Here is a 52,746-nt window from a genome sequence, read left to right on the forward strand (position 1 = left end):
TACGTCCACCCGATCCTGCTGTCGTACGACGTCCCCGGCGCCGCCGAGCCCACGCGAGGGCCCCTGACAGCCCTGGGCCGCCGCGATGCCGAGCGCGACCAGCAGGGTCACGACGACGAACACGAACAGCCGCTGTCGCAGCAGCCGAGGATTGGCGGGCCGTCGCCCGGCGCCCGTGGGCCGGGGAGCGGGACGACCGTTGCCACTGCGTGGGGTCGGCCTGCTGCCGTTGCCCGAGCGCGTCGAGTTCCGTGCGGGGGTGGTCCGCGGGGTGCCCTGCCGGGGAGCCGACGTACCGCTGCCGCGCGAGCCATTGGCGCCGCGCGGAGTGCCGGTGCCCCGCTGCGGAGTGCCGTTCCGCGACGGCGGTGCCGTGTCCCGCCCGGTGGCAGAGCCGCGCGACCCGGCGACGGGTCCCCGAGGCGCGGGCGGTCCGCCCTGCGGGCCCGGCGGTAGTCCCGGCTGGCCCTGAGGGCGCCGCTGGAGGCCGCGCTCGGGGTAGGTGTCGGCGAGCCGCCCGGTGGGCCGGTCCGCCTCCCCGGTGCGCGGCGCGGGCGGACGCGCCTCGGCGATCCCCTGCGCCTCGCGGGCCGCGATCTCCTTCAGCCGCAGCGACAGCTGGAGAGTGCTGGGGCGTTCCTCGGGGTCCTTCGCCAGACAGGCCCGCACGAGCGGGGCCAGCGCGTCGGGAACGCCGCGCAGCTGCGCCTCCTCGTGCACCACCCGGTACAGCATCACCTCGGAACTGCCGTGCCCGAAGGGCGAGTCGCCCATCGAGGCGTACGCCAGCGTCGCGCCGAGGGAGAACACGTCCGTGGCGGGCGTCACCGCGGCGCCCCGCACCTGCTCGGGGGCGAGGAAGCCGGGCGAGCCGACGGCCGTGCCGACGTGGGTGAGGGTGGAGGCGCCGGTCGCCCAGGCGATGCCGAAGTCGATGATCCGCGGCCCCTTCGGGGACAGCAGGATGTTGGACGGCTTGAGGTCCCGGTGCACGACGCCGGCCTCGTGCACGGCGACCAGCCCCTCCGACAGGGCGGCTCCGACGGCGGCGACATCGGCCGCGACCAGCGGCCCCTCGCCGGCGACCTTGTCGTGCAGGGACGGGCCGGGCACGTACTGCGTGGCGAACCACGGCCGTTCGGCGTCGAGATCCGCCGCGACCAGCCGGGCGGTGCAGCCGCCCCGGATCCGCCGGGCCGCCGACACCTCGCGCGCGAACCGCGACCGGAACTCCTGGTCCTCCGCCAGATCGGGCCGGATGACCTTGAGCGCGACCCGCTGCCCCTTCTTGTCGGAGCCCAGGTAGACCACGCCCATCCCACCCGCGCCGAGCCGTCTGTGAAGCCTGAATGAGCCGACGACGCGCGGGTCCTCGCGCCTCAGGCGCATCATCGCCATGTTCATCCCCGCTGCCCGGTCCCTGTGACGTGGCACAGCTTACGTTTCCACAGCCGCCCGCGCGCAGAGGCCGCGCCCTCTCGGCCCGATGGATTGTCAGTGCCGGGTGGGAGACTTGAAGAGTGGTCAGGGAGCGTGCGAGCAGGCGGACTTCGGGTGCGCGCGGATCCCAACGACCCGTCACAGAAGGGGGATTGAACCCGTGAAGGGTGATCGCGTGGAGATAGTCGTGGACGCCGGGGACACGACGCGCACGTACGAGGTGGTGGCGAGCAGGGCGGGCCGCAGGGTGGAGACGGCGGTACGCCGAGGTGTCGTGGAAGTGAGCGAAGTCACCCGAAGCGGGTCCGTGGTGCGCACGGCCCGTTTCATGGCGAACCGGGTCCTGGCGCTGGTCGAGCAGCCGATACCCCGGGAGGACAGCTCGGAAAAGTCAGGACACAGCGGGCACCCCCTCCGGGAAGACCCCGAGACGTAGGACCCCGTCTCCACCCAGGGGAGTACTCCGCGGGGAACCGCTCATCCTCCGGGAGGCCCGGCAATCGGTACGAGGGCATGACGCCCCCGGCTCGCCGCGCCCCTAGATTTGAAGTCAAGCGGCGGGTGCAGCACTCGTCCCCCGAGGTCAGACACCCGCCGCTGCCAACGACAACTGAGTTCGGTCAGGAGAGGGACCATGGCCCAGACGGCACCGCGGACGATGATCCGCACACAGGGACGCAAGGCGTACAGCGCCGCGTTCCACCCGCGCCGCCAGGGCCGCCGCCACCCCTTGGTGGCAACGGCAATGGCCCTTCCCCTGGCGGTCCTGCTCCTGCTCGTCTTCGACGGCTGGGAGACAGTGGCCACACAGGCGTCGTCCGTGGGCGTGATGCTGGGGCGCTGAGCGGCGACCCCAGGCCCGGAAGAGCGGTCCGGGCGGGGACATCCACCCATGAAACCCCGTGGGGACGGGGGTGCGGCGGACGGCACAAATGCCGGCGCAGCTGGGGAGCTGCGCCGGCATTGCTGTGCCCGGCGCCCAAACCGCCGCCACGCTCGCGCCACGGCCCGGCTCCACCAAGCCACGGACCGCCGTCCCGCCAAGCTGCGGGTATGCGTGCCGCCCGGGCGGCGCCCACCCGGCAGGCGGCGGCCGCCGTTCCGCCAAGCTGCGGGCATGCGTGCCGCCTGGGGCGGCACGGGTGGGCGCAGGCGGCACCCCGTCAGCGCCGGGCTGCGCGACCTGCCTCGCCTCAGCCACCACGCCGGGCACCCCGCCAGCGCCGGGCTGCGCGACCTACCCCCTCGCTACCGCGCCGGACATCCTGTGAACTCGGCCAAGACGCACCCACGCCCCCAGCTACAGCACCGGGCCACCCACCACCCCGCCGCCAACCCCTCCGTACCCTCGCCACCAGACCCATCCGCAGACCAAGGGGCCCCGTGACCGCCAACCCCCTCCTCCCCGAGCTCACCGCCAAGGCAAGGGCCGCCGCCCACGCCCGCACCCCCGTCTGCCCCTGCGGAGCCCCCGTCACCCTCGCCGACCGCCCCGACACCACAGTCGTCCGCCACGAGGACACCGTCGCCAAGGCGCACGCCCCCGACGCCACCCCCACCGACCTCACCCCCCGCCTCACTGTCGCCACCCACCTCCCGGACATGCTCCTCGCCCCACTCGCACCGACCCCGGTCACGCTCCACGGCCGTATCGTGACGTTCTGGCCGTACGGCACCCCCGTAGACCCGGAAACCCCCGACACCGCCCCGTGGGAAGCCGCCGCCACCCTCCTCGCCCGCCTCCACAGGACCCCGGCGCCCCACGCACTGCCCCCCATGCGCGGCCCCGCCAAGGCAGCCCACGCCGTCGCCCGCCTCCGCGCCCTCGCCCCGCACCCGGCCGTCTCCCCGGTCCTCCGAGCGTGGACCACCCTCCCCGCCTGGGCCCGCGCCGAGATCCCCATGCCGGACACCACCACCCTCTGCCACGGCGACTTCCACCTGGGCCAACTCGTCCGCCACCCCGCCCCAAACGGCCCGTGGCGACTCATCGACGTCGACGACCTCGGCACCGGCACACCCGTCTGGGACCTCGCCCGCCCCGCGTCCTGGTACGCCTGCGGCCTGCTCACACCCGACGAATGGACCCGCTTCCTGTCCGCCTACCGCGCAGCCGGCGGCCCCGCCGTCCCCGCCGAAGGCGACCCCTGGCCGGCCCTGGACGTCCCCGCCCGCGCCCTCACCGTCCAGACCGCCGCCCGCGCGATCACCAAGGCGGCAGCCGCGGACCGCCCGCTGGACGAGATCGAGCAGTCCCTCGTAGACGCCTGCGACCGAATGAGTTCCGCCCCACCGGAGTTGAGCCCACACCCGGCGAAGTAGTGTGCAACCGACCGCAGCCGGACAGAGTCTGTCCTGGCGAAACGCGAAGCAGGACCGACCGGCGAGGAGTTGAGCCGACCATGCAGTGTCCGAAGTGCCATGCGCCGATGCACACGTACAACCGCAACGGCGTCCAGATCGAGCAGTGCAGCGGCTGCCGCGGGATCTTTCTCGACTACGGCGAGCTGGAGGCGCTGTCCCGCGTCGAGTCCCAGTGGGCCCAGCCTGCCCCGCCGCCCCCGGCCGCCCCGCAGGCGTACCCCGCCCCGCAGGCACCCGCCTGGGGCGCCCCGCACGGCGGCGGCCACCACGGCGGTCACTACGGCCACAACAAGCGTCACAAGAGCTTCGGCCACATGCTGTTCTCCAGCTGACCGGACCACCACGAAGCCCCCGGCCGTACGAGACGGCCGGGGGCTTCGATGTGTGGACGATACTGGGATTGAACCAGTGACCTCTTCCGTGTCAGGGAAGCGCTCTCCCGCTGAGCTAATCGTCCTCGGGACCGTGACCCGAAGGTCACAAGCAGTGCGTGCGCGATACTGGGATTGAACCAGTGACCTCTTCCGTGTCAGGGAAGCGCTCTCCCGCTGAGCTAATCGCGCGAGTCGGATCTTGCCGACGTAGCAGCAGATCCAGTGGACGATACTGGGATTGAACCAGTGACCTCTTCCGTGTCAGGGAAGCGCTCTCCCGCTGAGCTAATCGTCCTTGGAGGTGGAGACGGGATTTGAACCCGTGTAGACGGCTTTGCAGGCCGTTGCCTCGCCTCTCGGCCACTCCACCAGGAGTGTAGGGGGTCCGGGTGGACCCCCTGTTCCATCGAGCGGACGACGAGGCTCGAACTCGCGACCTCAACCTTGGCAAGGTTGCGCTCTACCAACTGAGCTACGTCCGCTTGTCGTTTCGTTCCGCTCGCGCGGCCCGGCGACGAGTTGAACTCTAGCGGATTCCGGGGCCAGTACAAAAACGCGTTTGTGCAGCGTGCTGCGCTGCACCCGGCTGCCGACCTGGCCGGGGCGGCCGAAGCGACATGGCCAGGTCACCTGCGTGACACCCGCCATAGACTCGACTGCGTGTCCGACCTGCTTCCTCTCGCGCGTTTCGGTGACCGCGTCGCCACCGGCCTCCTCGATGTCACCAGCGACCCCGCGGCCCTCGACTCCACCGGTTTCTGGGCCGTTTGCGCGGACTTCGAGGGCCGGCTGACCTGCGCCCGCTTCGCCGACGTACGACAGGAGCCCGTGCCGGCCCCGGTGCCGGGCCGGTGGCGCGGGCCGGCGGCCGGTGACTGGACGTCGTCCCTCGACCGCGCCGCGTACATGGCAGGCGTACGGCGTGTCCGCGAGCACATCGCGGCCGGCGAGGTCTACCAGGCGAACCTCTGCCGCGTGCTCTCCGCACCGATTCCGCCCGACGCCGACGTGGACGCGCTCACCGCGCTGCTGGCCCGCGGCAACCCGGCACCGTATGCGGGGACGATCCGGCTGCCCGCCCACGGGGTGGAGATAGCCACGGCCTCGCCGGAACTCTTTCTGCGCCGTGACGGCCGGGTCGTCGAGTCCGGGCCGATCAAGGGCACCGGACGCACCGAGGCGGATCTGCTGGAGAAGGACTACGCCGAGAACGTGATGATCGTGGATCTGGTGCGCAACGACCTCGGGCGTGTCTGCGGAACCGGGAGTGTGACCGTCCCCGATCTGTGCGCCGTCGAGAAGCACCCCGGCCTGGTCCATCTCGTCTCCACCGTCCGCGGCGAACTGCGCACCGGGGCCGGCTGGCCCGAGCTGCTCGCCGCCACGTTCCCGCCCGGCTCGGTCACCGGGGCGCCCAAGTCGAGTGCCCTGAGGATCATCGAAGCGCTGGAGACGGCGCCCAGAGGGCCGTACTGCGGCGGCATCGGCTGGGTCGACGCCGACCGTGGGACCGGCGAGCTGGCCGTCGGTATCCGTACCTTCTGGATCGATCGGACGGAGGGTGTTTTGCGCTTCGGCACGGGCGCCGGCATCACCTGGGGGTCCGACCCGGAGGGGGAGTGGCGGGAGACCGAGCTGAAGGCGTCCCGGCTGCTCGCGGTAGCGTCGGGAACGTACGAGGACAGTGGAGCGGGAGTCTGACGCGCCGGCCCCGGCCGACCAGACACGTGCACATGGTTGCGAGGTAGAACCAGTGAAGCTTTGGCTCGACGGTGGGCTGCAGGACATCGAGGCCGCCCGTGTCTCCGTCTTCGACCACGGGCTGACCGTGGGAGACGGCATCTTCGAGACGGTGAAGGCGGCCGATGGACAGCCGTTCGCGCTCACCCGCCACCTCGACCGGTTGACCCGCTCGGCCCGCGGTCTGGGTCTGCCCGACCCGGATCACGACGAGGTACGACGCGCCTGCGCCGCCGTCCTCGACGCCAACCCGATGCCGCTCGGCCGGCTGCGCATCACCTACACCGGCGGCCACGGCCCACTCGGCTCCGACCGCGGCGAGCACGGCCCGACCCTGGTGGTCGCCCTCGGTGAGACCAGCCGTCGCCCCGACTCCACGGCGGTCGTCACCGTGCCGTGGACCCGCAACGAGCGCGGCGCACTCACCGGCCTGAAGACGACCTCGTACGCCGAGAACGTCGTCGCCCTTGCCCGCGCACGCCAACACGGCGCCTCCGAGGCGCTGTTCGGCAACACGGTCGGCCAACTCTGCGAAGGCACCGGGTCGAACGTCTTCGTGGTCCTGGACGGCGAGATCCACACCCCGCCGCTCGCCTCCGGCTGCCTCGCGGGCATCACGCGCGCGTTGACGATCGAGTGGACCGGGGCGAAGGAGACCGACCTTCCGCTGGACGTCCTGGAACGGGCCGACGAGGTCTTCCTCACGTCCACGCTGCGGGACGTCCAGGCCGTGCACCGGGTCGACGGCCGCCTCCTGCCGGGCGCGCCCGGTCCGGTGACCGCCAAGGCGATGCGGATCTTCGACGAGCGGTCCCGGGCCGATGTCGATCCCCTCGGAAATTGAGCTGACCTGGTCCTCCCGGACGGGTAGAACAGCCCTGATGACCACGACCCTGCGGCCGACCGAGCCGCTTCAGCACTACGCGAACGGGACGCGTTCACGCCGTTACCAGGTGTGCGTGAACAGCCGTCCCGTGGGCGACATACACCTCGGCACCTCTCCCTCCTTCGGCGACACGATGGCCCGCATCCTGGACCTGCGCATCGAGGAGCCGGACCGGCGCCGCGGCCGGGCGACGGTGGCCGCACTCGCCGCGGAGGAGGTGGCGCGCGGCTGGGGCTGCAAGCAGATCGAGACGGGCGTCCCCGCCGACGCCGGCGCGGCGCTGCGGCTCTTCCAGGCGCTCGGTTACGTCCTGCGCAACCGCGGAATGGCGAAGCAACTCGGCGACACACCACCCGGACTGCCCGCCGGCAGCCACGGGCGGTCCATGACGGAGTCCGAGTTCGAGTCGTGGCACGAGTACGAGGCCGAGCAGTACGCGCGCATGTGGATCGAACGGGGTGTGCCCGAGGCCGAGGCGTACGCCAAGTCGCAGCGCGATCACGAGACGCTTCTGCCACAGGGCCTGACCACCGAGAACATGCTGTTCAGCGTGTTGGAGGACAAGGGTGTGCGCGTGGGCACCCTGTGGCTGGCCCTGCGGGACGACAAGGCGTTCGTCTTCGACGTCGAGGCCGACGCGGCCCATCGCGGACGCGGACACGGCCGCACGCTGATGCTGCTGGCGGAGAGTCAGGCGATCGCCGCCGGGCGACGTGCCCTCGAGCTCAACGTGCACGCGGGCAACACCCCGGCGGAGCGGCTGTACGAGTCACTCGGCTACGAGACGACGCTGTACGCCCTCTACAAGCCCTTGCTGTAAGCCCTCCTGCCAGCTGCCAGCTCAGGCCCCTTCAGGCCCCTCGGCGAGCAGCCGGTCCGCGATCTCCTCGATGCGCTCGCGCAGCCCTTCCTGGCTCTTGCCGCCGTCCAGCCGCTCACCGCCGATGACATACGTCGGCGTGCCGGTCACGCCGATCGCCTTCCCCTCGGCCTGGTCGGCGTCGACGATCAGGATGTGCCGGCCGTCGATCAGAGCGGTGTCGAACTCCTCGGCGTCGAGACCGAGTTCGCGCGCGACCTCGACCAGGAAGGGTTCTCCCTCACGGTCCAGCTCCTCGACCCTGGCCAGGACCGCCTCGACGTACGGCCAGCCCTGTCCCTGCTCCAGCGCCTCCTCGGCCGCCTGCGCGGCGGCGAAGGCGTGCTTGTGCTTCTCCAGCGGGAAGTGCCGCAACCGCAGCTCCAGCCGGTCGCCGTAGCGGGCCCGCAGGGCGCGGAGATCGTCCAGCGCGCCACGGCAGTCCGGGCACTGCAGCTCGCACCACACGTCGAGAACGGGTGTGGCGGGGGAGGAGGAGTCGCTCATGGCCACAGTCTCCCAGCCCCGGCCCGGACGACCCAATCGCCGGCCCAACACCCGAAACGCCGGGGCGCCGCCGGTCGCACACCGGGCACAACACCGTGTGCGAGGCGTCCGGGTCGTACGCCGCCGTCCGGCACCTTCGGAGGAGGCGACCCGGAGATGTCCCTGATGTCCGCCCGGACCATGGCCCGCCGGGGGCCGGACGGTGCAGGATGGAAGGGACGAAGTGCCCTACCGAGCCCTGCCTGGAGGACCGGATGATTGCCGAGACCGTCTGTTCCGCCGTCGCCGCGGCAGGCCTGGGCATCGCGGCGGTCACGGCGTACCGCAAGCGTTTCCTCACGGCCGCCCGTATCGCGGCCTACTCCCTCCTCCCGCTCGGCCTGGTGATGACCGGGGTCGTCGACTGGGTCGCCGACACCGCGTTCAGCCCGGTGGCCTGGGCGGGCTTCGGCGTGCTCGGCGCGTCCTGGCTGCTGTTCGCGAGCACGCGCGCGGTGGAGCGCCGTCGCGGCGGTACCCGCAAGGAGCGCAAGGCCGCCGCCCGGTCCGCACAGGGCGAGGCGGTGGCGCCGGCGGCCTCGGCGCCCTCCCTGGGTCCGGCCTCCCGCTCGAAGACGCCCTCCGCGACCGCACCCCGCGCCGACAAGGCTGACGACTTCAGCGACATCGAGGCCATCCTCAAGAAGCACGGCATATGACGGCGTCCTGCCGGACTGAAACGACACAGTCGACCGGCGCGCAGCCAGAAATGATCACGGCCTGAACCCGCCGTCACGGAATTCGACGAACTCCCGTACATTGCGGGCGTGTTGATCGCGTCGGGGCCATCACCTGCGACATCATCGCCGCGAGATGCTGGACACGACACAGAGCGAGGCCGCGCCGCCGCAGGATGAGCCGCGCGGATGCCTCTTCGCCCTTTCCCAGCCACCGCTGATGATCTTCCTTGCGGTGATCGGGTGTCTACTGCTCATGGCCGCGTTGCACGACCTGCTGTTGCTGTGAGCCGTACCCGTGGTCCCCGGCGCCACCCGCCGGGGCCACGTCGGCATCGATGTCCGACCCAGGCGTGATCGGCCCGGACGGTCGGCCCAGGCGTGATCGCCCCCGCCCTCAGCCCGCCGCCTCTTTGCGTCGCGCCCGGTACGCGGCGACATGCAGACGGTTCCCGCAGGTGCGGCTGTCGCAGTACCGGCGCGAGCGGTTCCGGGAGAGGTCGACGAAGGCATGCCGGCAGTCGGGCGCCTCGCACCGCCGCAGCCGCTCCTGCTCCCCGGCCACCACGAAGAACGCCAGCGCCATCCCGCAGTCCGCCGCCAGGTGATCGGCGACGGACGCGCCGGGCGCGAAGTAGTGCACGTGCCAGTCGTAGCCGTCGTGGTCGGTGAGCCGGGGCGTCGTGCCCGCGGCGGCGACCAGATCATTGATCAGCCCGGCCGCGGCCCGGGCGTCCGGTGCGGCGAAGATCCCCGCGAACCGGCCGCGGATCTTCCGCACCGCCGAGAGGTCGAACTCCGAGAGCACCCCGACATCACTGATTTCGTGGTTTCGTACGAAATCCTCGAGAGCCGCAACATTCGCCAGCCCGTCCGGCGACGCATCGTCCTCCGGCGCGGTGTTCACCAGATCCACCACGGTGTCCAGCGCACACCGGGTGTCGTGGGTGATCAGCACGTTTCGCTCCCTGGCCTGGGGGGTCGGGCAGACGCCCGCCGATGCTGGCCGATGGTAATGGCTGACCGGCCCTCGCCGAAGCGGCGTGCGGCGCTCCGGGGCCCTGTACGACGCGGCGGCACCGCCCGGACAGGCCGGGCGGTGCCGCTGTATGCGATATGCGGTTGTCTTGGCCCGAGCCGTCACCCCGAGTCGACGGCGCCGGGCGGCTTGGTGAGAGCCTCGCCCTAGCTTTCCGCCAGGATGTGCGAGAGCTCCTGATCGAGGTCGAAGTGCCGATGCTCGGTGCCGGGTGGCACCGCCGCATCCGTGCGCTTCAGAAAGGACTCCAGGGCCCTTGCCGGGGCCTCCAGCAGGGCCTCGCCCTCCGGGGAGCTCAGGGCGATGCAGACGACCCCCTGGCCGTGACTGCGCGACGGCCAGACGCGGACGTCGCCGGTGCCCGTGGGCCGGTGGAGGCCCTCCGCGAGCAGGTCGCGGGCGAACACCCACTCGACGGTCTCCTCGGCACCGGTGTGGAAGGTGGCGTGCACGGCGTAGGGGTCGGCCGTGTCATACCGCAGGCCTGCGGGGACAGGCAGGGAGGACTCGCTCGACACAACGAGGCGCAGGTGCAGCTCGCAGCTGACCGTGGTGTTCATAAGCGCCAGGGCCTTTCGCTCAGTGTGCGCTCGGGGATTCGCACGTCGGCGAAATCGACATGCCACCTACGGTGCCGTTGTAAACCCCTCTGAGTGTTTTGCGTGTCTTTACGTAACTCTTCCGGCCGAGAACCAGTTCGCGAGGTACCTCCATTCCGGTGACCGGTTTCTCTCCGGTAGGGTTTGGCCGTATGAATACGGGGAGTGACGAGCCTGGCGAGGTCGCCATGGCTGCGGATGAGACGAAGGCGGACGGAGCGAAGAGCGAGCAGGCGCTCGGCTCGAGAGCACCGGAGTTCATCAAGGCGCGCCGGGTGCTGCACCTGAGCTGGCAGGTCGGCATCTTCGCCGTCGGCCTCGCGGTCGTGGTCGTGGGCATCATCCTGCTGCCCCTGCCCGGACCGGGCTGGGTGATCATCTTTGGTGGCATGGCGATCTGGGCGACCGAGTTCGTCTGGGCCCAGCTGGTGCTCCGCTGGACCAAGCGCAAGGTCACCGAGGCGGCACAGCGCGCGCTCGATCCCAAGGTGCGGCGCCGCAACATCATCCTGACGACGATCGGCCTGGTGATCATCGCCGTCCTCCTCGGGGTCTACCTCTGGAAGTTCGGTGTCGTGATGCCCTGGAAGATCAAGGATCAGTGAGCCGCGCGGGTGTGCCTGTGACCGGTTGCCATCGGTCACAGGTATGCCCTGACATGGGGTAATGTTCTTCCTGCGCCCGGGCGATTAGCTCAGTGGGAGAGCGCTTCGTTCACACCGAAGAGGTCACTGGTTCGAACCCAGTATCGCCCACCGGGAACGGCGGCCCGTCTGCGAGAGAGCAGGCGGGCCGCCATCGTGTTGTCTGCCCCCGACCCGCCGCGGCGCGCGTGACGATCCCGTCCCTGTGCCCGCTCCCAACTCCCCGCCGCACTCGGCGACTTTCGGCCTCCCGCCGTACCCGTGCGACAGGCCACTTCCCGTTCGGCCGACCGACCCCACGCCTCTCACCTGCGCCATCATCTCGCCCGCCGCGACGGCCCCCGTCCATGCGCCGCCTGATCGCCGGTCCGGGCCGCAAGAAATTCCTGTCCGAATCATTGACGCACCCTCAACCCCTTCGTACCTTGTGCCAGCAAGCGCTTACTTGAAACGATTCATGCAGGCGGCAACGACGCTGCGGGGAGGGGCCCGACTGTGGGAACCAGCAGGAATGTTGAGAGGCGTACGATCCTGAAGGCGGCCGGAGCCACGGCGGCCACGCTCGGGCTGGCCGCGACGACGGGCTGCGGCGGCGACGGAGGCACCTCCTCCGATGGGACGGTGACGATCCGTTACGCGTGGTGGGGTGCCGAGGACCGCGCCCAGCGCATCAACAAGACGATCGCGCTCTTCGAGAAGAAGTACCCGAAGATCAAGGTGAAAACGGACTTCCAGCCGTACACCGACTTCTGGAAGAAGTTCAACACCCAGGCCTCGGGCGGAAATCCGCCGGACGTCTTCCAGAATGCCATTGGATTCCTGCGGAAATACGACGCGAAGAATGTGCTCCTCGACCTCAAGGCCCAGGTCGACGCCGGCAACCTCTCCATGGACGGGTTCCGGGCCGGCCTGGACAAGTTCGGCGAGATCGACGGAAAGCTCCTCGGAGTCCCGGTCGGCTCCAACTCGATGGCCCTGGTCATCGACAAGCCCGTCTACACCAAGGCGGGCGTGAAGCCGGAACAGGGCTGGACCTGGGACGACTTCGACGCGGCGATGAAGAAGATCCGCGACAGGACGGGGCGCGCCGGTGACAGCGGCATGTACGGCGTCATGTACCTCTACGACCTGTACCTGCGCCAGAACGGCAAGGCCTTCTTCACCGAGGACGGACTCGGCTTCACCGAGGCGGATCTGACCGAGTGGTGGACGAAGGCCAAGAAGGGCGTCGAGGACGGCGTCTACGCGAATGCCAAGAAGGTCGCCCAGGTCAAGCCCAAGTCAGCCGTCTCCGCTGAGATCGCCGCCGGCGAGTTCACCTGGGACAACTTCACCGTTCGCTACACCTCCGAAGGCAAGAGCGAGTACGGCCTGGCGCCCATTCCGACCACCGACGGCAAGAAGACCGGCCAGTACCTCGGCTCCCTCATGCTGAGTGCCTCCAAGCGCACCCAGCACCCCAAGGAAGTAGCGCAGTTCATCGACTTCATGGTGCACGACCCCGAGGTCGCCAAGATCATGGGCTATGACCGCGGTGTGCCCGCGACACAGGCCCAGTACGACGCGTTCAAGCCGACCGACGAGGTGAACAAGGGGATCGCCGCCTACGAGGAGTCGCTCGTCGCGTCCGGCGTCCTGGAGCCGATCACCCCGCACCCGAACGGCGCCGACATCTGCGAGGCCGCGTTCCTGCGCATCGCCGAGGAACTCGCCCTGGGCACCCGCTCCGTGGACGAGGCCGTCAAGCAGTTCTTCACCGAGTCGAAGACGGCTCTCGTCGCCTGATGGGAACCACCGTGACACACGCCCCTGCGATGGAGGGCCTGACCAAGGACTCCGAGCCGCGGCACGGTCCGGTGAAGCCCGTGCGCCCCGCCGCCCTCAAGCGGCGGCGGCGCCGGGAGAACCTGGCCGGCTATCTCTTCATGTCCCCCTGGATCGCCGGGTTCCTGCTGCTCACCGCAGGCCCGATGATCGCCTCGCTCTACTTCGCCTTCACCGACTACAACCTCTTCGACTCACCGAAGTGGATCGGCCTCGACAACTTCTCCGAGATGTTCGGCGACCCCCGCTGGCGCCACTCGGTGCAGGTGACGATGTGGTACGTCGTCGTCGGCACGCCGCTCAAGCTGCTCGCCGCGCTCGGTGTGGCGCTGCTGCTCGCGCAGAAGCGGCGCGGACAGGCCTTCTACCGGGCCGCCTTCTACGCGCCGTCGCTGATCGGGGCGAGCGTCTCCGTCGCCATCGTCTGGAAGGCGATCTTCTCGGACGACGCGATCGTCGACCGTACGCAGAAGATCTTCGGGATCGACGTCGGCGGCTGGACCGGCGACCCGGAGCTGATCATCTACAGCCTGGTGGCGCTCACCGTCTGGCAGTTCGGCGCCCCCATGGTCATCTTCCTGGCGGGCCTCAAGCAGGTCCCGCGGGAGCTGTACGAGGCGGCCGAGGTCGACGGGGCGGGCAAGCTGCGGCGGTTCTGGAACATCACGCTGCCGATGATTTCCCCGGTCCTCTTCTTCAACGTCCTGCTGGAGACCATCCACTCCTTCCAGATCTTCAGCTCGGCGTACATCGTCGGCGGCGGAGCCGGAAGCAACGCCTGCGGTCCCGCGGACGGTTCGATGGTGTACACCTGCTACCTCTACGTCCAGGGCTTCGAGAACAGCCGGATGGGCCTGGCCTCGGCCATGGCCTGGATGCTGCTGGTCGCGGTCGCCCTGGTGACAGCGGTGCTGTTCTGGTCCCAGAAGCGCTGGGTGCACTACGAGGAGGGCGCCCGATGAGCGCACAGGCCACCGACATCACGCCGGCCGCCTCCACGAAGGCCGGGGCTCTGCGCCGTAGGCTGCCGGGCTCCCTCGCCTGGCACGTCGGGTCCCTCCTGATCCTCGCGGTGATCCTCTATCCGGTGATCTGGGTCATCGGCGGCTCGTTCAAGAAGAGCGAGGACATCGTCGGCAGTCTGGATCTCCTCCCGAGCGATCCGATCACCGACAACTACACCCGCCTTTCCGACGGCATCGCCGACATCTCGATCTCGACGTTCTTCGTCAACTCGCTGACGCTCGCGATCGGTTCCGTGATCGGGATCCTCGTGTCCTGCTCGCTGACGGCGTACGCCTTCGCGAGGATCCGCTTCGCGGGCCGCAATCTGCTGTTCACGCTGATGATCGGCACCCTCCTGCTGCCGTATCACGTGCTGCTGATTCCGCAGTACGTGCTCTTCCGCAACATGGACATGATCAACACGTACACCCCGCTGCTGCTGGGGAAGTACCTGGCGACGGAGGCGTTCTTCGTCTTCCTGATGATGCAGTTCATGCGCAACCTGCCCAAGGAGCTCGACGAGGCGGCCCGTCTCGACGGCTGCGGGCATCTGCGCATCTACTGGTCGATCGTGCTCCCGCTGTGCCGCCCGGCCCTGATCACCAGCGCGATCTTCACCTTCATCAACTCCTGGAACGACTTCATGGGGCCGCTGATCTATCTGAACGAGCCCGACAAGTACACGGTCTCGCTCGGCCTGAAGATGTTCGTGGACCAGGAGGGCGTGGCCAACTACGGCGGCATGATCGCGATGTCGCTCATCGCCCTGCTGCCGGTGCTCGCCTTCTTCCTGGCCTTCCAGCGCTATCTGATCGACGGCATGGCGACGTCCGGACTGAAGGGCTGAGGCGGTCACGATGGCCCAGGTACGTGTGAAGCCACGCAAGGAGTCGGTGTTCGCCGAGCGGTTCGCCGTCTTCGCCGAGTGTCTCCTCACCGGCGTGTGGATCGCGGTCGCCTCGCTCGGCGTCGTCACCTACCCCGCCGCCTTCGCCGCCGGCGCCCGGCATCTGCGGCGCCTCACGGCGCACGAGGGCGGCGGATGGCGGGAGTTCGTCGCGGACTTCCGGGCGGCGGCGCGGCGCGGATGGGCCGTCGGGCTCGCCGGGTGGCTCGCGGCGGCGGCGGTCTGGGTGGACGTCCAGGCCGTGCGCGCCGGGATTCCCGGAGGGCCGCTGGTGGGCGCCGTCGGGGTGTTCGCGCTGATCGGGCTCGCGGTCGCCGGGCTGCGTGGGGCTGCGGTCTGGACGCCGGGCGCCCGCTGGCGGGAGCTGCTCGCCGCGGCCGGACGTCGGACCGTCCTCGACCCGGCCGGATCCTTCCTGATCATCGCCGGACTTGCGGTCGTGGCCCTGTCCGCCTGGTTCATCGCGCCGTTGGCGGTCCCCGTGCTGGGGGCCGTCGCGGCGGCGGCCATCGCCGTGGAGGAGCGGTATCGGCACCGCTGACATGCGGTGCCCGCGCACCAGGTCGGCGCCCTGGGCGTCGTACCTCTCTCTGTCATGCCCCTGACCACCCTGCACCCGCACGGAAAGGAAAGGCGGAAACTCTCATGTCTCCCATCCCTCGCAGGTCCCTCCTCAAGGCTGCCGCCGTCGCCGGAGCCGCCGCCCAGTTCAGCTGGGCGCTCGGCACGAACGCGGCGGCGGCCCCCAGAGCCGAGGCCGCCGACGCGGACCCGGTGACCCTGGACTGGCTGGAGGACGGCGGCCTCGGCGCCGCACCCGGCTCCACGGTCGGCGTCCCCTGGCCGAAGGGCGCCTACCCGGCGGACCAGACCTTCGCGCTGACCGACGCCGACGGCAAGGCCGTGCCCCTCCAGTCCTGGCCGATCGCCTACTGGCCGGACGGCTCCCTCAAGTGGTCGGCGCACGCGGTGAGTTCGGGCAACGGCAAGCTCACGCTCACCGCCGGCGAGCCCACCGCCCCCGAACACAAGGTCACCGTCGACAAGAGCGGCGGCACCATCGACCTATCGACCGGCGTCATCACCGCGAAGATCGGCACGTCGGGCGCCACGCTGGTCAAGTCCGTCACCCGGGGATCGACGGAGATCGCGCGCAACGGCCGGCTCGTGCTGCTCCGCCAGCCGGAGATCGAGGACGGCGACCAGGGCGCGGTGAAGTACGAGCGGTTCGAGGGCGCCATCGGCGACGTGACCGTGGAGCAGGAGGGCCCGGTCCGCGCGGTCGTCCGCATCGACGGCAAGCACCGCAAGGGGAAGCGCAGTTGGCTGCCGTTCTCCATCCGTCTGTACTTCTACGCCGGTGCCGACTCCTTCCGCATGGTGCACACGATCACCTACGACGGGACGCAGGAGCCCGGCAAGGCAAGCGGCGACTTCATCCGCGGTGTCGGCGTGCGCTTCTCCGTGCCGATGCGGGACGAGTCGTACGACCGCCACATCCGCATCGGCGGCGAGGGCACCGGGCTGCTGCGCGAGGCCGTCAAGGGCATCACCGGGCTGCGGCGCGATCCGGGGGCTGCCGTGCGGACGGCTCAGTTCGAGGGCAAGAAGCTGCCCGACGCGGCGACGTGGGACCAGCGCGTGACCACGCGCCTCCAGTACATCCCCGAGTGGGGCGACTACACCCTCTCGCAGCTCTCCGCCGACGGTTTCGGCGTGCGCAAGCGCACCAAGAAGGGCCACGGCTGGATCCCCGCGGGGGGCGGCCGGCGGGCCAGCGGCTTCGGGTACGTCGGCGGCGCGAGCGGCGGATTCGCCTTCGGCCTGAGGGACTTCTGGGAGAAGTTCCCCGCCCAGCTCGACATCCGCGACGCCCAGACCGACGAGGCCGAGGTCACCCTCTGGCTCTGGTCGCCCGAAGCGCAGCCCATGGACCTGCGCTTCTACCACGACGGCATGGGCCAGGACACCTACCCCGAACAGCTCGAAGGCCTCAACATCACCTACGAGGACTACGAACCCGGCTTCGGCACCCCCTACGGCATCGCCCGCACCAGCGAACTCCTCTTCTGGGCCCACGACTCCACGCCGAGCGCCGAGGCGATGGCCGAGCAGGTGAAGGCCGTCAGGACGCTCCCGCAGCTCGCCGCCCCGCCCCAGCAGCTCATCAAGGCGGGCGTCTTCGGCAAGCTGTTCTCCGAGCCCGACCGCTCCACCGGCGCCAAGGCGAAGATCGAGGACCACCTCGACTTCCTCTTCACCTACTACAAGGATCAGGTGGAGATGCGCCGTTGGTACGGCTTCTGGGACTACGGCGACATCATGCACAGCTACGACCCCAGCCGCCACCAGTGGTGCTACGACGTCGGCGGCTACGCCTGGGACAACTCCGAACTCTCGCCCGACCTGTGGCTCTGGTTCGCGTACATGCGCTCCGGCCGCGCCGACATCTTCCGCTTCGCCGAGGCGATGACCCGGCACACCGGCGAGGTCGACGTCTACCACCTGGGCACATGGGCGGGCCTCGGCACCCGCCACGGCGTCCAGCACTACGCCGACAGTGCCAAGCAGCAGCGCATCGCCAACACCACCTACCGGCGCTACTACTACTTCCTCACCGCGGACGAACGTGTCGGCGACCTCATGCACGCCAACGTCGACTCCGACGAGACATTCCTCGTCCTCGACCCCATCCGCAAGATCCGCACCGAGCCGTACACCCCCGACCGCAACGCCCTGTCCATCGGCTTCGGCACCGACTGGAGCGGCCTCGTCTCCGCCTGGCTCACCGAGTGGGAGCGGCGCGGCCCCAAGTGGGAGAAGGCCAAGGCGCGGGTCCTGTCCACCATGGAGACCATCGCGGCCCAGCCCAACGGCTTCGTCCAGGGCAGCGCGCTGTACGACCTGGACACCGGCAAGTTCGCCATCGCGGCGGAGCCCAAGGTCGGGGTGTCCCACCTCTCCGCGATGTTCGGTCTGGTGGAGCTCTGCGCCGAGTTGATCGACCAGATCGACATGCCGAAGTTCAAGGAGGCATGGCTCGACTACTGCCGCTACTTCAACGCCACCAAGGCCGAGCAGAAGGCACGCTACGGCTCCGATTTCGGCTCCCTGCTGCTCTTCCAGGGGCATTCACGGCAGGACGCCTACGCTGCCGTCCAGACCGGCGACGACAAGCTGGCGGCGCGGGCGTGGCGGCAGTTCTACAACAGCGCCGACGCCTGGGACTACAAGGAGTCCACCGACTGGTCCACCAAGAAGATCGAGGGGCCGACCGCGCTGGTGCCGGGCAGTGAGGCGGCGTGGGTGTCCACGAACTCCACGGCGCTGTATGGGTTGGCGGCGATTCAGAACCTCGCCCTGGTGGGCAACAAGATGCCGTAGCGCTCCGCTGGGTTGGTGGTTCTTCGGCTGCGGGTCCGTGGGGGCTGGTCGCGCAGTTCCCCGCGCCCCTTCGGGGCGCGGGTGAACCGCCTAGTTCATTCTTCCCAGGACCTCCCGCACTCGCCTGACATCCCGGATCCGTCGCTCGTACGTCGCACCGAGGGCGAGGAGCAGGAGGCCGGCGAGTGCGGGAGGTGCCCAGCGGGGGAGGGCGGTCGTCATCTCGACCAAGTACGGGGCTAGTTCGTGGAAGGCGGTCAGGACGAGGGTCGAGCCGCCGAGGAGTAGGGGCGCCTGGAGGTGGTTGCGGGCGCCCAGCAGGATGATGAGGAGTGCTGCCGCGCCCAGGAGGAGGGGGCGTGTGCCGTGTTGGCCGGCCCAGACTGCGAAGAGGCTCGGCATGAGGGTTGCGGCGAGTCCTGGGCCGTACGCAGTCCAGGACGACGTCTGTGGATCGCGTTGCCTGCGCAGGGCGCCGATGATCAGCGCGGGGACGGTGACCGGCAGGGTGTATGCCTCGGGGGTGGTGATGTCCCAGGACGTCAGCCGTACCCAGGTGGCCAGGACGAAGAGGGCTGCGGCGATGTAGCCGGCGGTGCGGCGGTCGGGGCGGAGTGCCGTGCCGGCCGCGATCACGCCCGCCAGGGCGAGTACCAGGGCGAGCATCGGCGGTTCGCCTACTGCCAGAGCGACGGCGACCAGGCCCGCGACCGCGCCGGTGACCTCCACGGCCGTCGTCGTCTTCTCGTCGACATACGCCGCCAGCAGTGCGGCTGCCGCGGTGACCAGGAGCACGAGCAGCGCGGTGTGCTCCGGCCGCAGATCCAGTGCCGCCCCCGACGCGACGGCGAGCGCGGTGGCGTACGCGAGGGCTGCCGCGGCGATTAGGGGCCTGCGTACGGCCGTCGCGAAGAGCGCGGTCAGGGACGCGAGCGTCGCCAAGGTGGCCGGTTCCGAGGCGAGAGCGAGGAAGGTGAGGCTCAGGGAGGTGACTAGGGCGAGGACGGTGGCAGTCGTCCGCCGGAGGAGCAGGAGCGCGGCGGTGAGGGCGCCCTGGAGCAACAGGGTTGCGGTGTACGGCAGTTGCAGCGTCGCGGGGAGGACGAGCGTGCTCGCCCACGCCAGGGTGAGGTGAGGGACGCGTCCAGCGCCCGTGACCGCCAGGCGGCCTCCCGGATTGCCAGTGCCAGTACCCCGGCGACCGCGGCGAGGACTAGGGGCGCGGTGGCCGTGTCCGGTGGCCACGGTGTTTCGACCGTGACCGCGTCGCGCGCCGAGTCCGGCGCACCCGACCACACGTGCCCCGCCCAGCCGACCGGCCCCAGCAGGGCGACGGCCACGACGGGCAGCGCCCACAGCGCGGCAAGGGCCTGTACGGCGGCGGAGGCGACCGCCATGCCGCGCCTTACGGCCTCCGGGAGCCGCCCCGCCGCTGTGGCTGCCAACAGGGCCAGCCCGCACGCGAGATGGACCGGCACCGTCCACGCGTCCGGCAGTGTGGGGCGCAGCGCGCCGCCGAGTGCCGCGACGACGAGCAGGCCCGAAGCGACCGCGAGTCCCTTCGCCTGCTTCTCGCCCCGCGCCTGCCAGGCCGCGCCGAGCGCGAGGGCCGCGGCCAGGAGGAGGAGCGCCGCCGCACGGGCGGCGGCGCTCGGGCCGGTGGCCGTCCAGCACAGCCAGCCGGCCGTCATGACGCCCCAGCCGCCGAGGCCGTACGCGCCGCCGAGGGCGACGAGACGTACGGGCCTGGCGCTCGCCCGGAGCGCGACAACCGTGTCGAACCCGGCCGTCGCGATAAGCGCGGCCGTGATCGTGAACCAACTCGCGTCGACCGCGATGGCCCAGAGGAGCAGGGGGAGTTGGGCCGCCGCCAGCGCGGCGGGCAGGGGCAGACGCAACTCACGCGTGCGCGGCAGGAACCCGTACGCCGCCCAAAGGCCCGCCAGCAGGGCCGCCGACGCCGCCGCGAACCTCGTACCGTCGGCCCCCGCGAACGCCACCTCGTACAGCGCATAGGCGTCCAGCACCGTCAGCGCCAGTCCCAGGCCCGCCACCGACTCGGCCGTGGAGCGCAGCCCGCGCTTCAGCAGGGGCAGCGGCGCGGCGAGGACGGCCACCGTGACCGCGGCGAGCACCAGTGCCCGCCCGGCGACCCCCAGGTGCTGCCAGCTGACCAGCGTGAACGCCGTCGCGGCGAGGGTGAGCAGGACGCCGCCGAGCAGCAGCAGGACGTTCTGGACCCGCGGGGCGGTGGCCTCGGGGCGAGGCGGAGCGGCTGCGGGCGACTGCTCAGCCGGGTGCAGCGTGGCGACCAGCCAGGCCCTGCGAGCCAGCAATTGTGCTCGGCGGGCGTCCAGTTGCCACAGTTCCCAGTCGAGGAGCCGCAGTTCCTCGGCGGGCGGTGGGATGTGCGTCATGTCTTGGAGTGTGGTCCGCGTCACGTCGTACGGCATGAGTGCGGATACTCAGAACGTACTCAGATGTGCCCTCCTCGCGGCCGTGAGCGGGGCAGACTCGGAGTATGGACTGGTCCCATTACCGCTTCCGCAGCGTGTGGGCTCTGCACGCGCCACCCGCCGCCGTGTACGCCGTGCTGGAGCGGGCCGAGGACTACCCCGACTGGTGGCCGCAGGTCCGGCAGGTCGACGCGATCGACGACGTCAGCGGCATCGTCAGGGTGCGGTCCGTGCTGCCGTACGAGCTGACCTTCACCGCGCGTGAGGTGGTGCGGGACCGTGCGGCCGGGGTGCTGGAGATCGAGCTGTCCGGTGACCTGGACGGCTGGGCGCGCTGGACGGTCCGTGCGCACGGCACGGGCACCCTCGCCCGCTACGACCAGGTCGTCGATGTGAGCAAGCCGCTGCTCAGACGCTTCGCCGTGCCGGGGCGGCCGGTCTTCCGGGCCAACCACCGGCTGATGATGCGGGCCGGACGGCGAGGGCTGGCCGCGTACTTGGAAGCAGTTTGATGGAAACCCGCGGGGACCTGTATTGTTCAGTCCGTTCCCGGGCGATTAGCTCAGTGGGAGAGCGCTTCGTTCACACCGAAGAGGTCACTGGTTCGAACCCAGTATCGCCCACCGGGAAAGGCCGGTCCGCCTGAGCGGACCGGCCTTTTTGTGCGCCCGTAGTCCGTTCACGCCGCCGCCGGCAGGTCCGGACGCAGGGGCCACGCCGGGTCCACTGCCTCCTCGGTGCCGCTGCGGGCGAACCATGCCTGCAGGCCGCGTGCCTGTGCCGCGTGCCACACGGCCTGCAGGGCGTGCAGTTGGGCGGGGGAGAGACGCTCCAGCCGCGCGGCGAAACGGCGCCCCACCGCCCGTACGACATCCAGTGCGGCCACGGCATCGGCCGACGCGTCGTGCGCGCCGTCCAGGACGACGCCGTAGTGCGCACACAGGTCGGTGAGGGTGCGGCGGCCCTTGCGGTAGCGGTCGAGATGCTTGTCGAGGACGCGCGGGTCGAGCACCAGCAGCGGCGACGTCTCGAACCAGTGGTCCAGGGACGAGGCCCGATGGCGCCGCAACTCGCGGTCCAGGATGGTCAGATCGAAGGGTGCGTTCATCACCACGAGCGGACGGCCCGCAGCCGCCTGCTCGGCCAGTTCACTGGCTATCTCATGCATCACCGGCGCCGGCCAGCGGCCGTTGCGCTGCAGATGCTCGTCCGTCAGTCCGTGTACCGCCGTCGCCCCCTCGGGCACCGGCACACCCGGGTTGACCAGCCACCGGCTCACCCGCGGCCGGGCATCCGGGGCGTCCTGGACGACGACGGCGGCCGACACGATCCGGTCGGTCTCGACGTCCACGCCGGTGGTCTCCGTGTCGAACGCGGCCAGAGGGCCCTCGTACCAGCACGTCATACCTACACAACTCCTCGTTCACCCACGGCAGCTGACGCACCGTCTTCTGCCCGTTTGGTGATACCCGGGCTGTTTGCGGCGTACGCGGGCCGGACACAACAGGAGTGCGGGTCTTTGCAGTTCAGCGGGCCCGTTCGCGGGGATTCACTTGCTTGGAAGGCTATTGGTCATGGCGATAGCGCAGCCCGAACGGGGCGGGCTGCTGCCCGCTCGGACGGGCCCCCATCGCGGTTCACTCGCCACCACCGCCTGCATGGAGACACTGCAGGTGGGCTATCTGCACGCCGTCGCCGCCGCGGCGGGCTGTTCGCTGTCCCAGCCCTTTCCGGACAACGGCATCGACTGGCACGTCAGCCACAGCGCCGCCGGGCACACCGTCGACGACGAAGTCACCATCAAGGTGCAGCTCAAGGCGACGTACCAGATCCCGCCCAACCCCCCGGGGCGCTTCTTCTCCTTCACGCTCGACAACGACCACCTGGCGAAGCTCGCCCGCACGCCGGTGTCCGTGCACAAGATCCTGGTCGTGATGCTCGTCCCGCGGTCCCAGGACGACTGGCTGCGCGCCAGCCACGACCGGCTCGACCTCAGGCACTGCTGCTACTGGGTCAACCTGGCCGGTCACGCCATCACCGGTCGGCGCCGGACCACCGTGCGGATTCCGACCTCACGCATTTTCGACGACCGGGCGCTGTGCGAGATCATGACGCGGGTCGGGACGGGAGGCAGGCCATGACACACCGCTCGCTGGAGGAGCCGGTACGACCAGGGCGGCCGCATCCCGTGGATGCGCAGTGGAACCGGCCGCCCGAGCCCGGCGAGGTCGACCCCGCCGTGCTCAGCGCCCTGCTGCACCGCCACGGCTGGCAGCGCCGCGGCGGAGCCGCCGGACGCTACGGCCGCTGGACCCCGCCGGGGCCCGGCGGCGCCGGCACGAGCCTGCTCGTGCCGGAGAACCGTGCCTTCCCCGACAGCGACGACCTGCTTGGCGAGGCCCTCGTCGCGCTGTCCCGCAGCGGCTCGCCCTCCGCCCGCGAGGTCCTGGTCGGCCTCACCGTGCCCAGCGACGAGATCCGCTGGTGGCGCGATGTACCGACCGGGCCGGCCGGCGCCGCGCCATGGATGGTCGAGGAACAGCTGCGCACGGCCGCCCGCCAGATGCTTCTGGCGGGTGCTCTCGCCACACGCGCGCGGGCCGGCTACTACGGCGCCCGGCACCGCCGCCCCGCCGCCGCGTCCCTGGAGAACGTCCTCGTCGGCGCCGCGACCGGCGGCCGTCAGCTGACCGCGTTCGTGCCCGTCGACACCGGCCGCCTGCTCGCCGTACGCCTGCACCAGGCCCTGTACGCCGCCCGCGAGGCCATCGACTACCAGCGGGCCACCGGCGGCATGGACGCCTTCGACGGCGCCATCGAGGCGGGCGTCAGCCGTGAACTGACCGAGGCGCTCGTCACCCTGGTCCGTGGCACCGAGGGCGCCCGCGTCGCCGTCGAGTGGGCGCCCGGCGCCGGGGTGCCCGAGGGCTGTGCCGCAGGCGCCGAGGCCGTCGAGTTCTCGCCCGGCGACCTGCCCGTGCTGCGCGAGGCAGGGGCCCGCTATCTGCGCGAGGAACCGTCCATGGCGGTCCGGATCACCGGGACGGTGACCCGGATGCGCCGGTCGGGGCCGCGCGGCGAGGGCGCCGTACGGCTGCGGGTGATCGCGGGCGCCGAGGTCCCGCACATCCGGCTGACCCTGGACGAGGAGGCGTACCGCATCGCCGGGCACGCCCACCTCGTCGGACTGCCGGTGCGGGTGCACGGCCGGCTGGAGAGCCGGGGCGGCTTCCGCAGGCTCACCGGCGCCTCCGGGGTCGTACCGGTGCAGGTGGACGACGCCGAGCGGGACCGGCTGATGAAGTCGCTCCAGGAGAACCTGGACTTCTTCGAGGAGGCCTGCGGAGGCGACGATCACGAGGCCGGCCTGGACGCCGACTTCGGGGACTGATTTCGCGGTGGGACGTCCCGGGTCGGTACGATCCGGTATTGCGCGCGCTCCAGGTACGGCGCCCGCACCCACCTTCAGTCAGGAGAGACCGGTGTCAGACGTCCGTGTGATCATCCAACGCGATTCCGAGCGGGAAGAGCGCACGGTGACGACGGGCACTACGGCCGCCGAGCTCTTCGCCGGCGAGCGCTCGATCATCGCCGCGCGCGTGGGCGGCGAGCTCAGGGACCTGTCGTACGTGCTCTCCGACGGGGAAGCGGTCGAGGGCGTCGAGATCTCCTCCGAGGACGGCCTGAACATCCTGCGCCACTCCACCGCGCATGTGATGGCGCAGGCCGTGCAGGAGCTGTTCCCCGAGGCCAAGCTGGGCATCGGCCCGCCCGTCAAGGACGGCTTCTACTACGACTTCGACGTCGAGAAGCCGTTCACGCCCGAGGATCTCAAGGCCATCGAGAAGAAGATGCAGGAGATCCAGAAGCGCGGACAGAAGTTCTCCCGCCGTGTGGTCACCGACGAGGCCGCCCGGGAAGAGCTGGCCGGTGAGCCGTACAAGCTGGAGCTGATCGGCCTCAAGGGCTCGGCATCCTCCGACGACAGCGCGGACGTCGAGGTCGGCGCGGGCGAGCTGACGATCTACGACAACCTGGACGCCAAGACCGGCGACCTGTGCTGGAAGGACCTCTGCCGCGGTCCCCACCTGCCCACCACCCGGAACATCCCGGCGTTCAAGCTGATGCGCAACGCGGCCGCCTACTGGCGCGGCAGCGAGAAGAACCCGATGCTCCAGCGCATCTACGGCACCGCCTGGCCCACCAAGGACGAGCTGAAGGCACACCTCGACTTCCTCGCCGAGGCCGAGAAGCGCGACCACCGCAAGCTGGGCAACGAGCTGGACCTCTTCTCCATCCCCGAGCAGATCGGCTCCGGCCTCGCCGTCTTCCACCCCAAGGGCGGGATCATCCGCCGCGTGATGGAGGACTACTCGCGCCGCCGTCACGAGGAAGAGGGCTACGAGTTCGTCTACACCCCGCACGCCACCAAGGGGAAGCTCTTCGAGACGTCGGGCCACCTCGACTGGTACGCCGAGGGCATGTACCCGCCCATGCAGCTCGACGAGGGCGTGGACTACTACCTCAAGCCCATGAACTGCCCGATGCACAACCTGATCTTCGACGCGCGCGGCCGGTCGTACCGTGAACTGCCGCTGCGGCTCTTCGAGTTCGGGACCGTGTACCGGTACGAGAAGTCGGGCGTCGTACACGGCCTCACGCGTGCGCGTGGCTTCACGCAGGACGACGCGCACATCTACTGCACCCGCGAGCAGATGTCGGAGGAGCTCGACAAGACGCTCACCTTCGTCCTCGGCCTGCTGCGCGACTACGGCCTGACCGACTTCTACCTGGAGCTGTCCACCAAGGACCCGGAGAAGTTCGTCGGCTCCGACGAGGTCTGGGAGGAGGCCACCGAGACGCTGCGCGAGGTCGCCGAGAAGCAGGGGCTGCCGCTCGTTCCGGACCCGGGCGGCGCCGCCTTCTACGGCCCGAAGATCTCCGTGCAGACCAAGGACGCCATCGGCCGCACCTGGCAGATGTCGACGATCCAGCTCGACTTCAACCTGCCCGAGCGGTTCAACCTGGAGTACACCTCGCCCGACGGCTCCAAGCAGCGCCCGGTCATGATCCACCGCGCCCTGTTCGGCTCCATCGAGCGGTTCTTCGCGGTGCTCCTGGAGCACTACGCGGGCGCCTTCCCGGCGTGGCTCGCACCCGTGCAGGCCACCGGCATCCCGATCGGTGACGCGCACGTCGAGTACCTGGAGAAGTTCGCCGCGGCGGCCAAGAAGCGGGGGCTGCGGGTCGAGGTCGACTCGTCCTCCGACCGGATGCAGAAGAAGATCCGCAACGCCCAGAAGCAGAAGGTGCCCTTCATGGTCATCGCGGGCGACGAGGACATGGCGAACGGCTCGGTCTCCTTCCGCTACCGCGACGGTTCACAGGAGAACGGCATCCCCTTCGACGAGGCCCTCGCGAAGATCGTGAAGGTGGTCGAGGAGCGGGCGCAGGTCTGACACCTACGTGAGGCCCCCGGGAGTTCAACTCTCCGGGGGCCGCTCTTCGCCCTCATACGCGAAGACCTGCAACAGCCACGACGAGAACGACCCGGTGACCGCGCCGAGCAGCGCCAGCCCGCAGGCCATCATCCCGACCGCGATCAGCCGTCCGACCGGTGTGACGGGCGTGATGTCGCCGTACCCGACCGTCGAGAGCGTCGCGCAGGCCCACCAGACCGCATCACCGAAGGTCCGCATGTTCGCGTCCGGCGCCGCGTGCTCCTGCTGGTAGACGGCGAGGGCTCCGGCGAATCCGAGCAGCACCGTCGACAGTCCGGCGTAGGCGATCACTCGCGCGTGCAGCGCGAGCCGCGGCCGACCGTGCCGACGCTGCACGGCTTCATACAGCCGCACCACCCGCAGCGGACGCAACAGAGGCAGCACCAGCACCACGGTGTCCAGCACATGCGACCGTACGAAGCCCAGCCGCCGCCCGCTCAGCCGCCACCGCACCCCGTAGTCGACGGCGAACAGAGCCCAGGCGCCGGCCAGCACGGCGAAGCAGACGTCCCGCCAGACGTCCGGCAGACCATGGGCGAGGACGAGCACCCCATACGCGGCGAGATAGACCAGCGACGCGATCGCGAGGGGCACTTCGGTGCGCCGCTCCCAGCGGCCCTGGCGGCTGTCGGCATCCACCGGCTCAGCTTCGCCCGCGGCGCTGGTCGGGCAACCCCGGCGACACGCCGCGAACGGGCGAAGCCATATGCTTCCTTGCATGACGAGTGAGCCGGAGCAGCAGTTGGGAGTGGGGACGCAGGACGCGTTCCAGCGCCTGTGGACGCCCCATCGGATGGCCTACATCCAGGGTGAGGGCAAGCCGACCGGCCCCGGTGCCGAGGACGGCTGCCCCTTCTGCTCCATCCCGGCCAAGTCCGACGAGGACGGTCTGATCGTCAGGCGCGGCGAGCAGGTCTACGTCGTGCTCAACCTGTACCCGTACAACGGTGGGCACCTGATGGTCGTGCCGTACCGTCATGTCGCCGACTACACGGACCTCACCGATCCGGAGACCGTCGAGCTGGCCGCGCTGACCAAGCAGGCGATGACGGCACTGCGGACCGCCTCCGGCGCGCACGGCTTCAACATCGGCATGAACCAGGGCTCCGTGGCGGGCGCGGGCATCGCTGCCCATCTGCACCAGCACATCGTCCCGCGCTGGGGCGGCGACACGAACTTCATGCCGGTCGTCGGCCACACGCGCGTGCTGCCCCAGCTCCTCGCGGACACCCGCAAGATGCTGGCGGAGGCCTGGCCGACGGCCTGAGCCCGGCCCGGCCTCCGGCCGCCGCTATGCGTCGTACACGTCCGCCTTCCTCGGCATCGGGTCCTGTACGGCCGTGCTGAGGAACGCCGACCTGTTGCCGAACTTCTCGGTGTCCACGCCGTTCTCCTCCAGCACCTTGATCGCCGCCGAGTGCACGACGCGCAGCACCGGTGTGGCGGCGCGCAGGGCGTCGTCGGCCATGAAGCGGTGGCGCCACGGCTGATCCGCCCACGCGTGCCGCAGGCCGAAGGGCTCGGGCAGGGCTATGGTGCCGCCGAGCCAGTTCAGCAGGGGCGGATACCAGGAGATCGGGGCCCGCACCGCCAGCCGTACCACCTCGTCGCTGTTGACCAGGGGAAGCTTCACCTTGCGGGTCTCCCACGGCTTGAACGACTTGGCGACTTCCTTGGTCGGTGCCTCGGGCTTGCTGGTGAACAGCCCGTTCACCGGGCCGAGGGCGTGGCCGGTGACCTCGATGCGCAGCGTCTGGTGCAGCACCGTCACCGTGATCAGCATGGTGATGACCAACTGCCCGTCCCAGAGCACCCACTGGACACCCAGGTAGTGCCGGTCACCGCTGCCGAACTGCTGCTTGTTGCAGATGTCCTGTATCGCGTGCGACTTGATCTGGTAGGCGTCCACGTCGGTGCCCTCGGGCCGCGAGACCGCCTTGGCGTTCTCCGCGATGGGCGTGACGATCCAGTGGCGTATCGACGCCTTGGGGAAGCCGCCGGTGTTCAGCGTGTTCCGCTCCAGCATGCGCAACTGGTCGTGGATGGACCGGACGACGTCCCAGCTGCGGAACGGGTGGATCTCCCGGTCCGCGTCGGCCGGGATCAGATCCTCGGCGAGCTGCCAGGAGCCCCAGCGCGTGCCCATGCCGAGTATGCCCTTGGGCCCGGCGTAGAACACGGAGTTGGACTGCTGCTCGGCGCTGAGCTTGGCCAGGGACTGGCGCAGCTGCTCGGCCGCGGTCTCGCCGGGGCTGCTCGGCACCGCTTCCGGCACCTTCGCACCGACGCTGCTGCCGGCCAGCAGACTGTCCCACCGCCCCCGCAGGTCCTTCGAGGTGCGCTCGCAGATCTGCTTGGCCCAGAACCAGCCGACCACCGGCATGACCACACAGGCCCGCGCATACCAGAGCCAGAAGCCGGAGAACGGCGTACGGATCAGGAAGATCACGGCGAGGGCGCCCGCCGCGACGAGCAGCCCGGTGGCGAACGCGCCGGCCTGCTTGTCCTCCCGCTTGGCGATGATGGTGCGCAGCGTGAAGATCAGCAGCCAGACCAGCAGCCCGGGCAGGAACACCACACCGCACAGCACCATGACGAGGCTCAGCAGTCTGTCGCGGTCCTTGCGGATGTTGTTCGCGGCCAGGCAGTGCTCGACGACGACCTGCGGTTCGCTGCCGAAGGACTGGATGAGCGGCTTGCGGCCCGGGCCCAGCATGCGGTCCACCACGGCCCGGGAGAACGCCTCACCCAGGTTCGGCCGGAAGATCTTCGCCCACTTGCGGCCTTCCTTGACGGTGGTCTGGTGCCATTCGTTGTCGGCCTTCTTGATGTCGCCGACCAGATTGTCCCGGTAGGCCGCCGAGGCCAGCGCGAACGTCGCCGTCTGGTCCCCGTCGCCCGTGCGCGGCACCTGCGGCCCGAAGATGTCCGCGTAGCCGCTGTCAAAGGTCATTCCCGCCCCCGATCGCCGCGACTCTCGCTTTTGCGGCCTTCCCGACTTCCTTGCCCTGCACACCTGTTGATCAGGTCTTCAGCGTATCCGCAGGCACCGACATCCGTCGGCGGACGGCCCAAGCCGCCCGCCGACGCGGAAGGAAGCGTTCCGTAAACGTCACTTGTGGTGCGCCCGGCGCCAACTACTAGGCGTCGCGCGCCTCTTCACGGATCCTTTCGGCGATCTGCGGCGGCATCGGCTCGTGCCGCGCGTACGAACGGTTGAAGCGCGCTGTGCCGTGCGACAGGGACCGCAGGTCGACCGCGTACCGGCCGATCTCGATCTCCGGCACCTCGGCCCGTACGAGGGTCCGCGCGCCGGTCGTCTGCTCGGTGCCCAGCACCCGGCCGCGCCGCCCCGACAGGTCGCTCATCACGGCGCCCACGTAGTCGTCGCCGACCAGGACGGTCACCTCGGCCACCGGCTCCAGCAGATGGATCTTCGCGTCGGTCGCGGCCTCCCGCAGCGCCAGCGCGCCCGCCGTCTGGAACGCGGCGTCGGAGGAGTCCACCGAGTGCGCCTTGCCGTCGAGGAGCGTCACCCGGATGTCGATGAGCGGGTATCCGGCCGCGACTCCCTTGGCGGCCTGGGCCCTTACGCCCTTCTCGACCGACGGGATGAACTGCCGGGGCACCGCGCCGCCGACCACCTTGTCCACGAACTCGATGCCCGAGCCGCCCGGCAGCGGCTCCACCTCGATCTCGCAGATCGCGTACTGCCCGTGCCCGCCGGACTGCTTCACATGTCGGCCGCGCCCGCCGGACTTGTTCGCGAACGTCTCCCGTAGGGAGACCTTGTGCGGGATCACGTCGACCTGGACGCCGTACCGGCTGCGCAGCCGCTCCAGCGCGACATCCGCGTGCGCCTCGCCCAGGCACCACAGCACGACCTGATGGGTGTCCTGGTTCTGTTCGAGCCGCATGGTCGGATCTTCGGCGACCAGCCGGGACAGGCCCTGCGAGAGCTTGTCCTCGTCGGCCTTGCTGTGCGCCTGGATGGCCAGCGGCAGCAGCGGGTCGGGCATCTGCCAGGGCTCCATCAGGAGCGGGTCGTCCTTGGCCGAGAGCGTGTCGCCGGTCTCCGCGCGGCTCAGCTTCGCCACGGACGCCAGGTCCCCGGCGATGCAGTGGGAGAGCGTGCGCTGCTGTTTGCCGAACGGTGCGGACAGGGCGCCGATCCGCTCGTCGACGTCGTGGTCCTCGTGCCCACGGTCGGCGAGTCCGTGCCCGGAGACATGCACGGTCTCGTCGGGGTGCAGGGTGCCGGAGAAGACACGCACCAGGGAGACCCGGCCGACGTACGGGTCGGACGCCGTCTTCACGACCTCCGCGACCAGGGGCCCGTCCGGGTCGCAGAGCTTGAGCTCGCGCGGCTTGCCGTCGACCGTGGTGACCCGGGGCGCCTCGCGCTCCAGAGGGGTCGGGAAGCCGCCCGTGACCAGTTCCAGCAGCTCGACCGTGCCGAGGCCCTGCCGGGCGCCGTCGGCCGCGGGGGCGGCGGCCAGGACGGGGAAGAAGACCCCGCGCGCGACGGCCCGCTCCAGGTCGTCGATCAGCGTCTTGACGTCGATGCTCTCGCCGCCGAGATACCGGTCCATGAGGGTCTCGTCCTCGCTCTCCGAGATGATCCCCTCGATCAGCCGGTTGCGGGCCTCCTCGATCAGCGGCAGCCGCTCCGGATCCGGATCCGACTCCTTGCGCTCGCCGGTCGAGTAGTCGAACAGCTTCTGCGACAGCAGCCCGATCAGCCCGGTCACGGGCGCGTGCCCGTCGGGCGCCGGTGGACCGTGCAGCGGCAGATACAGCGGCAGTACGGCGTCGGGGTCGTCCCCGCCGAAGGCCTCCGCGCAGATCCGCGTCATCTCCTCGTAGTCGGCGCGTGCGGCCTCCAGGTGCGTGACGACGATCGCGCGGGGCATGCCGACGGCAGCGCACTCCTCCCAGACCATGCGGGTCGAGCCGTCCACCCCGTCCGACGCGGAGACGACGAAAAGGGCCGCGTCCGCCGCTCGCAGACCGGCCCTCAGCTCTCCGACGAAGTCGGCGTATCCGGGGGTGTCGAGGATGTTGACCTTGATGCCGTCCCATTCGACGGGCACCAGGGAGAGCTGCACCGAACGCTGCTGCCGGTGCTCGATCTCGTCGTAGTCCGAAACGGTGCCGCCGTCCTCCACACGGCCCGCCCGGTTCACTGCCCCCGCCGTGAGTGCGAGGGCTTCCACCAACGTGGTCTTGCCCGATCCGCTGTGGCCGACCAGCACCACATTCCGTACGGACGCGGGGTGGTCGGCCGCTGTTGCCCTGCCGGCGGCTCCGGGGTGTGCGTTCGCCTTGTCGCCCATGGCCTTGCCTCCCGTGCACGGTGAGGTCTCTGTGGGCGCGGACACGCGGCTCCGCGTGCGGTGGCGGCTCCGGCGACGCCCGCGGTCCTTCGAGCTTTCCACTCCCGTCACGGTGCGTCCATACGGCGGACGCGATCTGGCCGCCCGCCGTCTGTTGCGGACGGTCCGGCCGCTCCCACGGCCGGTGGCGGGTGCCCGGACGTCGCCGACACGCGCGCGTGGCTACGATGGGCCAGCCGGTAGCCAGCAGGGGCCGTCCGGCGACACCGAGCCCTCGGGAAGGCCATGCTGAACAAGTACGCGCGTGCATTCTTCACGCGTGTCCTCACACCGTTCGCCGCGTTTCTCATCCGCCGCGGGGTCAGCCCCGACACGGTGACGCTCCTCGGCACCGCCGGAGTGGTCGCGGGAGCGCTGGTCTTCTACCCGATGGGCGAGTTCTTCTGGGGCACGGTCGTGATCACGCTGTTCGTGTTCTCCGACCTCGTCGACGGCAACATGGCCCGCCAGCTCGGCCGCTCCAGCCGCTGGGGCGCCTTCCTGGACTCCACGCTCGACCGGGTCGCCGACGGCGCGATCTTCGGCGGCTTCATCCTCTGGTACGCGGGCGGCGGCGACGACCTCGTCCTGTGCGCCGTCTCGATCTTCTGCCTGGCCAGCGGCCAGGTGGTGTCGTACACCAAGGCCCGTGGCGAGTCGATCGGCCTGCCGGTCGCGGTCAACGGACTGGTCGAGCGCGCCGAGCGCCTGGTGATCTCCCTGGTCGCCGCCGGTCTCGCGGGCCTGCACGACTTCGGCGTGCCCGGTATCCAGTACCTGCTGCCGATCGCCCTGTGGGTCGTCGCCGTCGGCAGCCTGGTCACGCTGATCCAGCGGGTCGTCACGGTCCGCCGGGAGTCGGCCGAGGCGGACGAGGCCGCCGAGCGGGAGAATGCCTCCCAGGGGAGTGAGGCGGCGAAGTGAGCGCGCAGGATCGGCTGACGGACGCGCTGTACGGGATCGGTTGGAGCACGGTCAAGAAGCTCCCCGAGCCGGTCGCCGTACGGCTGGGGAACACGATCGCCGACGCCGCCTGGAAGCGGCGCGGCAAGGGCGTACGGCGGCTGGAGAGCAACTACGCGCGCGTGGTGCCCGACGCGAGCCCGGAGCGCCTCGCCGAGCTCTCGCGCGCGGGCATGCGCTCGTATCTGCGCTACTGGATGGAGTCCTTCCGGCTGCCGGCCTGGAGCGCCGAGCGCATAAGGAACGGCTTCGACCCCAAGGACATCCACAACCTCACGGACGGCCTCGCCTCCGGCCGCGGCGTCGTCCTGGCCCTGCCCCACCTGGGCAACTGGGACCTGGCCGGCGCCTGGGTCACCACCAAGCTGCAGACGCCCTTCACCACGGTCGCCGAGCGCCTGAAGCCGGAGACGCTGTACGACCGTTTCGTCGCCTACCGCGAAGGCCTCGGCATGGAGGTCCTGCCACACAACGGCGGCTCCGCCTTCGGCACCCTGGCCCGGCGGCTGCGTGAGGGCGGTCTGGTCTGTCTGGTCGCCGACCGGGACCTGTCCGCCTCCGGCGTCGAGGTCGAGTTCTTCGGCGACACGGCCCGGATGCCCGCCGGACCCGCACTGCTCGCCCAGCAGACGGGCGCGCTTCTGCTGCCGGTGACACTCTGGTACGACGACTCGCCCATCATGCGGGGCCGCGTACACCCCCCGATCGAGGTGCCCGAGGCAGGTACGAAGGCAGAGAAGACGTCTGTCATGACACAGGCGTTGGCGGATGCCTTCGCCGGCGGGATCGCCGACCATCCGGAGGACTGGCACATGCTGCAGCGGCTGTGGCTCGCCGACCTGGAACCCCGACCGTCCGACGGGGAGCGGCCGTGAGAATCGGCATCGTCTGCCCGTACTCCTGGGACGTGCCGGGCGGCGTCCAGTTCCACATCCGCGACCTCGCCGAATACTTCATCCGCCTCGGCCACGAGGTGTCCGTCCTCGCTCCCGCCGACGACGACACCCCGCTCCCGCCGTACGTCGTCTCGGCAGGCCGCGCGGTCCCGGTGCCGTACAACGGCTCGGTGGCCCGGCTGAACTTCGGCTTCCTGTCGGCGGCACGGGTACGGCGCTGGCTGCACGACGGCGCCTTCGACGTGGTCCACATCCACGAGCCGTCCTCGCCCTCGCTCGGCCTGCTCACCTGCTGGGCGGCGCAGGGCCCGATCGTCGCGACCTTCCACACGTCCAACCCGCGCTCCCGGGCGATGGTCGCCGCGTACGCCATCCTCCAGGCCGCGCTGGAGAAGATCAGCGCGCGGATCGCCGTGAGCGAGTACGCCCGCCGCACCCTCGTGGAGCACCTCGGCGGCGACGCCGTGGTGATCCCGAACGGTGTGGACGTCGACTTCTTCGCCAAGGCGGAGCCCAAGCCCGAGTGGCAGGGCGACACGATCGGCTTCATAGGGCGCATCGACGAGCCCCGCAAGGGTCTGCCGGTGCTGATCAAGGCGTTGCCGAAGATCCTCGCCGCCCGTCCGCAGACCCGGCTGCTGGTCGCGGGGCGCGGCGACGAGGAGGAGGCCGTGGAGACGCTGCCCAAGGAAATGCGCTCCCGGGTCGAGTTCCTCGGCATGGTCAGCGACGAGGACAAGGCCCGTCTGCTGCGCAGCGTCGACCTGTACGTCGCCCCCAACACCGGCGGCGAGAGCTTTGGGATCATCCTCGTCGAGGCCATGTCGGCGGGAGCCCCCGTGCTCGCCTCGGACCTGGACGCGTTCGCGCAGGTACTCGACCAGGGCGGCGCGGGCGAGCTGTTCGCCAACGAGGACGCGAACGCCCTCGCCGAGGGCGCCGTACGCCTCCTGGAGGACCCCGAGCGCCGGGCCGAGCTGCGGGCACGCGGCAGCGTCCACGTCCGGAGGTTCGACTGGTCCACGGTCGGCGCGGACATCCTGTCGGTCTACGAGACGGTGACCGACGGTACGACGGCGGTGGCGGCGGACGAACGCGCTCCGGGGTTGCGGGCGCGGCTGGGGCTGGCGCGCGACTGACCCCGCACGCGCGCGTGGTCGTTCCGTTCGGACACGCTGACCACAGTTGCTCCACAGAGCCCGGCTAACCTTGCCGCCCGTGACCGCAACCCTGATCTGGATCCTCGTCGCCCTCGTGGTGATCGGCCTCTACCTGAGCTGGACCGCAGGCAGGCTCGACCGGCTGCACGCCCGCATCGACGCCACCCGCGCCGCGCTCGACGCCCAGCTGCTGCGCCGCGCCTCGGTGGCCCAGGAGCTGGCGACCTCCGGCGTGCTCGATCCGGCCGCCTCGATCGTCCTGTACGAGGCGGCGCACGCCGCGCGGCAGGCCGAGGAGGAGCAACGGGAGGTGGCCGAGAGCGAGTTGAGCCAGGCGCTCAGGGCCGTGTTCGCCGAGGCGCAGCAGGTGGAGGCGGTACGGGAGGCGCCCGGGGGAGAGGCGGCCACGCATGAACTCACCGAGGCGGTACGCCGGGTGCCGATGGCCCGCCGCTTCCACAACGACGCCGTGGGAGCGGCCCGGAGACTGCGGGAGCACCGCAAGGTGCGCTGGTTCCGGCTGGCCGGTCACGCGCCGTTCCCGTTGGCCTTCGAGATGGACGACGAGCCCCCGGCGGCCCTGATGGTGCGGGCCGCGTAGCCGCGCCCGCACCCAAAACGATCCACCGGCTCCTCATTGGCCCTTGCTGTGGCCTGGTCCCCTCGCGTTTCCTCGGTGTTCGCAGAAACCCTCTTTCACCGAGCGAGGTCACCCGTGTCCAGCACGCTTCCCCACTCCGCCCAGACGCCCGAGACCGGCACCGCGCGCGTGAAGCGCGGCATGGCCGAGCAGCTCAAGGGCGGCGTGATCATGGACGTCGTCACGCCGGAACAGGCGAAGATCGCCGAGGACGCCGGCGCCGTGGCCGTCATGGCGCTGGAGCGGGTCCCGGCCGACATCCGCAAGGACGGCGGCGTGGCCCGTATGTCCGACCCGGACATGATCGAGGGCATCATCGAGGCCGTCTCCATCCCGGTCATGGCCAAGTCCCGCATCGGCCACTTCGTCGAGGCCCAGGTGCTGCAGTCCCTCGGCGTCGACTACATCGACGAGTCCGAGGTCCTCACCCCGGCCGACGAGGTCAACCACTCCGACAAGTGGGCCTTCACCACGCCGTTCGTCTGCGGCGCCACCAACCTCGGCGAGGCCCTGCGCCGCATCGCCGAGGGCGCGGCCATGATCCGCTCCAAGGGCGAGGCCGGCACCGGCAACGTCGTCGAGGCCGTCCGTCACCTGCGCCAGATCAAGAACGAGATCGCCCGCCTGCGCGGCTACGACAACAACGAGCTGTACGCCGCCGCCAAGGAGCTGCGCGCCCCGTACGAGCTGGTCAAGGAGGTCTCGGAGCTGGGCAAGCTGCCGGTGGTCCTCTTCTCCGCCGGTGGTGTCGCCACCCCGGCCGACGCCGCGCTGATGCGCCAGCTCGGCGCCGAGGGCGTCTTCGTCGGCTCCGGCATCTTCAAGTCCGGCGACCCGGCCAAGCGCGCCGCCGCCATCGTGAAGGCGACCACCTTCTACGACGACCCCAAGATCATCGCGGACGCCTCCCGCAACCTCGGCGAGGCCATGGTCGGCATCAACTGCGACACCCTCCCCGAGGCCGAGCGCTACGCGAACCGGGGCTGGTAATGACCGCTCCCGTAGTCGGAGTGCTCGCGCTCCAGGGCGACGTACGGGAGCACCTCGTCGCCCTGGCCGCGGCCGATGCCGTGGCCAGGCCGGTGCGGCGCCCCGAGGAACTCGCCGGGATCGACGGCCTGGTCCTGCCCGGCGGCGAGTCCACCACCATCTCCAAGCTGGCCGTCCTCTTCGGCGTGATGGAACCCCTCCGCGCGCGCGTGCGGGACGGCATGCCCGTCTACGGCACCTGCGCGGGCATGATCATGCTCGCCGACAAGATCCTCGACCCGCGCTCGGGCCAAGAGACGATCGGCGGCATCGACATGATCGTGCGCCGCAACGCCTTCGGACGGCAGAACGAGTCCTTCGAAGCGGCGGTCGATGTGCAGGGCATCGCGGGCGATCCTGTGGAGGGCGTCTTCATCCGCGCCCCCTGGGTGGAGTCCGTCGGCGCCGCGGCCGAGGTGCTCGCCGAGCACGACGGCCACATCGTCGCGGTCCGCCAGGGCAACGCGCTGGCCACGTCGTTCCACCCGGAACTGACCGGCGACCACCGCGTGCACGGCCTGTTCGTCGACATGGTGCGCGCGTACCGGACGACGGAGTCCTTGTAGGATCTGGAGGTCCCCCAGGCCCTTAAGATCTGGGGGAGTTCGTTCGGAGATGGGTTACGCGAAGGAGACAGGCAGATGTCCGGCCACTCTAAATGGGCCACGACGAAGCACAAGAAGGCCGTGATCGATGCCAAGCGCGGCAAGCTCTTCGCGAAGCTGATCAAGAACATCGAGGTCGCGGCCCGCACCGGCGGCGCCGACCCCGACGGAAACCCGACGCTGTACGACGCCATCCAGAAGGCGAAGAAGTCGTCGGTTCCGAACAAGAACATCGACTCCGCGGTCAAGCGCGGCGCCGGCCTGGAGGCCGGTGGCGCCGACTACGAGACGATCATGTACGAGGGCTACGGCCCCAACGGCGTCGCGGTGCTCATCGAGTGCCTCACCGACAACCGCAACCGCGCCGCCTCGGACGTCCGCGTCGCCATGACCCGCAACGGCGGCTCCATGGCCGACCCCGGCTCCGTGTCGTACCTCTTCAACCGCAAGGGCGTCGTGATCGTCCCCAAGGGCGAGCTGACCGAGGACGATGTCCTGGGTGCCGTCCTCGACGCGGGCGCCGAGGAGGTCAACGACCTCGGTGAGTCCTTCGAGGTCCTCAGCGAGGCCACCGACCTGGTCACGGTCCGTACCGCCCTCCAGGACGCCGGCATCGACTACGACTCCGCCGAGGCCAACTTCGTCCCGACCATGCAGGTCGAACTGGACGAGGAGGGCGCCAAGAAGATCTTCAAACTGATCGACGCTCTCGAGGACAGCGACGACGTCCAGAACGTCTTCGCCAACTTCGATGTCAGCGACGAGATCATGGAGAAGGTCGACGCGTAACGCTGCCGCGGGCTGAGCGGATTCGGCGGGCCGGTGGGACACGTCCCACCGGCCCACCGCTGTTGTCGGTGGCACCCGATAGCCTGCACAAACAGGCGATCGAAGGGAGGGTGCGGGGGTGCGCGTACTGGGGGTGGACCCGGGGCTGACGCGTTGCGGTGTCGGTGTGGTCGAAGGTGTCGCCGGCCGGCCGCTCACCATGCTCGGCGTCGGCGTGGTCCGTACGCCCGCGGACGCGGACCTGGGGCACCGTCTCGTCGCCATCGAGCAGGGCATCGAGCAGTGGCTGGACGAACACCGGCCCGAATTCGTCGCCGTGGAGCGGGTGTTCAGCCAGCACAACGTGCGGACAGTGATGGGTACGGCCCAGGCCAGCGCCGTGGCCATGCTCTGCGCGGCCCGCCGTGGCATCCCCGTCGCCCTGCACACCCCCAGCGAGGTCAAGGCCGCCGTCACCGGCAGCGGCCGTGCGGACAAGGCGCAGGTCGGCGCGATGGTCACCCGCCTGCTGCGGCTCGACGCGCCACCCAAGCCCGCCGACGCCGCCGACGCCCTCGCGCTCGCCATCTGCCACATCTGGCGTGCCCCCGCCCAGAACCGCCTCCAGCAGGCCGTCGCCCTGCACGCAGCAAAAGCAACCGCATCGAAAGGTCGCCCGGCATGATCGCCTTCGTCAGCGGCACGGTCGCCGCCCTCGCCCCCGACGCCGCGGTGGTCGAGGTCGGCGGTGTCGGCATGGCCGTCCAGTGCACGCCGAACACGCTGTCCACGCTCCGGCTCGGTCAGCCCGCCAAGCTGCACACCTCGCTCGTGGTCCGAGAGGACTCGCTCACCCTGTACGGCTTCGCGGACGACGACGAACGGCAGACCTTCGAACTGCTCCAGACCGCCAGCGGCGTCGGCCCCCGCCTGGCCCAGGCCATGCTCGCCGTGCACACCCCGGACGCCCTGCGCCGAGCCGTCACGACAGCCGACGAGAAGGCGCTCACCGCCGTCCCCGGCATCGGCAAGAAGGGTGCCCAGAAGCTGCTGCTCGAGCTGAAGGACCGGCTCGGCGAGCCGATCGGTGCCCCCGCGGTGGGTAGGGCGATCAGCAGCGGCTGGCGAGACCAACTGCACGCCGCGCTGATCGGACTGGGCTACGCGACCCGCGAGGCCGACGAGGCCGTGGCCGCCGTGGCCCCGCAGGCCGAGGCGGCAGACGGCACCCCGCCGGTGGGTCAGCTGCTGAAGGCCGCTCTCCAGACCCTCAACCGCGCCCGCTGACCCCCCGACCCCGAGGCATACGCAATGAACTGGGACGACCCGACCGACACCCCCGCCGCCGAGCGGCTGGTGGGGTCGGTCGCCGACCGTGAGGACCAGGCCGTCGAGGCCGCCCTGCGCCCCAAGGACCTGGACGAGTTCATCGGCCAGGAGAAGGTCCGCGAGCAACTCGACCTCGTCCTGCGTGCCGCACGCGCGCGTGGCGCCACCGCCGACCACGTGCTGCTCTCCGGCGCCCCCGGCCTCGGCAAGACCACCCTCTCGATGATCATCGCGGCCGAGATGGGCGCCCCGATCCGCATCACCAGCGGCCCCGCCATCCAGCACGCCGGCGACCTCGCCGCGATCCTGTCCTCGCTCCAGGAGGGCGAGGTCCTCTTCCTCGACGAGATCCACCGCATGTCCCGGCCCGCCGAGGAGATGCTCTACATGGCGATGGAGGACTACCGCGTCGACGTCATCGTCGGCAAGGGCCCGGGCGCCACCGCCATCCCGCTCGAACTTCCCCCCTTCACCCTGGTCGGCGCCACCACGCGCGCGGGCCTGCTGCCGCCCCCACTGCGCGACCGCTTCGGCTTCACCGCGCACATGGAGTTCTACGAGCCCGCCGAACTGGAGCGCGTCATCCACCGCTCCGCGCACCTCCTCGACGTCGAGATCGGGGCCGACGGCGCCGCCGAGATCGCAGGCCGCTCCCGCGGCACACCCCGTATCGCCAACCGCCTGCTGCGCCGCGTCCGCGACTACGCGCAGGTCAAGGCCGACGGGATCATCACGCGCGACATCGCGTCGGCGGCACTGAAGGTCTACGAAGTGGACGCCCGCGGGCTCGACCGGCTCGACCGGGGCGTCCTCGAGGCCCTGCTCAAGCTCTTCGGCGGCGGCCCGGTCGGACTGTCGACCCTCGCCGTCGCGGTGGGGGAGGAGCGCGAGACCGTGGAAGAGGTCGCCGAACCGTTCCTCGTACGGGAGGGGCTGCTGGCCCGCACCCCGCGCGGCCGGGTGGCCACACCCGCCGCATGGGCACATCTCGGCCTCACCCCGCCCCGCTCGTCCGGTGCGGGAAACGGACAACAGGACCTGTTCGGGACGTGACGGCGGCCCGACGGCGAGGGCATTGGCCGGACCAGGAACCCCGGTGCCATGCTGAGCGTTGTTCCTTGCGCGCGGACTCGCTTAGACTCCGCCGATGCCGCCTTTGTCGGCGGCACACATACCCCCAACCATCAGGCCGCTCACCATCGCGGTCGCGTGAAGGAAGTACCGACCCGTGAGTCTCGTGACCCTCCTCCCGTTCATCGTGCTCATCGGGGCCATGTTCCTGATGACCCGCTCGGCCAAGAAGAAGCAGCAGCAGGCCGCGAACATGCGGAACGAAATGCAGCCCGGCAGCGGCGTCCGCACGATCGGGGGCATGTACGCCACGGTCAAGGAGGTCAACGAGGACACGGTCCTCCTCGACGCAGGCCCGGGTGTCGACCTCCTCTTCGCCAAGAACGCGATCGGTGCCGTCCTGACCGACGACGAGTACAACCGCATCGTCCACGGCGTCGAGCACGACCTGAAGAGTGACGTCGTCCCGGACGACGCCTCCTCCCTCACCGAGTCGGAGTCCGGTGAGACCGGCGCCGCCTCCGACGACACGCCGGTCGACCTGGGCAAGAAGGACGCGGACGAGGAGCCGGCCGACGAGACCGCGGCCGCCGAGGCGAAGGCTGACGACGAGCCGAAGAAGACCGACGGCGACTCCGACGCGAAGTAGTCATGCACCGGGGCGCGCGGGCCGCTCCCGCGCGCCCCGGAACATGCGAAGCTCGACGGGGATCCCGACACCATGTCATGGCCGCCCGCCCGCCGCACGGGCGCGAGGCGGCCCGAGAGGGAGTACGAGAAGGTGGCAGCACCTAAGAAGGGCCGGAGCGCGAGCGCCCAGAGCAAGCCAGGGCGCTCACTGGTCCTGATCCTGATCGCCATCGTGGCGCTCACCGGGGGAATGTTCGTCTCCGGACACACCACTCCGCGTCTCGGCATCGACCTGGCCGGCGGTACGAGCATCACGCTCCGCGCGGAGCCCGAGGACGGCGACCAGTCCGCGATCAACAAGAAGAACATGGACACCGCGGTCGACATCATGAACCGCCGTGTCAATGGTCTCGGTGTCTCTGAGGCGGAGGTCCAGACCCAGGGCGATCGCAACATCATCGTCAACATCCCCAAGGGCACGAACTCCGAGGAGGCCCGGAAGCAGGTCGGCACCACCGCCAAGCTCTACTTCCGTCCCGTCCTCACCACCGAGGTCGCCGGCGCCGGAGCCGCGGCCAGCCCGTCGCCCAGCGCCTCCAGCAGCGCCTCGGGCGACGCCGACAAGGACAAGGCGACCTCGTCCTCGTCCCCGTCCGCCACCCCCTCGGCGACCTCCACCACCCAGGGACGCGCGGTCACCGGCGCGCTCAAGGCCGACGCCACCCCGAGCAGCTCCGCTTCGCCTTCCGGAAGCCCTTCCCCCTCCGCGAGCGGCAGCGCCCCGGCCGACGACACCAGCAAGCTCCAGGCGCAGTACGCCGCGCTCGACTGCACCAAGAAGGCCGTCCGCGCCACGGCCGGCGAGGGCGCCAAGCCCACCGCGTCGACGGTCGCCTGCGGCCAGAACTCGCAGGGCCAGTGGCAGAAGTACATCCTCGGCCCTGCCGAGGTCGACGGCACCGACGTCGACAAGGCCCAGGCCGTCTTCAACACCCAGACCGGCGCGGGCTGGACCGTCACGATGGACTTCACGTCCGCCGGTACCAAGAAGTTCGCCGACATCACCGGCAAGCTGGCCCAGAACCAGTCCCCGCAGAACCAGTTCGCCATCGTCCTGGACGGCGAGGTCGTCTCCGACCCGTACGTCCGCCAGGCGCTGACCGGCGGCAACGCCGAGATCTCCGGCAACTTCAACCAGGAGTCGGCCCAGAGTCTCTCCAACATGCTGTCGTACGGCGCCCTGCCGCTGACCTTCAAGGAGGACAGCGTCACCACGGTGACCGCGGCCCTCGGCGGTGAGCAGCTGCAGGCCGGTCTGATCGCGGGCGCGATCGGCCTGGCCCTGGTCATCATCTACCTGCTGGCCTTCTACCGCGGCCTGTCAATCATCGCCATCCCGTCGCTGCTGGTCTCCGCGATCCTCACCTACGTGATCATGTCGCTGCTCGGCCCGACCATCGGCTTCGCGCTGAACCTGCCGGCCGTGTGCGGTGCCATCGTCGCGATCGGCATCACAGCGGACTCGTTCATCGTGTTCTTCGAACGGGTCCGGGACGAGATCCGCGAGGGCCGCACACTGCGCCCCGCCGTGGAGCGGGCCTGGCCGCGCGCCCGGCGCACCATCCTGGTCTCCGACTTCGTGTCGTTCCTCGCTGCCGCGGTGCTGTTCATCGTCACCGTCGGCAAGGTCCAGGGCTTCGCGTTCACCCTCGGTCTGACGACCGTGCTCGACGTGGTCGTCGTCTTCTTCTTCACCAAGCCGCTGATGACGATCCTCGCCCGCAAGAAGTTCTTCGCGAACGGCCACAAGTGGTCCGGCCTCGACCCGAAGGGCCTGGGCGCCAAGCCTCCGCTGCGCCGTACCCGCCGTCCCGCCCGCCCCACCGCCGGCCCTGTCGACCCGAAGGAGGCGTGAGATGTCGAAGCTCGGCAACCTCGGCGCCCGACTGCACCGTGGCGAGGTCGGCTACGACTTCGTCCGCAACCGCAAGATCTGGTACGGCGTCTCGATCCTGATCACCATCACGGCCATCGTCGGCCTGACGGTGCGCGGCCTGAACATGGGCATCGAGTTCCAGGGCGGCGCGGTCTTCACCACCCCGAAGACCAGCGTCTCGGTCTCCCAGGCCGAGGAGTACGCGGAAACGGCCTCCGGCCACGACGCGATCGTCCAGGAGCTCGGCAGCGGCGGCCTGCGCATCCAGATCGCCGGTATCGACACCGACAAGGCCGACCAGATCAAGACGGATCTCTCCAAGGACCTGAGCGTCGACTCGGAGAAGATCAACGCCGAGCTCGTCGGCCCCAGTTGGGGTGAACAGATCGCCAACAAGGCCTGGCAGGGTCTGGCGATCTTCATGGTGCTCGTCGTGATCTATCTGGCGATCGCGTTCGAATGGCGCATGGCCGCAGCCGCACTGGTCGCCCTGATCCACGACATCACCATCACGGTCGGCATCTACGCCCTCGTCGGCTTCGAGGTGACACCGGGCACGGTGATCGGTCTGCTGACCATCCTCGGTTACTCGCTCTACGACACTGTCGTCGTCTTCGACAGCCTCAAGGAGCAGGCGAAGGACATCACCAAGCAGACCCGCTTGACGTACAGCGACGTCGCCAACAACTCCATCAACAGCACCCTGATGCGTTCCATCAACACCACGGTGGTGGCGCTGCTCCCGGTCGCCGGTCTGCTGTTCATCGGCGGCGGCTTCCTCGGCGCCGGCATGCTGAACGACATCTCGCTGTCGCTGTTCGTCGGCCTCGCGGCCGGTGCGTACTCCTCGATCTTCATCGCCACGCCGCTCGTCGCCGACCTCAAGGAGCGCGAGCCGCAGATGAAGGCCCTGCGTAAGCGGGTCCTCGCCAAGCGGGCGCAGGCCGCCGCACAGGGCGGGTCCGTGGACGCCGAGATCACCGACGGGCCGCACGCCGACGAGCCGGAGGACGCCGCTCCCGCCGTCGTCGGCCCCCCGCGCAACCAGACCACGACCCGCAACCGGGGCCGCGGCCGACCCTCCGGGAAGCGCCGATGACCGACATCGAAGAGCTGCTGCTCAGCCGCATCCGGGACGTGGCCGACTACCCGGAGCCGGGCGTGATGTTCAAGGACATCACCCCGCTCCTGGCGGACCCGGCGGCGTTCACCGCCCTCACCGACGCCCTCGCCCAGGTCGCCGAGCGGACGAACGCGACGAAGGTCGTCGGCCTGGAGGCCCGCGGCTTCATCCTCGGCGCCCCGGTCGCCGTCCGCGCCGGCCTCGGCTTCATCCCCGTACGCAAGGCGGGCAAGCTCCCCGGAGCCACCCTCAGCCAGGCGTACGACCTGGAGTACGGCTCCGCCGAGATCGAGGTGCACGCCGAGGACCTCACCGGGGCCGACCGTGTCCTGGTCGTCGACGACGTCCTCGCCACCGGCGGCACCGCCGAGGCCTCGCTGAAGCTGATCCGCCGCGCGGGCGCCGAGGTCGCGGGCGTCGCGGTCCTCATGGAACTCGGCTTCCTGGGCGGCCGCGCCCGCCTGGAACCGGCGCTCGACGGAGCGCCGCTGGAGGCACTGCTCAAGGTCTGACCCGCAGCATGCAATACGCAAACGGCCGTCCCGGTGTACCAGGGGCGGCCGTTTCGCGCCCCCACAGGGGCGCGGGGAACTGCGCGACAAGCCCCAACGGCGCCGCACCCGGCAATGCACCCGACCACCCCCGCACAGGCCCCGAAAACACTCACCGGCCACCCCAGAATCCCCCTCACGTCACCTCCGGAACGCCGGCGGCAGCCTCCGGTAGACGGCCCTCACATCGGACTGAAGGCGATCCTGCCGCTCAGGATCGCTACCATGGGGTCTCCGGAGCCTGACCGGGGGACCCGGATCGCGCACGAGGAGCCCTCTTGCCAGACGAGGCCCAGCCACTCACCGCCGCCAAGCCCGAGCCCGCCTCGGCGCCCGCGGCGAAGCCGCCCGCGCCGACCGAGTCGAACGCGAAGAACGACACCCGTGGGCCGGTCGAGCATGCCCAGTCCGCGCCCGTCGACAAGTCGGCCGAGCAGTCGCGCCCCAAGCCGCCCCCGCCCGAGCACCCGGCCACGCCCGCGGTCCGCCCGAACACCGGCCAGCCCGCCCGCTCCGGCTCCTCCAACCGCGTCCGCGCCCGCCTCGCCCGCCTCGGCGTCCAGCGCTCCAACCCGTACAACCCGGTCCTGGAACCGTTGCTGCGCATAGTCCGCAGCAACGACCCGAAGATCGAGACGGCCACGCTCCGCCAGATCGAGAAGGCCTACCAGGTCGCCGAGCGCTGGCACCGCGGCCAGAAGCGCAAGAGCGGCGACCCGTACATCACCCACCCCCTCGCCGTCACCACGATCCTCGCCGAGCTGGGTATGGATCCGGCCACCCTGATGGCGGGCCTGCTGCATGACACCGTCGAGGACACCGAGTACGGCCTCGACCAGCTCCGCCGCGACTTCGGCGACTCCGTAGCCCTCCTCGTCGACGGCGTCACCAAGCTGGACAAGGTCAAGTTCGGCGAGGCCGCGCAGGCCGAGACCGTGCGCAAGATGGTCGTCGCCATGGCCAAGGACCCCCGCGTCCTAGTCATCAAGCTCGCCGACCGCCTGCACAACATGCGCACCATGCGCTATCTCAAGCGCGAGAAGCAGGAGAAGAAGGCGCGCGAGACCCTCGAGATCTACGCGCCGCTCGCTCACCGCCTCGGCATGAACACCATCAAGTGGGAACTGGAGGACCTCGCCTTCGCGATCCTCTACCCCAAGATGTACGACGAGATCGTACGGCTGGTGGCGGAGCGGGCACCGAAGCGTGACGAGTATCTGGCCATAGTGACCGACGAGGTCCAGCAGGACCTGCGCGCCGCCCGCATCAAGGCGACCGTCACCGGACGCCCGAAGCACTACTACAGCGTCTACCAGAAGATGATCGTCCGTGGCCGTGACTTCGCGGAGATCTACGACCTGGTGGGCATCCGCGTCCTCGTGGACACCGTCCGCGACTGCTATGCCGCCCTCGGCACCGTGCACGCGCGATGGAACCCGGTCCCCGGCCGGTTCAAGGACTACATCGCGATGCCCAAGTTCAACATGTACCAGTCGCTGCACACGACGGTGATCGGGCCCAACGGCAAGCCGGTCGAACTCCAGATCCGTACGTTCGACATGCACCGCCGCGCCGAGTACGGCATCGCCGCGCACTGGAAGTACAAGCAGGAGGCCGTCGCGGGCGCCTCCAAGATCCGTACCGATGTGCCGAAGTCGTCCGGCAAGGGGAAGGACGACCACCTCAACGACATGGCGTGGCTGCGCCAACTGCTCGACTGGCAGAAGGAGACCGAGGACCCGGGCGAGTTCCTGGAGTCGCTGCGTTTCGACCTGTCCCGCAACGAGGTCTTCGTCTTCACGCCGAAGGGCGACGTCATAGCGCTCCCGGCCGGTGCGACGCCGGTCGACTTCGCGTACGCGGTCCACACCGAAGTCGGCCACCGCACCATAGGAGCACGGGTCAACGGCCGTCTCGTACCGCTCGAATCCACCCTGGACAACGGCGACTTGGTGGAGGTCTTCACCTCCAAGGCGGCCGGCGCCGGACCGTCGCGCGACTGGCTGGGCTTCGTCAAGTCGCCGCGCGCCCGCAACAAGATCCGGGCCTGGTTCTCCAAGGAGCGCCGGGACGAGGCCATCGAGCAGGGCAAGGACGCCATCGCACGCGCGATGCGCAAACAGAACCTGCCGATCCAGCGCATCCTCACGGGCGACTCGCTCGTCACCCTGGCGCACGAGATGCGCTACCCCGACATCTCCTCGCTGTACGCGGCGATCGGCGAGGGACATGTCGCCGCGCAGAACGTCGTACAGAAGCTCGTTCAGGCCCTCGGCGGGGAGGAGGCCGCCACCGAGGAGATGGACGAGGCGGTACCGTCCCCCCGTGGCCGCGGCCGCAAGCGGCGCAGCAGCCAGGACCCCGGCGTGGTGGTCAAGGGCGTCGACGACGTCTGGGTCAAGCTCGCCCGCTGTTGTACGCCGGTCCCAGGTGACCCGATCATCGGCTTCGTCACCCGCGGTAGCGGAGTATCGGTTCACCGCAGCGACTGTGTGAACGTGGAGTCACTGTCCCGCGAGCCCGAGCGCATCCTCGAGGTCGAGTGGGCGCCCACGCAGTCCTCGGTCTTCCTGGTCGCCATCCAGGTCGAGGCCCTCGACCGCTCCCGCCTGCTGTCGGACGTCACCCGCGTCCTGTCCGACCAGCACGTCAACATCCTCTCCGCGGCCGTCCAGACCTCCCGCGACCGCGTCGCCACCTCCCGCTTCACCTTCGAGATGGGCGACCCGAAGCATCTCGGCCACGTCCTGAAGGCGGTCAGGGGAGTGGAGGGCGTGTACGACGTGTACCGGGTGACGTCGGCGCGCAGCCGGGCGTAGGGCATACGACGAGAAGGGCCCCGTACGCGATGTACGGGGCCCTTCTTGACGTACCGGGTGTCAGCCGCCGAACTCCTGCAGACCCTTCAGCGCCTGGTCCAGCAGGGCCTGGCGGCCCTCCAGTTCCCGCTCCAGCTTGTCGGCCCTGGCGTTGTTGCCCTGGGCGCGCGCCTGCTCGATCTGCTTGTGGAGCTTGTCCACGGCGGCCTGGAGCTGGCCGGTCAGACCCTCGGCACGCGCGCGTGCCTCCGGGTTGGTCCGGCGCCACTCGGTGTCCTCGGCCTCCTGGATGGCGCGCTCCACCGCGTGCATCCGGCCCTCGACCTTCGGACGCGCGTCGCGCGGCACATGGCCGATGGCCTCCCAGCGCTCGTTGATCGAGCGGAACGCGGCACGTGCTGCCTTGAGGTCCGTGACCGGGAGGATCTTCTCGGCCTCCTCGGCCAGCTCCTCCTTGAGCTTCAGGTTCTCCGACTGCTCCGCGTCCCGCTCGGCGAAGACCGAGCTGCGGGCGGCGAAGAACACGTCCTGCGCGCCGCGGAAGCGGTTCCACAAGTCGTCCTCGTGCTCGCGCTGGGCGCGGCCCGCGGCCTTCCACTCCGACATCAGCTCGCGGTAGCGCGCGGCCGTCGGACCCCAGTCAGTCGAGCCCGACAGCGACTCGGCCTCGGCGACCAGCCGCTCCTTGGTCTTGCGGGCCTCCTCGCGCTGGGCGTCCAGCGACGCGAAGTGTGCCTTGCGACGCTTGGAGAACGCCGACCGGGCGTGCGAGAAGCGGTGCCACAGCTCGTCGTCCGACTTGCGGTCCAGCCGCGGCAGGCCCTTCCAGGTGTCCACCAGCGCCCGCAGCCGCTCACCGGCCGCCCGCCACTGGTCGGACTGCGCCAGCTCCTCGGCCTCGGTGACCAGCGCCTCCTTGGCCTTGCGGGCCTCGTCGGACTGCTTGGCGCGCTGCTGCTTGCGCTCCTCGCGGCGTGCCTCGACGGTCTCCACGAGCTTGTCGAGCCGCTTCCGCAGCGCGTCCAGGTCACCTACCGCGTGGTGTGCGTCGACCTGCTCGCGGATGTGGTCGATGGCGACCTGGGCGTCCTTCGCGGAGAGGTCGGTGGTCTTCACTCGCTTCTCGAGGAGGCCGATCTCGACAACCAGGCCCTCGTACTTGCGCTCGAAGTAGGCCAGCGCCTCCTCAGGGGAGCCGGCCTGCCAGGAACCGACGACCTGCTCGCCATCGGCCGTACGCACGTACACGGTCCCCGTCTCGTCGACGCGGCCCCACGGGTCGCTGCTCACAGCGCCTCCTCCACATGATGCCTGCACAGGGCTTCAGCACCCCCGGCATCGTCCACAGTTTCGTCACGGCCAACATAGGCGACCGGCGGGTTGCCTGTCCGCATCCCGCGCGACCGAAATTTCGCAGTTGACGGTCAGGATTTCGTGACAGTTGCCTTGTTTATCACGACCGTTGCGTTGGGTGCGGTGTTCCCGGTCGTAGGGTCTGCGGCCTGCGCTCCAGCGTCCGCGATCTTCTTCAGGACCTTCATGCCCGCTTCGGACACCGTTCCGAACGGTGTGTAGTCGGGCGGCAGCTGACTGTCCTGGTAGACGAGGAAGAACTGGCTTCCACCGCTGTTGCGGCCTTGCTTCGTCTGGGCGTTGTACTGGTTGGCCATCGCGACCGTGCCCGCCGGGTACACCCCGCCCTTGAGGCTCTTGTCCTTGAGGTTCTCGTCCGGGATCGTGTAGCCGGGCCCGCCCATGCCGGTGCCCTTCGGGTCGCCGCACTGCAGCACGAAGATGCCGCTGGGGACGAGCCGGTGGCACTTGGTGTGGTCGAAGAAGCCCTTGCCCGCGAGGAAGTTGAAGGAATTCACGGTGTGCGGCGCGGCCGACGCCTTCAGATCGATGTCTATGTCACCGCAGGTCGTGGCGAGCTTCATCGTGTACTTCGCCGACTCGTCGATGCTCATCGACGGCTCTTTCTTCCAGGTCGCCGTCTTGGCCTTGCCCGCGGCCGGCTTCTCGCACGGGTCCTCGGCCTTGCTGGGCGCCGACGCGCTCGGCGTGACATCCGCGCTCGCGTTGGTCTTGTCGTCGTCCTTGAGGACCCCGGTCGTGTACAGCGCCAGGCTGCCGATCAGGATCACGCCGAGCGCGGACGCGATCGCGGCGTTGCGCGTACGCGCCTTGCGCCGTGCGTCGGTGCGCCGCTGCTGCTGCCGCAAGAACTTCTCCCGCGCGAGCTGACGCTTCCGCTGTTCTTGGCTGACCACCGGGTTTCTCCTCATACGTCTCGTACGTCGACCGGTACGCGTGCGTCGTTCGAATCGACCACCCGCGTGTGCCCCGTACCGTATATGGGTTCGCTGAGGAATCGGCAGCGCCGGTAGGCTCTGACCTCAGGCGCTGCCCATGCGCAAGCCCACCCGAATCGACACAACGAAGGACGATCGTGCTCATTGCCGGGTTCCCCGCCGGGGCCTGGGGGACGAACTGTTATCTCGTCGCCCCCGCCGCCGGTGAGGAGTGCGTGATCATCGACCCGGGCCACGAAGCGGCCCCAGGAGTCGAGGAAGCACTGAAGAAGCATCGGCTCAAGCCCGTGGCGGTCGTCCTCACCCACGGCCACCTCGACCATGTGGCCTCGGTCGTCCCGGTGTGCGGCGCGCACGACGTGCCGGCCTGGATCCACCCCGAGGACCGGTACATGATGAGCGACCCCGAGAAGGCGCTCGGACGCTCCATCGGGATGCCGCTGCTGGGCGAGCTGACCATCGGGGAGCCGGACGACGTCAAGGAGTTGACCGATGGCGCGCGACTGGAGCTGGCGGGTCTGGAGCTCTCCGTCGCCCACGCGCCGGGCCATACCAAGGGGTCGGTGACGTTCCGGATGCCCGAGGCCGCCGACATCCCGTCGGTTTTCTTCTCCGGGGATCTGCTGTTCGCCGGCTCCATCGGACGCACCGACCTGCCCGGCGGTGACATGGCCGAGATGCTCGACTCGCTGGCCCGTGTGTGCCTGCCGCTCGACGACTCGACCGTGGTGCTGTCCGGCCACGGCCCCCAGACGACCATCGGCCAGGAGCGCGCCACCAACCCGTATCTGCGGCAGGTGGCGGCCGGCCAGGGAGAGGGTGCGAGCACCCCTCCCCGACGAGGAATGTGACGAGAGAGTTCCGTGAGCACCTTCAAGGCCCCCAAGGGCACGTACGACCTGATCCCGCCGGACAGCGCCACGTACCTGGCCGTCCGTGAGGCGATCGCGGCCCCGCTGCGCAACTCCGGCTACGGCTACATCGAGACGCCCGGCTTCGAGAACGTCGAGCTGTTCGCGCGCGGTGTCGGTGAGTCCACCGACATCGTGACCAAGGAGATGTACGCCTTCGAGACCAAGGGCGGCGACCGGCTCGCCCTGCGCCCCGAGGGCACGGCCTCCGTCCTGCGCGCGGCGCTCGAGGCCAACCTGCACAAGGCGGGCAACCTCCCGGTCAAGCTCTGGTACTCGGGCTCGTACTACCGCTACGAGCGCCCGCAGAAGGGCCGTTACCGGCACTTCTCCCAGGTCGGCGCCGAGGCGATCGGCGCGGAGGATCCGGCGCTGGACGCCGAGTTGATCATCCTGGCGGACCAGGCGTACCGCTCGCTGGGCCTGAGCAACTTCCGCATCCTGCTCAACAGCCTGGGCGACAAGGAGTGCCGTCCGGTCTACCGCGCGGCCCTCCAGGACTTCCTGCGCGGCCTGGACCTCGACGAGGACACGCTGCGCCGGTCGGAGATCAATCCGCTGCGTGTCCTCGACGACAAGCGCGAGTCGGTCCAGAAGCAGCTGACGGGCGCGCCGCTGCTGCGCGACTACCTCTGCGACGCCTGCAAGGCGTACCACGAGGAGGTCCGTGAACTGATCACCGCGGCGGGGGTCGCCTTCGAGGACGACCCGAAGCTGGTGCGCGGCCTGGACTACTACACGCGGACCACCTTCGAGTTCGTCCACGACGGTCTGGGCTCGCAGTCCGCGGTGGGCGGCGGCGGCCGCTACGACGGACTCTCCGAGATGATCGGCGGTCCCGCGCTGCCGTCGGTGGGCTGGGCGCTGGGCGTCGACCGCACGGTCCTCGCCCTGGAGGCGGAGGGCGTCGAGCTCGAACTCCCGGCTGCCACCAGTGTGTTCGCGGTTCCGCTGGGCGACGAGGCCCGCCGCGTTCTGTTCGCCAAGGTCACCGACCTGCGCAAGGCGGGTATCGCGGCCGACTTCTCCTACGGCGCCAAGGGCCTCAAGGGCGCCATGAAGAACGCCAACCGCAGCGGCGCCCGCTACACCGTCGTCGCGGGCGAACGCGACCTCGCCGAGGGTGTCGTCCAGCTCAAGGACATGGAGTCCGGCGAGCAGACGCCGATCGGCGTGAACGAGATCGTGGCGGAGCTGGAGGCGAGACTGGGCTGAGCCCAGGGGTTCTCGCCCCCGCCGCCCCTACCCGTCCCATCCTCCAGGGGGCTCTGCCCCCTGGACCCCCGCTCCTCAAACGCCGGAGGGGCTGTTTAGCCCGTCCGGCGTTTGAGGACGAGGCCGTTCAGGCCGAAGCGGGGGTCTGGGGGCGCAGCCCCCAGGGATGGGACGGGTAGGGGCGGCGGGGGCGAGGAAACCTCAGTCCAGCAACCCGTACCGCATCGCACTCGTCACCGCCGCCGTCCGGTCGTCCACGCCCAACTTGCCGAAGACGCGCAGCAGATGGGTCTTCACGGTCGACTCGCCGATGAACAACCGGCGCCCGATCTCAGCATTCGTACAGCCCTCGGCCACGAGCCTCAGCACCGCCGTCTCCCGCGCAGACAACCGCGGCCGTTCCGGCTTCGTCCGCAACTGGTCCACGAGCCGCGCCGCCACCGACGGCGCCAGCACCGTCTCGCCGCGCGCCGCGGACCGTACGGCCTCGGCGAGTTCACCTCGCGGGAGATCCTTGAGCAGGTAACCCGCCGCCCCCGCCTCCACCGCCCTCAGGATGTCCCGGTCCGTCTCGTACGTCGTGAGGACGATGACCCGGCAACCCAGCCCGGCCTCCGCCATCCGCACGATCGAGTCGACACCCCCGCCGCCCGGCATCCGCAGATCCATCAGCACGATGTCCGGCCGCAACTCGGCCGCCAGCGCCTCCGCCTGCGGTCCGCTGGACGCGTCGGCGACCACCTCAAGGTCCGGTTCCGCGCTGAGCATCGCCCGCAACCCCTCCCGTACGACGGGATGGTCGTCGGCCAGGATGATCCGGATCACGGCACCTCACTCCTCACGGCGGGTACGGGCAGCCGGACGGTGACCGTGGTGCCCTCGCCCGGCGCGCTGCCGACCTGTGCGGTTCCGCCCACCTCGGCGGCCCGGGCGCGCAGCCCCGCCAGACCGTACCCGTCATGGACGGCACCGGGGTCGAAGCCGCGGCCGTCGTCCCGTACGGACACGGTGAGCGTCTCCGCGGCGTACGCCAGCGTGATGCCCACCGTCACAGAATTCCCGGCGTGCTTGCGGGCGTTGGCCAGCGCTTCCTGGCAGGAGCGGAGGGCGACCACCTCGGGACCGGCGGGCAGCGCGCGCACCGGACCCGTCACCTCCAGTTTCGCGT

49 protein-coding genes, 7 tRNA genes and 1 pseudogene are annotated in these 52,746 nt (G+C 70.1%); 39 read left to right on the forward strand and 18 right to left on the reverse strand.

Translation table 11 applies throughout. From position 1 onward, the window contains the following. Positions 1 to 1,404: protein kinase domain-containing protein (locus ACTWQO_RS41310; RefSeq protein ID WP_443242527.1), on the reverse strand; the 1,404-nt coding region annotated here is incomplete at its 3' end. Between the two features lie 196 nt (positions 1,405 to 1,600). Between ACTWQO_RS41310 and ACTWQO_RS41315 the strand changes: the two genes are divergently transcribed. The 4 genes from ACTWQO_RS41315 (at position 1,601) to ACTWQO_RS41330 (ending at position 4,136) form a co-directional block, all read left to right on the forward strand. Then, positions 1,601 to 1,876, forward strand: coding sequence for a hypothetical protein (locus ACTWQO_RS41315; RefSeq protein ID WP_301978390.1), 276 nt, complete (start codon positions 1,601 to 1,603; stop codon positions 1,874 to 1,876). A gap of 198 nt (positions 1,877 to 2,074) precedes the next feature. Next, positions 2,075 to 2,284: a hypothetical protein gene (locus ACTWQO_RS41320; protein ID WP_443242528.1), complete on the forward strand. Its 210-nt coding sequence runs from the start codon at positions 2,075 to 2,077 to the stop codon at positions 2,282 to 2,284. Between the two features lie 539 nt (positions 2,285 to 2,823). Beyond that, entirely contained in the window at positions 2,824 to 3,762 is a 939-nt protein-coding gene (locus ACTWQO_RS41325) for an aminoglycoside phosphotransferase family protein (protein ID WP_443242529.1), read from the forward strand. 80 nt (positions 3,763 to 3,842) lie between these two features. Continuing rightward, positions 3,843 to 4,136 carry a TFIIB-type zinc ribbon-containing protein gene (locus tag ACTWQO_RS41330; RefSeq protein WP_443242530.1) on the forward strand — a complete coding sequence of 98 codons (294 nt, stop codon included), beginning with the start codon at positions 3,843 to 3,845 and terminating at the stop codon, positions 4,134 to 4,136. Between the two features lie 53 nt (positions 4,137 to 4,189). Here ACTWQO_RS41330 and ACTWQO_RS41335 read toward each other — a convergent pair. From ACTWQO_RS41335 to ACTWQO_RS41355, 5 genes are all read right to left on the reverse strand, one after another. Further along, positions 4,190 to 4,261 (reverse strand) — tRNA-Val (locus ACTWQO_RS41335). 34 nt (positions 4,262 to 4,295) lie between these two features. Then, positions 4,296 to 4,367 (reverse strand) — tRNA-Val (locus ACTWQO_RS41340). Between the two features lie 34 nt (positions 4,368 to 4,401). Further along, positions 4,402 to 4,473 (reverse strand) — tRNA-Val (locus tag ACTWQO_RS41345). A 1-nt stretch (position 4,474) separates the two neighbouring features. Next, positions 4,475 to 4,548, reverse strand: a tRNA-Cys gene (locus tag ACTWQO_RS41350). Positions 4,549 to 4,587: 39 nt separating this feature from the next. Next, positions 4,588 to 4,660 (reverse strand) — tRNA-Gly (locus ACTWQO_RS41355). A 178-nt stretch (positions 4,661 to 4,838) separates the two neighbouring features. On the opposite strand from ACTWQO_RS41355, the gene ACTWQO_RS41360 reads away from it, so the two are divergent. From ACTWQO_RS41360 to ACTWQO_RS41370, 3 genes are read left to right on the forward strand one after another with little or no spacing between them, the layout of a single operon-like run. Next, positions 4,839 to 5,879: a chorismate-binding protein gene (locus tag ACTWQO_RS41360; protein WP_443242531.1), complete on the forward strand. Its 1,041-nt coding sequence runs from the start codon at positions 4,839 to 4,841 to the stop codon at positions 5,877 to 5,879. A 52-nt stretch (positions 5,880 to 5,931) separates the two neighbouring features. Then, the gene (locus tag ACTWQO_RS41365; protein ID WP_443242532.1) at positions 5,932 to 6,762 is read left to right on the forward strand and encodes an aminotransferase class IV; all 831 of its coding nucleotides are present in this window, start codon (positions 5,932 to 5,934) and stop codon (positions 6,760 to 6,762) included. A gap of 37 nt (positions 6,763 to 6,799) precedes the next feature. Continuing rightward, positions 6,800 to 7,624: a GNAT family N-acetyltransferase gene (locus ACTWQO_RS41370; RefSeq protein ID WP_443242533.1), complete on the forward strand. Its 825-nt coding sequence runs from the start codon at positions 6,800 to 6,802 to the stop codon at positions 7,622 to 7,624. A 21-nt stretch (positions 7,625 to 7,645) separates the two neighbouring features. Here ACTWQO_RS41370 and ACTWQO_RS41375 read toward each other — a convergent pair whose 3' ends face one another. Further along, on the reverse strand, positions 7,646 to 8,170 hold the full coding sequence (locus ACTWQO_RS41375; RefSeq protein WP_443242534.1) for a DsbA family protein: 525 nt from the start codon (positions 8,168 to 8,170) through the stop codon (positions 7,646 to 7,648). A 254-nt stretch (positions 8,171 to 8,424) separates the two neighbouring features. Between ACTWQO_RS41375 and ACTWQO_RS41380 the strand changes: the two genes are divergently transcribed. Together ACTWQO_RS41380 and ACTWQO_RS41385 are read left to right on the forward strand one after the other, a co-directional pair. Next, positions 8,425 to 8,868, forward strand: a complete 444-nt coding sequence (locus ACTWQO_RS41380) for a hypothetical protein (RefSeq protein ID WP_443242535.1) — start codon at positions 8,425 to 8,427, stop codon at positions 8,866 to 8,868. Between the two features lie 154 nt (positions 8,869 to 9,022). Continuing rightward, positions 9,023 to 9,175, forward strand: coding sequence for a hypothetical protein (locus ACTWQO_RS41385; protein WP_004002639.1), 153 nt, complete (start codon positions 9,023 to 9,025; stop codon positions 9,173 to 9,175). A gap of 108 nt (positions 9,176 to 9,283) precedes the next feature. Here the strand turns inward: ACTWQO_RS41385 and ACTWQO_RS41390 are convergent, their stop codons facing one another. After that, positions 9,284 to 9,844 (reverse strand): CGNR zinc finger domain-containing protein, encoded by a 561-nt coding sequence (locus tag ACTWQO_RS41390; protein ID WP_443242536.1) that lies wholly within the window; start codon positions 9,842 to 9,844, stop codon positions 9,284 to 9,286. 227 nt (positions 9,845 to 10,071) lie between these two features. Then, positions 10,072 to 10,485, reverse strand: coding sequence for an SsgA family sporulation/cell division regulator (locus ACTWQO_RS41395; RefSeq protein ID WP_004002642.1), 414 nt, complete (start codon positions 10,483 to 10,485; stop codon positions 10,072 to 10,074). A 191-nt stretch (positions 10,486 to 10,676) separates the two neighbouring features. Here ACTWQO_RS41395 and ACTWQO_RS41400 point away from each other — a divergent pair, with 191 nt between their 5' ends. From ACTWQO_RS41400 to ACTWQO_RS41430, 7 genes are all read left to right on the forward strand, one after another. Continuing rightward, a complete protein-coding gene (locus tag ACTWQO_RS41400) occupies positions 10,677 to 11,129 on the forward strand; it encodes a TIGR02611 family protein (RefSeq protein WP_443242537.1) in 453 nt (150 codons plus the stop codon). Between the two features lie 78 nt (positions 11,130 to 11,207). Then, positions 11,208 to 11,279 (forward strand) — tRNA-Val (locus ACTWQO_RS41405). Positions 11,280 to 11,663: 384 nt separating this feature from the next. After that, complete coding sequence (locus ACTWQO_RS41410) at positions 11,664 to 12,953, forward strand: ABC transporter substrate-binding protein (protein ID WP_443242538.1); 1,290 nt, start codon at positions 11,664 to 11,666, stop codon at positions 12,951 to 12,953. After that, entirely contained in the window at positions 12,953 to 13,954 is a 1,002-nt protein-coding gene (locus tag ACTWQO_RS41415) for a carbohydrate ABC transporter permease (protein ID WP_443242539.1), read from the forward strand. Before ACTWQO_RS41410 ends, ACTWQO_RS41415 begins: the two co-directional genes overlap by 1 nt. Beyond that, positions 13,951 to 14,844, forward strand: coding sequence for a carbohydrate ABC transporter permease (locus ACTWQO_RS41420; RefSeq protein WP_443242540.1), 894 nt, complete (start codon positions 13,951 to 13,953; stop codon positions 14,842 to 14,844). The genes ACTWQO_RS41415 and ACTWQO_RS41420 overlap by 4 nt, the downstream gene beginning before the upstream one ends. Positions 14,845 to 14,854: 10 nt before the next feature. After that, positions 14,855 to 15,445, forward strand: a complete 591-nt coding sequence (locus tag ACTWQO_RS41425) for a hypothetical protein (protein ID WP_443242541.1) — start codon at positions 14,855 to 14,857, stop codon at positions 15,443 to 15,445. A 104-nt stretch (positions 15,446 to 15,549) separates the two neighbouring features. Continuing rightward, positions 15,550 to 18,288 carry an exo-rhamnogalacturonan lyase family protein gene (locus ACTWQO_RS41430; protein WP_443242542.1) on the forward strand — a complete coding sequence of 913 codons (2,739 nt, stop codon included), beginning with the start codon at positions 15,550 to 15,552 and terminating at the stop codon, positions 18,286 to 18,288. A 90-nt stretch (positions 18,289 to 18,378) separates the two neighbouring features. Here ACTWQO_RS41430 and ACTWQO_RS41435 read toward each other — a convergent pair. After that, a pseudogene (locus tag ACTWQO_RS41435) lies at positions 18,379 to 20,741 on the reverse strand (SCO7613 C-terminal domain-containing membrane protein). 68 nt (positions 20,742 to 20,809) lie between these two features. Between ACTWQO_RS41435 and ACTWQO_RS41440 the strand changes: the two are divergent. Together ACTWQO_RS41440 and ACTWQO_RS41445 are read left to right on the forward strand one after the other, a co-directional pair. Next, positions 20,810 to 21,256: an SRPBCC family protein gene (locus ACTWQO_RS41440; protein ID WP_443242543.1), complete on the forward strand. Its 447-nt coding sequence runs from the start codon at positions 20,810 to 20,812 to the stop codon at positions 21,254 to 21,256. A 39-nt stretch (positions 21,257 to 21,295) separates the two neighbouring features. Beyond that, positions 21,296 to 21,367: transfer RNA gene (locus ACTWQO_RS41445), tRNA-Val, on the forward strand. Between the two features lie 56 nt (positions 21,368 to 21,423). Here ACTWQO_RS41445 and ACTWQO_RS41450 read toward each other — a convergent pair. Beyond that, the gene (locus ACTWQO_RS41450; protein WP_443242544.1) at positions 21,424 to 22,149 is read right to left on the reverse strand and encodes a 3'-5' exonuclease; all 726 of its coding nucleotides are present in this window, start codon (positions 22,147 to 22,149) and stop codon (positions 21,424 to 21,426) included. Between the two features lie 169 nt (positions 22,150 to 22,318). Here ACTWQO_RS41450 and ACTWQO_RS41455 point away from each other — a divergent pair, with 169 nt between their 5' ends. The 3 genes from ACTWQO_RS41455 to thrS all read left to right on the forward strand — a co-directional run bounded on the left by ACTWQO_RS41455 (position 22,319) and on the right by thrS (position 26,203). Then, positions 22,319 to 22,885: a DUF4365 domain-containing protein gene (locus ACTWQO_RS41455; RefSeq protein WP_301978373.1), complete on the forward strand. Its 567-nt coding sequence runs from the start codon at positions 22,319 to 22,321 to the stop codon at positions 22,883 to 22,885. Further along, positions 22,882 to 24,135, forward strand: coding sequence for a hypothetical protein (locus ACTWQO_RS41460; RefSeq protein ID WP_443242545.1), 1,254 nt, complete (start codon positions 22,882 to 22,884; stop codon positions 24,133 to 24,135). Before ACTWQO_RS41455 ends, ACTWQO_RS41460 begins: the two co-directional genes overlap by 4 nt. Positions 24,136 to 24,226: 91 nt before the next feature. Next, positions 24,227 to 26,203, forward strand: coding sequence for a threonine--tRNA ligase (gene thrS / locus ACTWQO_RS41465; protein ID WP_443242546.1), 1,977 nt, complete (start codon positions 24,227 to 24,229; stop codon positions 26,201 to 26,203). Positions 26,204 to 26,227: 24 nt separating this feature from the next. Here the strand turns inward: thrS and ACTWQO_RS41470 are convergent, their stop codons facing one another. Further along, positions 26,228 to 26,884 carry a potassium channel family protein gene (locus ACTWQO_RS41470; protein WP_443242547.1) on the reverse strand — a complete coding sequence of 219 codons (657 nt, stop codon included), beginning with the start codon at positions 26,882 to 26,884 and terminating at the stop codon, positions 26,228 to 26,230. 67 nt (positions 26,885 to 26,951) lie between these two features. On the opposite strand from ACTWQO_RS41470, the gene ACTWQO_RS41475 reads away from it, so the two are divergent. Further along, positions 26,952 to 27,512 (forward strand): HIT family protein, encoded by a 561-nt coding sequence (locus ACTWQO_RS41475; protein WP_443242548.1) that lies wholly within the window; start codon positions 26,952 to 26,954, stop codon positions 27,510 to 27,512. A 24-nt stretch (positions 27,513 to 27,536) separates the two neighbouring features. Here the strand turns inward: ACTWQO_RS41475 and ACTWQO_RS41480 are convergent, their stop codons facing one another. Together ACTWQO_RS41480 and ACTWQO_RS41485 are read right to left on the reverse strand one after the other, a co-directional pair. Continuing rightward, a complete protein-coding gene (locus tag ACTWQO_RS41480; protein WP_443242549.1) occupies positions 27,537 to 29,198 on the reverse strand; it encodes a hypothetical protein in 1,662 nt (553 codons plus the stop codon). Between the two features lie 187 nt (positions 29,199 to 29,385). Next, complete coding sequence (locus ACTWQO_RS41485; RefSeq protein WP_443242570.1) at positions 29,386 to 31,581, reverse strand: elongation factor G-like protein EF-G2; 2,196 nt, start codon at positions 31,579 to 31,581, stop codon at positions 29,386 to 29,388. 285 nt (positions 31,582 to 31,866) lie between these two features. Between ACTWQO_RS41485 and pgsA the strand changes: the two genes are divergently transcribed. From pgsA to ACTWQO_RS41560, 15 genes are all read left to right on the forward strand, one after another. Next, entirely contained in the window at positions 31,867 to 32,544 is a 678-nt protein-coding gene (gene pgsA / locus ACTWQO_RS41490; protein ID WP_443242550.1) for a phosphatidylinositol phosphate synthase, read from the forward strand. Next, the gene (locus ACTWQO_RS41495) at positions 32,541 to 33,458 is read left to right on the forward strand and encodes a phosphatidylinositol mannoside acyltransferase (protein WP_443242551.1); all 918 of its coding nucleotides are present in this window, start codon (positions 32,541 to 32,543) and stop codon (positions 33,456 to 33,458) included. The genes pgsA and ACTWQO_RS41495 overlap by 4 nt, the downstream gene beginning before the upstream one ends. Beyond that, on the forward strand, positions 33,455 to 34,618 hold the full coding sequence (locus ACTWQO_RS41500; protein WP_443242552.1) for a glycosyltransferase family 4 protein: 1,164 nt from the start codon (positions 33,455 to 33,457) through the stop codon (positions 34,616 to 34,618). The genes ACTWQO_RS41495 and ACTWQO_RS41500 overlap by 4 nt, the downstream gene beginning before the upstream one ends. A 79-nt stretch (positions 34,619 to 34,697) precedes the next feature. Further along, positions 34,698 to 35,240, forward strand: coding sequence for a hypothetical protein (locus ACTWQO_RS41505; RefSeq protein WP_443242553.1), 543 nt, complete (start codon positions 34,698 to 34,700; stop codon positions 35,238 to 35,240). Positions 35,241 to 35,354: 114 nt separating this feature from the next. Then, entirely contained in the window at positions 35,355 to 36,269 is a 915-nt protein-coding gene (pdxS, locus tag ACTWQO_RS41510) for a pyridoxal 5'-phosphate synthase lyase subunit PdxS (RefSeq protein WP_443242554.1), read from the forward strand. Beyond that, the gene (gene pdxT, locus ACTWQO_RS41515; protein ID WP_443242555.1) at positions 36,269 to 36,874 is read left to right on the forward strand and encodes a pyridoxal 5'-phosphate synthase glutaminase subunit PdxT; all 606 of its coding nucleotides are present in this window, start codon (positions 36,269 to 36,271) and stop codon (positions 36,872 to 36,874) included. Before pdxS ends, pdxT begins: the two co-directional genes overlap by 1 nt. A 75-nt stretch (positions 36,875 to 36,949) precedes the next feature. Then, the gene (locus ACTWQO_RS41520; RefSeq protein WP_443242556.1) at positions 36,950 to 37,702 is read left to right on the forward strand and encodes a YebC/PmpR family DNA-binding transcriptional regulator; all 753 of its coding nucleotides are present in this window, start codon (positions 36,950 to 36,952) and stop codon (positions 37,700 to 37,702) included. Between the two features lie 118 nt (positions 37,703 to 37,820). Next, positions 37,821 to 38,366 carry a crossover junction endodeoxyribonuclease RuvC gene (gene ruvC, locus ACTWQO_RS41525; protein WP_443242557.1) on the forward strand — a complete coding sequence of 182 codons (546 nt, stop codon included), beginning with the start codon at positions 37,821 to 37,823 and terminating at the stop codon, positions 38,364 to 38,366. Beyond that, positions 38,363 to 38,968: a Holliday junction branch migration protein RuvA gene (gene ruvA, locus ACTWQO_RS41530; protein ID WP_443242558.1), complete on the forward strand. Its 606-nt coding sequence runs from the start codon at positions 38,363 to 38,365 to the stop codon at positions 38,966 to 38,968. The genes ruvC and ruvA overlap by 4 nt, the downstream gene beginning before the upstream one ends. A 24-nt stretch (positions 38,969 to 38,992) precedes the next feature. Next, the gene (ruvB, locus tag ACTWQO_RS41535; RefSeq protein ID WP_210580457.1) at positions 38,993 to 40,063 is read left to right on the forward strand and encodes a Holliday junction branch migration DNA helicase RuvB; all 1,071 of its coding nucleotides are present in this window, start codon (positions 38,993 to 38,995) and stop codon (positions 40,061 to 40,063) included. A gap of 175 nt (positions 40,064 to 40,238) precedes the next feature. Next, on the forward strand, positions 40,239 to 40,730 hold the full coding sequence (gene yajC, locus ACTWQO_RS41540; protein WP_443242559.1) for a preprotein translocase subunit YajC: 492 nt from the start codon (positions 40,239 to 40,241) through the stop codon (positions 40,728 to 40,730). 132 nt (positions 40,731 to 40,862) lie between these two features. Continuing rightward, entirely contained in the window at positions 40,863 to 42,626 is a 1,764-nt protein-coding gene (secD, locus tag ACTWQO_RS41545) for a protein translocase subunit SecD (RefSeq protein ID WP_443242560.1), read from the forward strand. Position 42,627: 1 nt separating this feature from the next. Continuing rightward, on the forward strand, positions 42,628 to 43,746 hold the full coding sequence (secF, locus tag ACTWQO_RS41550) for a protein translocase subunit SecF (RefSeq protein ID WP_443242561.1): 1,119 nt from the start codon (positions 42,628 to 42,630) through the stop codon (positions 43,744 to 43,746). Next, positions 43,743 to 44,282, forward strand: coding sequence for an adenine phosphoribosyltransferase (locus tag ACTWQO_RS41555; protein WP_443242562.1), 540 nt, complete (start codon positions 43,743 to 43,745; stop codon positions 44,280 to 44,282). Before secF ends, ACTWQO_RS41555 begins: the two co-directional genes overlap by 4 nt. 317 nt (positions 44,283 to 44,599) lie before the next feature. Next, the gene (locus ACTWQO_RS41560; RefSeq protein ID WP_443242563.1) at positions 44,600 to 47,140 is read left to right on the forward strand and encodes a RelA/SpoT family protein; all 2,541 of its coding nucleotides are present in this window, start codon (positions 44,600 to 44,602) and stop codon (positions 47,138 to 47,140) included. A gap of 60 nt (positions 47,141 to 47,200) precedes the next feature. Here ACTWQO_RS41560 and ACTWQO_RS41565 read toward each other — a convergent pair whose 3' ends face one another. Both ACTWQO_RS41565 and ACTWQO_RS41570 read right to left on the reverse strand, forming a co-directional pair. Continuing rightward, positions 47,201 to 48,430 carry a DUF349 domain-containing protein gene (locus tag ACTWQO_RS41565; protein WP_443242564.1) on the reverse strand — a complete coding sequence of 410 codons (1,230 nt, stop codon included), beginning with the start codon at positions 48,428 to 48,430 and terminating at the stop codon, positions 47,201 to 47,203. A gap of 134 nt (positions 48,431 to 48,564) precedes the next feature. Further along, positions 48,565 to 49,410 carry a peptidylprolyl isomerase gene (locus ACTWQO_RS41570; RefSeq protein ID WP_443242565.1) on the reverse strand — a complete coding sequence of 282 codons (846 nt, stop codon included), beginning with the start codon at positions 49,408 to 49,410 and terminating at the stop codon, positions 48,565 to 48,567. A gap of 179 nt (positions 49,411 to 49,589) precedes the next feature. Here ACTWQO_RS41570 and ACTWQO_RS41575 point away from each other — a divergent pair, with 179 nt between their 5' ends. Together ACTWQO_RS41575 and hisS are read left to right on the forward strand one after the other, a co-directional pair. Next, the gene (locus ACTWQO_RS41575; protein ID WP_443242566.1) at positions 49,590 to 50,303 is read left to right on the forward strand and encodes an MBL fold metallo-hydrolase; all 714 of its coding nucleotides are present in this window, start codon (positions 49,590 to 49,592) and stop codon (positions 50,301 to 50,303) included. 12 nt (positions 50,304 to 50,315) lie between these two features. Continuing rightward, positions 50,316 to 51,578, forward strand: coding sequence for a histidine--tRNA ligase (gene hisS / locus ACTWQO_RS41580; protein WP_443242567.1), 1,263 nt, complete (start codon positions 50,316 to 50,318; stop codon positions 51,576 to 51,578). Between the two features lie 201 nt (positions 51,579 to 51,779). On the opposite strand, the gene ACTWQO_RS41585 is transcribed toward hisS, so the two are convergent. Together ACTWQO_RS41585 and ACTWQO_RS41590 are read right to left on the reverse strand one after the other, a co-directional pair. Continuing rightward, the gene (locus ACTWQO_RS41585; RefSeq protein ID WP_443242568.1) at positions 51,780 to 52,403 is read right to left on the reverse strand and encodes a response regulator; all 624 of its coding nucleotides are present in this window, start codon (positions 52,401 to 52,403) and stop codon (positions 51,780 to 51,782) included. Next, positions 52,400 to 52,746: sensor histidine kinase (locus ACTWQO_RS41590; protein ID WP_443242569.1), on the reverse strand; the 347-nt coding region annotated here is incomplete at its 5' end. The genes ACTWQO_RS41585 and ACTWQO_RS41590, both read right to left, overlap by 4 nt.

The sequence above is a fragment of the Streptomyces sp. 4N124 genome (assembly GCF_052245395.1).
Classification (GTDB): Bacteria; Actinomycetota; Actinomycetes; order Streptomycetales; family Streptomycetaceae; genus Streptomyces.

Bases quoted from the DNA above. Each gene is read 5' to 3' on its own strand.
- ACTWQO_RS41320 (WP_443242528.1), top strand. From the start codon at position 2,075: ATGGCCCAGACGGCACCGCGGACGATGATCCGCACACAGGGACGCAAG.
- ACTWQO_RS41330 (WP_443242530.1), top strand. From the start codon at position 3,843: ATGCAGTGTCCGAAGTGCCATGCGCCGATGCACACGTACAACCGCAAC.
- ACTWQO_RS41370 (WP_443242533.1), top strand. From the start codon at position 6,800: ATGACCACGACCCTGCGGCCGACCGAGCCGCTTCAGCACTACGCGAAC.
- ACTWQO_RS41375 (WP_443242534.1), bottom strand. From the start codon at position 8,170: ATGAGCGACTCCTCCTCCCCCGCCACACCCGTTCTCGACGTGTGGTGC.
- ACTWQO_RS41380 (WP_443242535.1), top strand. From the start codon at position 8,425: ATGATTGCCGAGACCGTCTGTTCCGCCGTCGCCGCGGCAGGCCTGGGC.
- ACTWQO_RS41385 (WP_004002639.1), top strand. From the start codon at position 9,023: ATGCTGGACACGACACAGAGCGAGGCCGCGCCGCCGCAGGATGAGCCG.
- ACTWQO_RS41395 (WP_004002642.1), bottom strand. From the start codon at position 10,485: ATGAACACCACGGTCAGCTGCGAGCTGCACCTGCGCCTCGTTGTGTCG.
- ACTWQO_RS41400 (WP_443242537.1), top strand. From the start codon at position 10,677: ATGAATACGGGGAGTGACGAGCCTGGCGAGGTCGCCATGGCTGCGGAT.
- ACTWQO_RS41415 (WP_443242539.1), top strand. From the start codon at position 12,953: ATGGGAACCACCGTGACACACGCCCCTGCGATGGAGGGCCTGACCAAG.
- ACTWQO_RS41420 (WP_443242540.1), top strand. From the start codon at position 13,951: ATGAGCGCACAGGCCACCGACATCACGCCGGCCGCCTCCACGAAGGCC.
- ACTWQO_RS41425 (WP_443242541.1), top strand. From the start codon at position 14,855: ATGGCCCAGGTACGTGTGAAGCCACGCAAGGAGTCGGTGTTCGCCGAG.
- ACTWQO_RS41430 (WP_443242542.1), top strand. From the start codon at position 15,550: ATGTCTCCCATCCCTCGCAGGTCCCTCCTCAAGGCTGCCGCCGTCGCC.
- ACTWQO_RS41440 (WP_443242543.1), top strand. From the start codon at position 20,810: ATGGACTGGTCCCATTACCGCTTCCGCAGCGTGTGGGCTCTGCACGCG.
- ACTWQO_RS41450 (WP_443242544.1), bottom strand. From the start codon at position 22,149: ATGACGTGCTGGTACGAGGGCCCTCTGGCCGCGTTCGACACGGAGACC.
- ACTWQO_RS41455 (WP_301978373.1), top strand. From the start codon at position 22,319: ATGGCGATAGCGCAGCCCGAACGGGGCGGGCTGCTGCCCGCTCGGACG.
- ACTWQO_RS41460 (WP_443242545.1), top strand. From the start codon at position 22,882: ATGACACACCGCTCGCTGGAGGAGCCGGTACGACCAGGGCGGCCGCAT.
- ACTWQO_RS41475 (WP_443242548.1), top strand. From the start codon at position 26,952: ATGCTTCCTTGCATGACGAGTGAGCCGGAGCAGCAGTTGGGAGTGGGG.
- ACTWQO_RS41480 (WP_443242549.1), bottom strand. From the start codon at position 29,198: ATGACCTTTGACAGCGGCTACGCGGACATCTTCGGGCCGCAGGTGCCG.
- ACTWQO_RS41485 (WP_443242570.1), bottom strand. From the start codon at position 31,581: ATGGGCGACAAGGCGAACGCACACCCCGGAGCCGCCGGCAGGGCAACA.
- pgsA (WP_443242550.1), top strand. From the start codon at position 31,867: ATGCTGAACAAGTACGCGCGTGCATTCTTCACGCGTGTCCTCACACCG.
- pdxT (WP_443242555.1), top strand. From the start codon at position 36,269: ATGACCGCTCCCGTAGTCGGAGTGCTCGCGCTCCAGGGCGACGTACGG.
- ACTWQO_RS41520 (WP_443242556.1), top strand. From the start codon at position 36,950: ATGTCCGGCCACTCTAAATGGGCCACGACGAAGCACAAGAAGGCCGTG.
- ruvA (WP_443242558.1), top strand. From the start codon at position 38,363: ATGATCGCCTTCGTCAGCGGCACGGTCGCCGCCCTCGCCCCCGACGCC.
- ruvB (WP_210580457.1), top strand. From the start codon at position 38,993: ATGAACTGGGACGACCCGACCGACACCCCCGCCGCCGAGCGGCTGGTG.
- secF (WP_443242561.1), top strand. From the start codon at position 42,628: ATGTCGAAGCTCGGCAACCTCGGCGCCCGACTGCACCGTGGCGAGGTC.
- ACTWQO_RS41555 (WP_443242562.1), top strand. From the start codon at position 43,743: ATGACCGACATCGAAGAGCTGCTGCTCAGCCGCATCCGGGACGTGGCC.